This window comes from Niallia sp. 03133, assembly GCF_052663225.1.
In genome coordinates, this window is the sequence record NZ_JBQTCY010000002.1 from 403700 (window position 1) to 460919 (window position 57220).

At 37.0% G+C, this 57220-nt stretch carries 54 protein-coding genes, 2 pseudogenes and 1 riboswitch; of the genes and pseudogenes, 17 read left to right on the forward strand and 39 right to left on the reverse strand.

The features are described 5' to 3' along the window. Positions 1–197 precede the first annotated feature (197 nt). From ACTYBU_RS04445 to ACTYBU_RS04455, 3 genes are all read left to right on the forward strand, one after another. On the forward strand, positions 198–1592 hold the full coding sequence (locus ACTYBU_RS04445; RefSeq protein WP_445487564.1) for a circularly permuted type 2 ATP-grasp protein: 1395 nt from the start codon (positions 198–200) through the stop codon (positions 1590–1592). A 68-nt stretch (positions 1593–1660) separates the two neighbouring features. Beyond that, entirely contained in the window at positions 1661–2632 is a 972-nt protein-coding gene (locus ACTYBU_RS04450) for an alpha-E domain-containing protein (protein WP_445487464.1), read from the forward strand. Between the two features lie 17 nt (positions 2633–2649). Further along, on the forward strand, positions 2650–3498 hold the full coding sequence (locus tag ACTYBU_RS04455; RefSeq protein WP_445487466.1) for a transglutaminase family protein: 849 nt from the start codon (positions 2650–2652) through the stop codon (positions 3496–3498). Positions 3499–3619: 121 nt separating this feature from the next. Continuing rightward, a riboswitch (SAM riboswitch) is annotated at positions 3620–3728 on the forward strand. 178 nt (positions 3729–3906) lie between these two features. Here the strand turns inward: ACTYBU_RS04455 and ACTYBU_RS04460 are convergent. Next, the gene (locus tag ACTYBU_RS04460; protein ID WP_445487467.1) at positions 3907–4335 is read right to left on the reverse strand and encodes a nucleotidyltransferase domain-containing protein; all 429 of its coding nucleotides are present in this window, start codon (positions 4333–4335) and stop codon (positions 3907–3909) included. 427 nt (positions 4336–4762) lie between these two features. Between ACTYBU_RS04460 and ACTYBU_RS04465 the strand changes: the two genes are divergently transcribed. Continuing rightward, positions 4763–5437: an MgtC/SapB family protein gene (locus tag ACTYBU_RS04465; RefSeq protein WP_445487468.1), complete on the forward strand. Its 675-nt coding sequence runs from the start codon at positions 4763–4765 to the stop codon at positions 5435–5437. 334 nt (positions 5438–5771) lie between these two features. On the opposite strand, the gene ACTYBU_RS04470 is transcribed toward ACTYBU_RS04465, so the two are convergent. Beyond that, positions 5772–5996 (reverse strand): WYL domain-containing protein, encoded by a 225-nt coding sequence (locus ACTYBU_RS04470; protein ID WP_445487470.1) that lies wholly within the window; start codon positions 5994–5996, stop codon positions 5772–5774. 170 nt (positions 5997–6166) lie between these two features. On the opposite strand from ACTYBU_RS04470, the gene ACTYBU_RS04475 reads away from it, so the two are divergent. From ACTYBU_RS04475 to ACTYBU_RS04485, 3 genes are all read left to right on the forward strand, one after another. Then, entirely contained in the window at positions 6167–6532 is a 366-nt protein-coding gene (locus ACTYBU_RS04475) for a hypothetical protein (RefSeq protein WP_445487471.1), read from the forward strand. Positions 6533–6648: 116 nt separating this feature from the next. Further along, positions 6649–7011 (forward strand): hypothetical protein, encoded by a 363-nt coding sequence (locus tag ACTYBU_RS04480; protein WP_445487472.1) that lies wholly within the window; start codon positions 6649–6651, stop codon positions 7009–7011. Between the two features lie 268 nt (positions 7012–7279). Continuing rightward, positions 7280–7456, forward strand: a complete 177-nt coding sequence (locus ACTYBU_RS04485) for a hypothetical protein (protein WP_445487474.1) — start codon at positions 7280–7282, stop codon at positions 7454–7456. Between the two features lie 31 nt (positions 7457–7487). Here ACTYBU_RS04485 and ACTYBU_RS04490 read toward each other — a convergent pair whose 3' ends face one another. Both ACTYBU_RS04490 and ACTYBU_RS04495 read right to left on the reverse strand, forming a co-directional pair. Further along, complete coding sequence (locus ACTYBU_RS04490) at positions 7488–7934, reverse strand: GNAT family N-acetyltransferase (RefSeq protein ID WP_445487475.1); 447 nt, start codon at positions 7932–7934, stop codon at positions 7488–7490. 23 nt (positions 7935–7957) lie between these two features. Then, entirely contained in the window at positions 7958–8560 is a 603-nt protein-coding gene (locus ACTYBU_RS04495) for an alpha/beta fold hydrolase (RefSeq protein ID WP_445487477.1), read from the reverse strand. A 1395-nt stretch (positions 8561–9955) separates the two neighbouring features. On the opposite strand from ACTYBU_RS04495, the gene ACTYBU_RS04500 reads away from it, so the two are divergent. The 5 genes and pseudogenes from ACTYBU_RS04500 (at position 9956) to ACTYBU_RS04520 (ending at position 13381) form a co-directional block, all read left to right on the forward strand. After that, on the forward strand, positions 9956–10381 hold the full coding sequence (locus ACTYBU_RS04500) for a ferritin-like domain-containing protein (RefSeq protein ID WP_445487478.1): 426 nt from the start codon (positions 9956–9958) through the stop codon (positions 10379–10381). A 169-nt stretch (positions 10382–10550) separates the two neighbouring features. Next, a pseudogene (locus tag ACTYBU_RS04505) lies at positions 10551–11047 on the forward strand (GNAT family N-acetyltransferase). A 435-nt stretch (positions 11048–11482) separates the two neighbouring features. Further along, positions 11483–12112, forward strand: coding sequence for a LysE family translocator (locus ACTYBU_RS04510; protein WP_445487480.1), 630 nt, complete (start codon positions 11483–11485; stop codon positions 12110–12112). A 280-nt stretch (positions 12113–12392) separates the two neighbouring features. Next, positions 12393–12842, forward strand: coding sequence for a DinB family protein (locus ACTYBU_RS04515; protein WP_445487481.1), 450 nt, complete (start codon positions 12393–12395; stop codon positions 12840–12842). A gap of 86 nt (positions 12843–12928) precedes the next feature. Further along, positions 12929–13381, forward strand: a complete 453-nt coding sequence (locus tag ACTYBU_RS04520) for a GNAT family N-acetyltransferase (RefSeq protein WP_445487482.1) — start codon at positions 12929–12931, stop codon at positions 13379–13381. 238 nt (positions 13382–13619) lie between these two features. On the opposite strand, the gene ACTYBU_RS04525 is transcribed toward ACTYBU_RS04520, so the two are convergent. The 14 genes from ACTYBU_RS04525 to ACTYBU_RS04590 form a co-directional block, all read right to left on the reverse strand. Beyond that, complete coding sequence (locus tag ACTYBU_RS04525; RefSeq protein ID WP_445487566.1) at positions 13620–14204, reverse strand: ANTAR domain-containing response regulator; 585 nt, start codon at positions 14202–14204, stop codon at positions 13620–13622. 49 nt (positions 14205–14253) lie between these two features. Next, entirely contained in the window at positions 14254–15081 is an 828-nt protein-coding gene (locus ACTYBU_RS04530) for a hypothetical protein (RefSeq protein ID WP_445487483.1), read from the reverse strand. A gap of 47 nt (positions 15082–15128) precedes the next feature. Further along, a complete protein-coding gene (locus ACTYBU_RS04535; protein WP_445487485.1) occupies positions 15129–16094 on the reverse strand; it encodes an ABC transporter ATP-binding protein in 966 nt (321 codons plus the stop codon). Further along, positions 16075–17073, reverse strand: a complete 999-nt coding sequence (locus tag ACTYBU_RS04540; protein ID WP_445487486.1) for an ABC transporter ATP-binding protein — start codon at positions 17071–17073, stop codon at positions 16075–16077. Before ACTYBU_RS04540 ends, ACTYBU_RS04535 begins: the two co-directional genes overlap by 20 nt. Positions 17074–17136: 63 nt before the next feature. Continuing rightward, the gene (gene nikC / locus ACTYBU_RS04545) at positions 17137–18036 is read right to left on the reverse strand and encodes a nickel transporter permease (protein WP_445487487.1); all 900 of its coding nucleotides are present in this window, start codon (positions 18034–18036) and stop codon (positions 17137–17139) included. A 17-nt stretch (positions 18037–18053) separates the two neighbouring features. Next, entirely contained in the window at positions 18054–18974 is a 921-nt protein-coding gene (gene nikB, locus ACTYBU_RS04550; protein WP_445487489.1) for a nickel ABC transporter permease, read from the reverse strand. Between the two features lie 49 nt (positions 18975–19023). Then, positions 19024–20571 (reverse strand): ABC transporter substrate-binding protein, encoded by a 1548-nt coding sequence (locus tag ACTYBU_RS04555; RefSeq protein WP_445487491.1) that lies wholly within the window; start codon positions 20569–20571, stop codon positions 19024–19026. A 211-nt stretch (positions 20572–20782) separates the two neighbouring features. After that, positions 20783–21562: an HpcH/HpaI aldolase family protein gene (locus ACTYBU_RS04560; protein WP_445487493.1), complete on the reverse strand. Its 780-nt coding sequence runs from the start codon at positions 21560–21562 to the stop codon at positions 20783–20785. Positions 21563–21582: 20 nt separating this feature from the next. After that, positions 21583–22374: a carbon-nitrogen hydrolase family protein gene (locus ACTYBU_RS04565; protein ID WP_445487495.1), complete on the reverse strand. Its 792-nt coding sequence runs from the start codon at positions 22372–22374 to the stop codon at positions 21583–21585. A gap of 55 nt (positions 22375–22429) precedes the next feature. Then, on the reverse strand, positions 22430–23065 hold the full coding sequence (locus ACTYBU_RS04570; RefSeq protein ID WP_445487497.1) for a GntR family transcriptional regulator: 636 nt from the start codon (positions 23063–23065) through the stop codon (positions 22430–22432). Between the two features lie 313 nt (positions 23066–23378). Continuing rightward, the gene (locus tag ACTYBU_RS04575; protein ID WP_445487499.1) at positions 23379–24290 is read right to left on the reverse strand and encodes an acetamidase/formamidase family protein; all 912 of its coding nucleotides are present in this window, start codon (positions 24288–24290) and stop codon (positions 23379–23381) included. 250 nt (positions 24291–24540) lie between these two features. After that, positions 24541–25245, reverse strand: coding sequence for an ethanolamine ammonia-lyase subunit EutC (gene eutC, locus ACTYBU_RS04580; RefSeq protein ID WP_445487501.1), 705 nt, complete (start codon positions 25243–25245; stop codon positions 24541–24543). Positions 25246–25268: 23 nt separating this feature from the next. Continuing rightward, the gene (locus ACTYBU_RS04585; protein ID WP_445487503.1) at positions 25269–26630 is read right to left on the reverse strand and encodes an ethanolamine ammonia-lyase subunit EutB; all 1362 of its coding nucleotides are present in this window, start codon (positions 26628–26630) and stop codon (positions 25269–25271) included. 6 nt (positions 26631–26636) lie between these two features. After that, complete coding sequence (locus tag ACTYBU_RS04590) at positions 26637–28121, reverse strand: ethanolamine ammonia-lyase reactivating factor EutA (protein WP_445487504.1); 1485 nt, start codon at positions 28119–28121, stop codon at positions 26637–26639. A gap of 232 nt (positions 28122–28353) precedes the next feature. Between ACTYBU_RS04590 and ACTYBU_RS04595 the strand changes: the two genes are divergently transcribed. Further along, positions 28354–28869: a DUF3189 family protein gene (locus ACTYBU_RS04595; protein ID WP_445487506.1), complete on the forward strand. Its 516-nt coding sequence runs from the start codon at positions 28354–28356 to the stop codon at positions 28867–28869. A gap of 239 nt (positions 28870–29108) precedes the next feature. Here ACTYBU_RS04595 and ACTYBU_RS04600 read toward each other — a convergent pair whose 3' ends face one another. The 4 genes from ACTYBU_RS04600 to mutS all read right to left on the reverse strand — a co-directional run bounded on the left by ACTYBU_RS04600 (position 29109) and on the right by mutS (position 36856). Further along, positions 29109–30011, reverse strand: coding sequence for an aldo/keto reductase (locus tag ACTYBU_RS04600; protein WP_445487508.1), 903 nt, complete (start codon positions 30009–30011; stop codon positions 29109–29111). Between the two features lie 590 nt (positions 30012–30601). After that, on the reverse strand, positions 30602–31297 hold the full coding sequence (locus tag ACTYBU_RS04605; protein ID WP_445487510.1) for a DUF2278 family protein: 696 nt from the start codon (positions 31295–31297) through the stop codon (positions 30602–30604). Between the two features lie 605 nt (positions 31298–31902). Beyond that, positions 31903–33777: a DNA mismatch repair endonuclease MutL gene (gene mutL / locus ACTYBU_RS04610; RefSeq protein WP_445487511.1), complete on the reverse strand. Its 1875-nt coding sequence runs from the start codon at positions 33775–33777 to the stop codon at positions 31903–31905. Between the two features lie 472 nt (positions 33778–34249). Then, complete coding sequence (gene mutS, locus ACTYBU_RS04615) at positions 34250–36856, reverse strand: DNA mismatch repair protein MutS (protein WP_445487513.1); 2607 nt, start codon at positions 36854–36856, stop codon at positions 34250–34252. 198 nt (positions 36857–37054) lie between these two features. On the opposite strand from mutS, the gene ACTYBU_RS04620 reads away from it, so the two are divergent. After that, positions 37055–37324 carry an excalibur calcium-binding domain-containing protein gene (locus tag ACTYBU_RS04620; protein WP_445487515.1) on the forward strand — a complete coding sequence of 90 codons (270 nt, stop codon included), beginning with the start codon at positions 37055–37057 and terminating at the stop codon, positions 37322–37324. A gap of 77 nt (positions 37325–37401) precedes the next feature. Here ACTYBU_RS04620 and cotE read toward each other — a convergent pair whose 3' ends face one another. After that, a complete protein-coding gene (gene cotE / locus ACTYBU_RS04625; RefSeq protein ID WP_445487517.1) occupies positions 37402–37950 on the reverse strand; it encodes an outer spore coat protein CotE in 549 nt (182 codons plus the stop codon). Between the two features lie 376 nt (positions 37951–38326). On the opposite strand from cotE, the gene ACTYBU_RS04630 reads away from it, so the two are divergent. From ACTYBU_RS04630 to ACTYBU_RS04640, 3 genes are all read left to right on the forward strand, one after another. Continuing rightward, positions 38327–38710, forward strand: coding sequence for a hypothetical protein (locus ACTYBU_RS04630; RefSeq protein ID WP_445487519.1), 384 nt, complete (start codon positions 38327–38329; stop codon positions 38708–38710). A gap of 39 nt (positions 38711–38749) precedes the next feature. Further along, positions 38750–39019: a hypothetical protein gene (locus ACTYBU_RS04635; RefSeq protein WP_445487520.1), complete on the forward strand. Its 270-nt coding sequence runs from the start codon at positions 38750–38752 to the stop codon at positions 39017–39019. A 126-nt stretch (positions 39020–39145) separates the two neighbouring features. After that, a complete protein-coding gene (locus ACTYBU_RS04640; RefSeq protein ID WP_445487521.1) occupies positions 39146–39493 on the forward strand; it encodes a hypothetical protein in 348 nt (115 codons plus the stop codon). A 578-nt stretch (positions 39494–40071) separates the two neighbouring features. Here ACTYBU_RS04640 and ACTYBU_RS04645 read toward each other — a convergent pair. The 16 genes and pseudogenes from ACTYBU_RS04645 to ACTYBU_RS04720 form a co-directional block, all read right to left on the reverse strand. Continuing rightward, entirely contained in the window at positions 40072–40446 is a 375-nt protein-coding gene (locus tag ACTYBU_RS04645) for a RicAFT regulatory complex protein RicA family protein (protein WP_445487523.1), read from the reverse strand. Further along, positions 40446–41990 carry a tRNA (N6-isopentenyl adenosine(37)-C2)-methylthiotransferase MiaB gene (gene miaB, locus ACTYBU_RS04650; RefSeq protein ID WP_445487524.1) on the reverse strand — a complete coding sequence of 515 codons (1545 nt, stop codon included), beginning with the start codon at positions 41988–41990 and terminating at the stop codon, positions 40446–40448. Before miaB ends, ACTYBU_RS04645 begins: the two co-directional genes overlap by 1 nt. Before the next feature lie 258 nt (positions 41991–42248). Then, positions 42249–43175: a dipeptidase gene (locus ACTYBU_RS04655; protein WP_445487568.1), complete on the reverse strand. Its 927-nt coding sequence runs from the start codon at positions 43173–43175 to the stop codon at positions 42249–42251. Between the two features lie 214 nt (positions 43176–43389). After that, complete coding sequence (gene spoVS / locus ACTYBU_RS04660; protein ID WP_016201204.1) at positions 43390–43650, reverse strand: stage V sporulation protein SpoVS; 261 nt, start codon at positions 43648–43650, stop codon at positions 43390–43392. A gap of 334 nt (positions 43651–43984) precedes the next feature. Beyond that, complete coding sequence (locus ACTYBU_RS04665) at positions 43985–44782, reverse strand: TIGR00282 family metallophosphoesterase (RefSeq protein WP_445487527.1); 798 nt, start codon at positions 44780–44782, stop codon at positions 43985–43987. Positions 44783–45111: 329 nt separating this feature from the next. Beyond that, positions 45112–46683: a ribonuclease Y gene (gene rny / locus ACTYBU_RS04670; protein WP_445487570.1), complete on the reverse strand. Its 1572-nt coding sequence runs from the start codon at positions 46681–46683 to the stop codon at positions 45112–45114. 531 nt (positions 46684–47214) lie between these two features. Further along, positions 47215–48258: a recombinase RecA gene (gene recA / locus ACTYBU_RS04675; RefSeq protein WP_445487528.1), complete on the reverse strand. Its 1044-nt coding sequence runs from the start codon at positions 48256–48258 to the stop codon at positions 47215–47217. Between the two features lie 204 nt (positions 48259–48462). Further along, positions 48463–49701, reverse strand: coding sequence for a competence/damage-inducible protein A (locus ACTYBU_RS04680; RefSeq protein ID WP_445487529.1), 1239 nt, complete (start codon positions 49699–49701; stop codon positions 48463–48465). Positions 49702–50074: 373 nt separating this feature from the next. Beyond that, the gene (gene pgsA / locus ACTYBU_RS04685) at positions 50075–50653 is read right to left on the reverse strand and encodes a CDP-diacylglycerol--glycerol-3-phosphate 3-phosphatidyltransferase (RefSeq protein WP_445487531.1); all 579 of its coding nucleotides are present in this window, start codon (positions 50651–50653) and stop codon (positions 50075–50077) included. A 282-nt stretch (positions 50654–50935) separates the two neighbouring features. After that, entirely contained in the window at positions 50936–51826 is an 891-nt protein-coding gene (locus tag ACTYBU_RS04690; RefSeq protein ID WP_445487572.1) for a helix-turn-helix domain-containing protein, read from the reverse strand. A 19-nt stretch (positions 51827–51845) separates the two neighbouring features. Continuing rightward, entirely contained in the window at positions 51846–52637 is a 792-nt protein-coding gene (locus ACTYBU_RS04695) for a YmfK family protein (RefSeq protein WP_445487533.1), read from the reverse strand. A 256-nt stretch (positions 52638–52893) separates the two neighbouring features. Next, complete coding sequence (locus ACTYBU_RS04700) at positions 52894–53151, reverse strand: DUF3243 domain-containing protein (protein WP_445487534.1); 258 nt, start codon at positions 53149–53151, stop codon at positions 52894–52896. Between the two features lie 149 nt (positions 53152–53300). Next, positions 53301–54023 carry an elongation factor P 5-aminopentanone reductase gene (gene ymfI, locus ACTYBU_RS04705; protein WP_445487536.1) on the reverse strand — a complete coding sequence of 241 codons (723 nt, stop codon included), beginning with the start codon at positions 54021–54023 and terminating at the stop codon, positions 53301–53303. Between the two features lie 190 nt (positions 54024–54213). Then, positions 54214–55497, reverse strand: a complete 1284-nt coding sequence (gene yfmH, locus ACTYBU_RS04710) for an EF-P 5-aminopentanol modification-associated protein YfmH (protein WP_445487537.1) — start codon at positions 55495–55497, stop codon at positions 54214–54216. Then, positions 55497–56777, reverse strand: coding sequence for an EF-P 5-aminopentanol modification-associated protein YfmF (gene yfmF / locus ACTYBU_RS04715; RefSeq protein ID WP_445487538.1), 1281 nt, complete (start codon positions 56775–56777; stop codon positions 55497–55499). Before yfmF ends, yfmH begins: the two co-directional genes overlap by 1 nt. A gap of 256 nt (positions 56778–57033) precedes the next feature. Then, a pseudogene (locus ACTYBU_RS04720) lies at positions 57034–57220 on the reverse strand (ABC transporter permease); the annotation flags it as partial.

A 57220-nucleotide genomic window follows, 5' to 3' on the forward strand; every position in this document is an offset into this window, starting at 1 on the left:
ACCTTCAAGAAACAAATACTTTCTTATATCTAAAAAAAGACTTTCCTTAACATTGTCAGCATAGTAAAATAACGACATAAATGATCGAAATTTTCAGAAAACTTTAACAAAACTTTCTTTTTCAGGGGGAATGAACAGTGAATTTAACAGAAAAACAACTATTCTCAGAGTATAACGTTACATCATTCTATGATGAGATGTTCTCATCAACTAATGAAGTAAGAGAATATTACAAGCAGGTTTATCAGCAGCTGCAAGAGATGGGATCTGAAGAATTGATTATACGGCAGCTATCCACTGAAGCGCAGATGATGAAGCAAGGAATTACCTTTACGCTATATCATGAGCAGCATGAAGACCCCCTTGAACGAACGATCCCTTTTGATACCATTCCGCGTATTTTGACAGCGGATGAATGGAGCTTCCTTGAAAAAGGATTAAAACAGAGAGTAACGGCATTAAATCAATTTATTTATGATATTTATCATGACCAGAACATTATTCATGACAAGATTATCCCTAGGAAGCTGATTGTCACTAACTGTTACTTCCGTCCAGAAATGATGAATGTACAAGTACCTAAAAATACGTATATAACCTTATCCGGCATTGATTTAATTCGAGATGAAAATGGGGAGTTCTTTGTTTTAGAAGATAATTTACGGACACCTTCTGGCATCTCTTATTTGTACAAGAATCGTCAGCTTATGAGCCAATGTTTACCTGAGTTATTGTTTCATAATCCAGTTCGCTGTATGGATCATGGATTAAACCATTTATTATCCGGTCTAAGAAGTATGGCTCAAGGCAGCAAGAGGAATCCTAAAGTTGTCCTATTGACACCAGGCCGCTACAATTCAGCTTATTATGAGCATTGCTTCCTTGCTCAAGAGATGGGAATCGAACTAGTAGAAGGCTCAGATCTTGTCGTGATTGATCATAAAGTGTATATGAAAAACTTTCATGGTCTAGAACAGGTAGATGTCATATACCGAAGATTAGATGATGATTATTTAGATCCTCTTGCTTTTCTGCCGGATTCCCTGTTAGGAGTCGCAGGACTAATGAATGCTTACCGTGCAGGAAACGTTACCATTACTAATGCACCTGGTACGGGTGTAGCTGATGATAAAGCTATATACGCCTATGTACCAGATATGATTCGCTATTACTTAAATGAAGAGCCTATATTAAAAAACGTCCCTACTTATATTCTCTCTCGTGAAGATGAACGAGAATATGTTTTGAATCATTTATCGGAGCTTGTTGTAAAAGAAACTTCTCTTTCAGGCGGATACGGAATGTTAATCGGACCTAAAGCAACGGAAGATGAAATTGCTTTATTCGCTGAGAATATTAGACAGGATCCAAGCCGATACATTGCACAGCCAACGATTAAACTTTCTACAGCTCCTTCTCTTATTGGAGAGAAAATTAAACCTCGACACATTGACTTGCGTGCGTTTGTGATCGCAGGAAAAGAAATCAGCGTAGTTCCTGGCGGATTGACAAGGGTTGCTTTGAAGGGAGGATCCTTGGTCGTAAACTCCTCTCAAGGTGGCGGAAGCAAAGATACTTGGGTTTTAGATTAATAAGATTATTTCGAACAGTGAAACACCCATCTCATTTGATTTTTGTAGAAGAAAGGTAGGAATACATAATGCTTAATCGTGCAGCTGAACAATTATTTTGGATCGGTCGATATATGGAAAGAATTCAAAATCATACACGTTTAATTCAAGTTAGTTATCATATGCGACCAGAGTTAAATAGAAATTCTCCCCAAGCTGAATTTGCTTGGGAAAGGCTTTTAGAAAGCTTTCATTGCCAACAGGATTTTTATGAAAATTATTCAGAAGCGAATGAAGAATCTGTTTTACACTATATCACTTTTGACTCATTAAATAGTAATTCCACATACGCTTGCATCAAGCAAGCTAGAACGAATGCTCATGCAGTCAGAGATAAACTTCCAAGCGAATCGTGGGAGACCTTAAATGCTCTCTATCTTTGGATGCAGGAAAAAAATATTAGTGACGTCATTTCGGACACACCCTACTTATTTTATCAAAAACTAAAGGAATGGCTCACTTTATTCAATAACAGCCTTGAATGTTCAATGCTTCGCCAAAATGAATGGCATATAATGCAGATGGGAATTTTTTTGGAGCGAGCCGAGAATACAGTACGAATGCTCGGATCTATTCATCAAGAATTTCTCTATGATTCCGATTTCGTGCATAGCAATGATCAATATTACAAAATGTGTGCATTTTTAAAATCCTTAAATGCCTATGAAGGCTTTCGTACCGTATATGCAGATAATATGGAAGTGGGAAAGATTATAGAGTTTTTTATAAGCTGCTCTGTATTACCACGGTCGTATTATGCTTCATTAATCGCTTTAGAAAACCATTTAAAGGCGTTCCAGCATATACTGCCTCATACTTCTTTATATTACAAAGCGGCGGGGCAGGTAGAAAAATTAATTTCTCACATATCTTATTTAGAATGGCGCCAGATTTCGACTAATTCTTTGCAAAAACTGCTCGATGACTTGCAATGGTCTTCGAGTGAAATAGGAACTCTTATTTCAAGAGCATTTTCACAACAGGAGATGGTAAGAGTATGAAAATTCAAATTTCTCATATGACCCGTTATCGGTATGAAGAACCGGTCTTTAATAGTGTAAATGAAGTTCGATTAACACCTCGTACGAATGATCGCCAATCTTGTCATCATCATTCGGTCTTCATTAATCCAACAGTTCCATTGTTTACATACGAGGACTATTTTGGCAACCGAGTGTACAGTTTTTCTATTGCGGATCCGCATGATGAAATTGTTATCGAAACACACTCAATTGTTGCCACTTATGATGAGCAGATTAAGAATGTGCAGGAATATCCGTTAGATGAGGAGCTGAAAATCCTAGCAAGCGAACAGTTCCAAAACGATTTTGCTGAATACTTGACAAATACGACCTATACATTTCTGACTCCAGAAATACAAGCATTCACTGAAGATACAAAAAACAGTTCAGAAGTTACGAGTGTGTACCAAATTATTGAAAACATCTCTAGATCCATCTATACACAGTTTAAGTATGATCCTGAAGCTACAGATGTTCAAACCACTGTCGCAGACACATTTAAATTAAAACGAGGAGTATGCCAGGATTTCGCTCACTTAATGATTTCCATGTGCAAAAGCCTCGGCATCCCCGCTCGATACGTGAGCGGCTACCATTTCGTTGGTGATCTTCAGGGTGGACATGCTGACTTTGAGCAGGCTTCACACGCATGGATAGAAGTGTACGTACCTGAAATTGGCTGGTTGGGCTTTGACCCAACAAACAACGGAAAAGTCAACTGGCGTTACGTAAAAATCGGCCACGGCCGCGACTACAAAGACATCGTCCCAATAAAAGGCAGCTACCTTGGAGTGGCCAACCAAACTCTTGAAATAGCAGTCGACGTACAAAAACTAGAAAACTAAAAAACGCAATCACCAAGTGCTAATGATTGGTCCCCTTCCCTTAATGCTTAAAATCACAGGGGGCGCCTTCCTCCTATTTTGTTTCTTTTTAGATCACTCAAATAATATAACACACAAGAATCTCATATCCATAGAGGTAGAGGAATCTCCCAAATGAAACCTCAGCATACACAATATTTGTATTGTATGGTGCTAATTCCAACAAAGCTTAGTTTTTTGATCGATAAGAAGAGATGACTTTTTATACAAAAAAAACCCCTCTTCTTAGGAAGAGAGTCAGGCTGTCGGGTTTCTCGAAAGCCTGAGGTTCGATAAAACCACATTTCTTCTACAAATACCTTATATATAAGGGTGCTTTAGCTGAAGAGGTGAAAATCTTCCCTTTGTTGTTCATAGCAATCTTGAAGATTATCCCAGGTATCCCAAATTATATTTTTTGATTTCTAAAAATACTTGAATAGTGTTTTCATATTTTTTATTTTTCCATTCTTGTGCTTCTATTTTTAACTGTTGAATGACATTGGACTTATCAAATAATACTTTACCAGTAATAAACTTAACGATAGACATTATCCTACGATTCCGATTATCATCTTGAAAGTGTTTACGAATTTGCTTTGGTAGTTTTACAAAATATTCGATTAGAAGATCATCAATAATTTTATTTCCTCTTTCTCTCCAGTCAACATCGTCAAATAAAATAATATGTATGTCTAAGTCTGATCGTTTAGATGGATTTCCTGTTATATAACTTCCACATACGAGTGCTGCTTTTACATCGTATTTGTATTTCCAATCTTCAATAAACTTATTAAAAACAACTTCCCACTTTACCATTCGTAAACTCCTTCCTTTAAAATCCATTTTATCAGAAGAAATTCTATAATATCTTATACATTTCTAGTTTATATAACGATTCTTTCAGGAATTCACCCACAACGAAACCCTTGGGAGCTAGGAGTTATTATTTATACAAGATTTTATACAACTTAGATATATACGTTTATGCACTCTCAAGTACACTTGAATGGTCCGATGGTGGAATAACACAATCGACATTTTCAAGTAACTTTATTGTAAATGTAACAACTTGATTTGAAATTAAAAGACTATATTGTCAATTTACAATTTATAGCTTAAGAAAATAAAACAATATTCGTAAGAGAAGATTAAGTACAAGATTGTTTACTTTGCATAAACCATTTAATTAGAATAATATCAATACCATAAAAGAAAAAGGACTGAAAAAGTTATGTATATAGAAATGGATGTATTGATTAAACTGGCTATTTCATCAGGGCTGGGGATTATTATTGGATTAGAAAGAGGAATAAAACGAAAACCAGTAGGGTTAAAAACAAGTCTTGTTATTAGCATCATAAGCTGCTTATTAACCATTATTTCCGTTGAAGCTGCTTATCAATATCCAGGGAGTGAAAAAGTAAGAATTATCATGGATCCTTTACGTTTACCGGCACAAATTGTATCCGGAATTGGTTTTTTAGGAGCTGGGGTTATATTAAGAAGAGGCAATGATCGAATTTCCGGTCTTACTACTGCTGCGCTTATTTGGGGAGCTGGAGGGATTGGTATTGTTGTAGGTGCAGGCTATTATATGGAAGCCATTTTAGGTGTTTTGCTTTTAATTGTCAGTGTTCAAGTTATTCCATCGTTAATAAGTACCATTGGTCCAAAACAATTAAGAGAAAAAGAAATAAAAGTAAAGTTAAAAGCACATGAAAAACAAGATGTTTCATCCATTATTACAGCGATTAAAAAACAAAAAATAGGAATTAAATACGTCCGGATTAAAGATTTAGAAACAGGAGAGCACTCTATTTTACTTATCCTTATTGTAGATCAGAATTTTGCAATAACCGATTTATACGAAAAATTCTCAGAACTTCATGGAATCGAGCAAATTGAGAGCATTAATTAGCTGAATAGACATAATGATCTTTTTAATTCTGATGATTTAACATGCATAACTCCGTTCTAATTTTAGGACGGGGTTAAATAAAGTTGTTTAATTTTTTGGTGTAAAATACTGTTTTAATGTTCATCATATCGCCCTCTTTATCTTTTTAACCTAATTCGTTTTAGATTATAAAATTCTCTTTTTTAACCTTTATCATTTGAAAACTCTTTCCCTTTTGTTATTCAGCTAAATATCCTTCTAATCTTCAGAGCCGACAAAAAGTATTTTTAGCTCTGGAAGCCTATTTAAGAAATAGTAAAATGATAAGCATATTTCCACTAAAAACTTACATTCTTTATGCATGTTTTTTCTCTTCCATCGGACGAAAGAAAGCAGCCATGATGGAATCTATTTTGAAAATTCGAGGCTGTCTCTTTGTTAAACAGTAAGTCCTTACATAACTAGATTGTATTTCTTTTATAAAAATGGTTCTTTTAGAAAAGGTCTTATTCTTTTTTTCATAGATAATTTCGATTGGTTTTTTTTCAAAAAACGCCTTTTTTAATTGTCGATCTAACATAACTTACCTCCCTTTTGAATATATTATATACAAACATACGTTCTTAATCAAGCAAAAAACAAACAAATGTTCTATTTTTATATAAGGAGTGTTTTTTATGATTCATGCCTGTTGTACAGAAAGTCGCCTTGTTAATCTCGTCCTCAATAACATGAAAAACATCGAACGAGATGGGAACAATGACTAAGATGTCACGAGAAGATAGATGCATATTTGAACAATCTATCTATTTACCTATCGTTTTAGCTGTCTTGGACAATGATAGAAAGAAAGCAAACTTATCCCCTTTTAAAATCAAACAAGTTTATATAAATCTTATGGAACACACCACACAAAAGGTTCAGAAAGACTTAAAAACAATTCATGATAAAATGCATATTCATAAGCTAAAACTGGAAAAAGGCGAAAATGATGGAATCTATACCGAATATCATTTTTTCCATAAAGGCTACCATGAACCACATCGATATCTCAATGCTCATTTAAGGAATACTACAGAAAAAATGCTAATGTACTATTTAACAAGGAATTTTTAATAGGAAAACTTTCACTTATTCACAAAACTTTCAAAATTTTTAGTCTTTTATCTATTATAAAGCTACATTTATACGTTTTATAATAAAACTATTAGATAAATAAAAGGAGAGTTAGAATGATTATTGATAAAACGAAAGAATTATGCCAAAAAATTTACAACGAGAACATTCAATCAATGGACAATTGGGCAGGCTATGAGTATATCGGGTTACGCTTTGAAAAGAAAGAAAGAACGGTAGGAGAACTTTGTGAATACAGCAAACATATAAAAAATGGAGATGAACTGGATGGAACGTCTGCTTGGGATTTATCTGAAAATGATACATATAAGAATCCCTCCTTTGAAAAAAGCGCAGATGATCCTTATTGTCATTGCTACATAGTCGCTGGCAATAAGCTTGGCCAAATATCTAAAGTACAACTTGATGCAAACGAAATTGTCATTAAAGGTGCGCTTGTTATTGCTAAAATCTTTTAAATAATTTGCTTCTTTGTTCGAAGATTTATCTTTATTTGCCAGAAAAAAATAAAGGGATTCTCCTTGACAGAAAGATTCTTGTTCAAGGAGAAACTGCATCAAACAAAAAAGCTGCCGCAAACCATTTTATTTTATCCTTCCTCTGCTACTATAGTGTCTTTTATTTTAATGATTGGATGCGTAGAATTTTTTATTAAAACCGATTTAATAATAGAAAACAATTATCATTACACCCTATTGGTACCGATAAAATTAATTGGAGGCTCCAATGACAGACCTATTAGCACAACTTGCATTTAGTCCCCTCTATATTATTACGGTTTTAATGGCTTTTAGAGTTATTGTTTTTCTTAGAAAAGAGAAAGGATTTATTCACTACTTATGTAAAATTTGGGCTGTAATCCATATCCTTATCTACTTACTGGCTATTTATTTTTCATCCTAAAACATTTATCCTAGCTAGATAATTTTATGTTTTATGATTGTAGCGATCCATCTTCGTCCATTTTTTTCATGAAATATTTAGGTGATTCCTTATACCCTTGAGACTCATAAAATCGATGTGCACGTTCTCTTCTCGAATGACAGTGAACTTCTATTCTATCGCAATTTCTGCTTTTAGCTAAATCAATTATGTATTCCTCCACTTTTTTGCCAATGTTTTGATTTCTCCATATTTTATCAACCACAAAATAGCTGATTCTTGCAAAATCCCCTTTTAATGCTAATTGAGGGATAAAATGCAAAGAAATAAGGGCAGCAACCTTTCCATTTTGTTCATAAACCAATAATTCTTCATCAGGATGATTCAGCATTTTTTCCATTTTGCTTTTAATAAACAAGTCCGTATCCGGATACCCCAGCTGATGAAGTAGTTCAGAAAGTTCTTGCCAATCTGTTATTTTTGCCTTTCTCATCCCCATAAACGATCCCTCACGATCTAGAATTACACCTTTTTAAGGATTGATATTATCTCCTCTAATGATTGTTCATATGCTTCTTTGTCATATTTATTAGAATAAGGATTAGCAAATCCATGTTCTGCTTTAAACAAGTGGATGTCAACATTTTGGTATTTTTTTTCTTGTATTTTTATTATTAAATCACTAACTTTAAATGACCTTTCACTATTTGCAAAAAAAAGCGATGCTTGGCATTTGGGATATAGTTGATAATAATTTCTAATGCGAGAACCATAAAAACAAAACACACCCTTCAAATACGTATTTTGGGTGCTGCATATCCAAGCAATTGTTGCACCAATACTAAAGCCTGCCAAGTAAATCTCACTATAGTTTTTATGTACTTGATTAATTCTTTCATTAATAACTGCAGAAGCTTTTTCAAACCCAATATGATTAAAAAAGTATTGATAGGCTTCTTCTTCCTGTGTTTCACTAAAAGATTCTCTAAAAGAAAGTAAATTAGGACAAATTACATCAAAACCATTTTCCTCGAATAGGTTTGCAAAGTGTTTCATATGATTGTTTACTCCATAAATTTCATGAACTAAAATGACTAATCGATCCCCTTTTTTTCTATCGGACATTCATTTCCTCCCTAGTAATTTATCAGCTTATAACTTTTTTAAATCCCTTCTAAACTCGTAGCTTCTTTAAAAATTTCCTCACACAAACAAATGTACGTTCAAACCTTATGAGAATTAAAACATCTTCTATAAATATACACCTAATTATAAAATTAAATGGAACGAAAGGGAACCTAACAATAAAGTAAACTTCCATCAGTGGGGGATTTTCCTCATCCCTCACTGATGGTTAGTTGCACTTATCGGATCTTTACGGGCGAGTTTCAACACCTAGCTTCCTCGATTTCTCGACATCCCCGAGGTGGGGGTCTTACTGCCCGTTAAGAGTGGGATAAATTCTTTCCCTTTCCCTATCTATTAAACAGTATATTCTTTTAAACGGCAAAAGTCTTAAGCGTTACGTTTGAATATGTGTAGCGAATGCAAAATGGATAAATACATAGTCAGCGCTAATTCTTATTAAATGACCACTCTCTATTAATTAACAAATAATTTACAAGTATTTCCTATTAACTTAATATCAAAATGATATTTTTAATTTAGCGGGGATAGCATGCGTGGCTATCATGGTATTTGGCGTAGGAGGAGCCTATACTTTTGTTTCATCCTATCTGGTTGATTAATCGTAAAAAACGATACAGAATATTCTAAAAACTTAAGTCTATAGACCAATGAATCTTATGAAAGGAAAAGAATGAATAAAAATACATAATGAAAACAGGATGACTAGGTTACTCTACCATAAAAAAACTATTTGGACTTTGTTGTTTAGCTTCGGTGAGATCCACATGTTGACATGAAATTTATTTCTATTAAAGGATTTCCACAAAAGAACAACTTAACGGTTCAAACTTAATATGGAAAGACATATAACAAAATATACGGTGTTCAAAATTGGCCAATCTTCAGCCATGCTCCAAATGAGTTATAGGCTGCTGTGGACTCCGCCTAGTTTATTTAGGAAATAAAAATAGGAATATGGCATTCATTTAGAAACCTACTATTAAGGCAAAGGTTATGCATCTCAAGCAGTTGATGCTGTTATTTATTATGCATTAATGAACTAGCAAAATATTTGTTTATAGGACAAAAGCTCTCTTATTTCACCAATAATTATTAATCGTTTATCTAAGTATAGTTCTTTGCTTTAAATCTTTTTATTCTAAGCTTCCCATACAGTTTAAAAATGATCCGTACTCCTTTTAATCCATTGTGAATAACGCTTTTTCTTTATATTTTTATGTGAAAAAAACTACCTACCTTATACATTATTTTATTTCCCCCTAGGCCATTGCCCAATCATCCTGATTTAGATCATCATAGGCTAAAGCAATATTAGTTTCTTAAGTTACAATTCTTAAATAAATATAATGGTATGGATAAGGAGATGGCAGTATGCATCATTATAATGCTTTATTTAATCAGAGAAACCACATTGATATTTCTTTAGACCTTGTTAAAGCGATTAATGGAGAATATTCCGCTATTGCTTGTTATGAGCAGCTAGAAAAATTAGCACCTTCACAAAAAGAAAAGAAAGTAATCCACGAAATACGCAATGATGAGATGAAACATTTCCATACATTCTCAAACATATATACTCAATTAACTGGAAAACAGCATAGACCAATAATCACAGAACCATGTCCTTCCATTTACAAAGCAGGATTAGATTTCGCCTTCCGGGATGAACAAAAAACGGTCGATTTTTATTTAGACATTGCCGACAAAACAGATAACCAATACATTAGAAAATCGTTTAAAAGAGCAGCGTTGGATGAACAGAATCATGCGGTTTGGTTTCTATATTTTTTAAAATAATGGCTTACCGAGTTCAAGGTTATTATTAAAGAATTTTTTAGTTGGTAAAAGTAAAAATTGATCAACTAACACATTTTAATCATCTTATCCAAAACTTTATCTAGCTATAGTTAAAGATTTGTACTTCCAGTATAATACAGTTAAATATATTATAAGGGAGTACTTTGCTATGATTATTAGAAAAATCAAAACCTCTGATGCAAAAGATTTTCTTCAACTCTGTAAAGAATTAGATGAAGAAACTAAATTTATGATGCTTGAACCAGGAGAAAGACAAACAACGTTTGAACAACAGAAGGAAATTATTATGGAAACACTCTCCAATAATTTGTCATTACTCCTTGTATGCGAGATAGATGCTAAAATTGTTGGATACATATCAGCAACGAGTGAGAGCTTTAGTAGAATGAGGCATAGTGTATATATTGTAATAGGGATACTTAAGAAATATTCAGGCAAAGGGATAGGAACAGATTTATTTTCTGAACTAGAGAAATGGGCTTATTCAACCAATATTCATAGGCTGGAACTTACCGTTATGACGAACAATGAAGCAGCTGTCGCCCTATACAAAAAAAAGGGTTTAAAATCGAAGGAACAAAGAAGCACTCTTTAATGATTGAAAATGAGTATATTGATGAATATTACATGGCAAAGTTACTATAAATTAATTAGAGGTATGGTTCATCCTTATCTCTATTTTTTATGCAATATTTTGGTCTACTCCGTTTAACTAATTCTCTTTTTAAAAGTCCCTTATCCTAACAACATAAAAAAAGGAAACTTATGGATTTCAAATAGAAAACATGTGATAATAATTTCGAAGGAGATGATTTCTATGGAACTTGTTGTCGGACTGTTTTATTTTGTTGGTGAAATCATTTCGGCATGGGCCATTTCAACTTGGAGCTATTACCAAGAAAAATTGGATAACAATTAATTTCTTCGTTAAAAGCTCCCCTAACTTGAAGCAGTCATCATTGATACTATTATTATGTTTAAATTTTTTTAAAAGGCTTTTAATCGATATACAAATTCTGTCGTTGCTTTTCTTTCCTGCATACTAAACAATGAAATGACTAAAAAAGGAGTGGTATATGGATGATTGGAATTACGAGCTTTGGCCTTTTTATAATGGCTGCACTTTTAATGAATTTAACTCCAGGACCAGATACGATGTTAATTATCAGCAGAAGTGTTTCTCAAGGAAAAAAATCAGGCATTTATTCTGTGCTTGGCATTTCATCAGGAGCGCTTATCCATACTTTTTTTGCAGCTATCGGTTTGTCTGTTATCCTCGCAAAATCGGTCTTTTTATTTACACTCATTAAATTAATTGGTGCAACTTATCTAGTATACTTAGGAATAAAAATCTTGCTGCAAAAATCATCGGCAATGGAAATTTCTGATACAAGCTCTTTATCCTTAAAGAAAATTTATATGCAAGGATTAATAACAAATGTTACCAATCCAAAAGTCGCTTTATTTTTCCTTTCATTTCTGCCGCAGTTTATTGTGCCCAATACTTCGCATAGCACTATTTCTTTTGTTATTTTAGGTCTTACTTTTGTTATGACAGGGACCATTTGGTGCTTAATCGTTGCATCTTTTTCTTCTTATATAACGGAAAAGTTAAGAAGTAATTCCAGAATGGAAGCAGTTATGAATAAACTTACAGGCATTATTTTTATTGGCTTAGGGATTAAGCTTTTTCAAACAAAAGCTTCTTGACAGACAATGAATAAAAAAAGAGTTACACTGGCTGTTTCAGCAGCTTTTTTAACTTCCTAAACTTACCAAGGAGATATAACTGTGTTTAAAAGAATGCCAAAGAATAATGAAAATATTCGTCACCATTGGTTCTTTAAGATTTCAAATTATAAGAATGCTTGTATTGGGATTTATACTAGGGATTATTTTTGATCGATGATTTCTGGATTAAACTTTTATTTATAGTGTTTTTAAGCATTTCCACTAACCATTTGCAGGATAAAGGAAAGGGTGTTTTAACTTGTGTTTTCCATATCGAAATGACCCTAGAAAAACATTAATTCCTTATTTGAAGAACCTTGATGAAGAGTGTTGGTTTCAACATTCGCCATTTTACTCCAATAATATAGCATGGATTATTTCTCATATCTCAAGCAGTGAAGATTATTGGATAAATGAAGTTGCATTAAAGAAGCGCTGCATTTTAACCTTGAAGGAAGATAGTTCCCCACAAGATCTATTAAACAGTTATATGGAAATTAGAAGTTATTCAGATTCCATAATACATACTTTAGAAGATTCACAACTTAATCAAATAGTGGATGTCCCCACCTTTTCCGATGGGTGGAAACCTCCTTCTTTTCCTACATTAAGATGGTTGTTTCATCATGTATATGCCCATGAAACCTATCATATTGGACAAATAGCAGTGATTGCACATATTAACGGTTTTCAAAAACCATTGTTTTAAATTTCAAAAAGTTATTCCCTTTTCGATCATTGCATCATTTTGTTGCATGGTCTACTAATATTGCCTTTTCTATAGGAGGAAATAAAATGAAAATTATCGAAGACTCTCCTTACTCGGAGGATGCTGAACTGCTAATTAAAGAACTATCCGAAACTTTAACTGTATTGACTGGCAGCAGCGGAGAAAATTCATTCCATCTTGATTCTGTCTGTGCCCCTCGCGCCTTATTTGTAATTGCCTATTTTCAGGAAGAACCTGTAGGATGTGGTGCCATCCAGCCTTTAAATCAACATATTGCAGAAGTGAAAAGAATGTATGCCAAGTTAAAAGGAAAAGGAGTTGGAACACAAATTTTAAGTTTCTTAGAACAATCTGCACTAAATTTTGGATATTCAGCAATATGGCTTGAAACACGAAGGATTAACCAATCAGCAGTCACTTTTTATCAAAAAAATGGCTATAACCCAATACGAAACTATGGAAAATATAGTAATAGACCGGAAGCCATTTGTTTTGAGAAGCAATTAGGCAGCTCATAGTTCCTTACTACTTGTAGTGTTATTATAAGTAAGCATCAAAAAAATAGGACGTTTGTATTTCTTCTTTCCTTTGAAAAAATATCATTTAAACCGTAAACAGATGACTCCTTCTTTGCAGAAATCATCCTCTCTAAATAAAATAATTGTAACAAGCTTAAGTATCCTGATAATCTATGATTTATGTTTTCTTCCTTTTGATAGAAAGAAAAGAAAAGATACATTAACTGAACAAACTTCCTTATCCTCTGTAATGTTTTCCTATTAATATACCTTCCGCCACTTTCGCCAACGGCATCCGCCTCTGCATGCTTTCTTTTTGAAGCCAACGCATAGCTTCCTCTTCTTTAAACCCCAATCTCTCCATTATCTTTCCTTTGGCTTTTTCCAACTCCTTTCTCGTTTCCATCTCCAGTTGCAGTTCTCGTATACTGGATCGAAGCTCCGATAATCGAGCTTTCTGCCCGAGTGCAATCTCGATTGTTGGAATCAAGTTCTCTTTTATAACCGGCTTTACCAAGTACGCCGTTGCACCTGCCTCCTTGATATCCTTTATTATCGATTTTTGGTCTTGGTCTGTTAACAAGACGATCACTGCATCTGAAAAGGAACTAATTATTTTTGACGCTTTCACTCCACTTACTTTTGGCATCTTTCTATCCATCAAAATCAAATCTAGCTTCTGTAGATAAGCCTTTTCTACTGCCTCTTCCCCATTCCTCGCTTCCGCAGCTACAACATAGCCCTCTTCTTCCAGCATTTCACAAATATTCTTCCGAATCATGGATTCATCAACCACCACCATAATCTTATTCAAGCTTATCACCTCATCTATTTTCTTGATTAAACTGGGCTTCCATTTATTAACATGCAATTTATTCTATTGTTTTTAATACTTCTTCCAAAAACTCTTCCACAGTAGGGATAAGTTTAAACCCTTCATGAGCTACTCCAGTAACCTCTTCATATCGAACCAGGATTCCTTCTGATGTCCAATTTTTACCTAGTGTTCTAATTCGTTCCAAACGAGTATTCCCGGCTATTTCAACTCCTGGAAACCAAAATGGATTATCGCTGCCGTTTACCAACCTTTTGTTATCGAGAGCCCCTATGACCAATTGTACTGGAACACGACGCATTTCCTCCCATTGAAGATGGATGCCGAATTGTTCTTTAAAGTCACGGATTCCTGTAAACCAATTCAAAGAATCATCTAACAATGTGACATTGCCTGGAGAAGCAATGGAAACGCCTAATAGCCGTTCTGGGTAAAGATAGTAAAATCGATGAACAAACTGCGCTCCACCAGAAAAACCAAACAGCAAAAACTTTTGACCTGAAACTCCATATAGAACGGTAAACTCCTGTATCATTGCTAACAAAACATAATCAAATCGAACATCTTGGTACTTAATCATCTTATAGGAGTTTAATTCCCCGGCTTCGCCAATTCCAGCAGGAAAGAGAGGTGCTAAAATCACAGCACCTGTTCTTTCAGAAAACACTTTAAACTCATCCCTAAAACGTTGTGCTGCACGTTCCGTTCCATGTATCACTACTAGAAGCGAGTTTTTTAAAGGATTAGTCTCATCAAAATTGCTTGGGATATAAGCACAATAAGAAAACCTTTGATCGTATTGACATGCATATAAGGAAGTTGCACCTCTTTCCTTCCTTACCGTTTGTTTTTGAAACGATTTCATATCCCATTCACCTCCATAGTAAACTGTCATTTCGATCGGGTATATCTTCAAGCATACAGATGACATGCAATGTATTGTCCATCTATGTGCTTTAATTCAGGTTCTTCCGTTTTGCAAATCTCCATGCATTCATTGCATCTTGGGTGAAACGAACAGCCAGAAGGCGGATTAGCAGGGCTTGGAACATCCCCTTGCAGCACAATTCTCTCTTTTTTTATCATGGGACTCGGAGTTGGAACTGCAGACAATAAGGCTTTCGTATAAGGATGTTTTGGAGAATCAAACAACTCATGCTTATCTGCCATTTCTACTAAGCGTCCTAAATACATAACTCCGATCCGATTGCTTATATGCTTTACCACACTTAAATCATGGGCTATAAATAAATAGGTCAAATTAAATTGCTCCTGTAAATCCTGCATAAGATTAATGACTTGAGATTGAATAGATACATCTAGAGCGGATACAGGCTCGTCGGCTACAATTAGCTTTGGATTTAAAGCAAGCGCCCTGGCAATTCCGATACGCTGTCGTTGTCCACCACTGAATTCATTCACATACCGACGAGCATGGTATCCACTTAAACCGACAATATGGAGCAATTCTTCTACTCGTCGTATTTTTTCCTTCCCTTGGACAACTTTGTGAATTTCCAGTGGTTCAGCGATAATATCAAAAACCGTAAGACGCGGGTCTAGAGAGGCATAAGGATCCTGAAATACCATCTGCAAATCTTTTCGGAACTTTCTCAACTTGCCTGAAGGCATGCCTACGAGGTTTTCCCCTTCGTAAATAACTTCTCCCTCAGTCGGATGAAGAAGCTGCAGCAGCATTTTCCCCGTAGTTGATTTTCCACAACCGCTTTCTCCTACTAATCCTAACGTTTCCCCCTCATATATCGTAAAGTCCAAACCGTCCACTGCTTTTACATGGCCGATTGTTCTGCTGAAGATTCCTTTTTGAATAGGAAAGTATTTTTTTAAATTTTTCACTTCAACCAAAGACTTTTTCATTGTGATCACTCTCCTTATCGGATGTATGGAGCCAGCACCTTGTAAAATGTCCGATTTTCACTTCCTCCAATTGTGGCTGCATTCTTCTGCAGTAATCTGTAGCAAATTCACAGCGTGGAGCAAAATTGCATCCTTCCTGTAAGCTTCCAGGGGCTGGTACACTTCCTTTAATAGAATATAAACGTTTCTCCACTGATTCCAGCGTCGGCATCGATTTCAACAGTCCTTGTGTATATGGATGCTTTGGATGGGTAAAGAGGGACACAACATCACTTTCTTCCACCACTTTCCCACCATACATGACTACTACACGGTCGCACATTTCCGCCACTACGCCAAGATCATGTGTGATCAGCAGAATCGCCGTTCCTTGAGTTGATTGGAGCTTTTTCATTAAATCCAGTATTTGCGCCTGAATTGTTACATCTAAAGCAGTCGTCGGTTCATCGGCAATTAAAAGCTTTGGGTTGCAAGCCATTGCCATGGCAATCATGACCCTCTGTCTCATTCCTCCAGATAAACGATGGGGATACTCGTCTACAATTTGTTCCGGTCTCGGTATTCCAACCAGCTTGAGCATCTCAATAGACTTCTTCCTTGCTTCCTTCTTATTAAAGTTCAGATGAATACGAACTGCTTCTCCAATTTGATCCCCAACGGAAAAGACAGGATTCAAAGAAGTCATCGGCTCTTGAAAGATCATAGCCATTTCATTGCCCCTCATTTCCTGCATTTGCTTCTCAGAAAAATTTAATAGATTTTTCCCATTGAATATAATGGAGCCTTCCACCACTTTCCCTGGGGTTAATCTCATCGCAGTCAAAGAAGTCACACTTTTTCCAGAGCCGGATTCTCCAACAATACCTACTATCTCTCCACTGCGAATATTGATATCCACACCATCAACGGCTGGAATCACCCCGTCATCTGTAAAAAAATATGTCTTAAGTCCTTTAATAGCAAGTAATGCACTTTCCAATGCTTGTCCCCCCTTTTTATTAACCAGCTTTGTTCCACTATCTCCCTTTTTTCACTGAAAAGACTACAACTTCATTTTTGGATCGAGTGCGTCCCGAATGCCGTCTCCCAACATATTAAAAGACAGTACGATGAACATGATAATTAGTCCTGGTATGGTACAGACATGTGGAGCAGTTCTTAAAAACTCCCTGCCTGCACTTAGCATCGCTCCTAATTCTGGCGTCGGAGGCTGGGCGCCCATCCCAAGAAAGCTTAACCCAGAGGCCGTGAGAATCGCTGTCGCAATACGCATTGTAGACAAGACAATAATAGGTGTGATACTGTTTGGAATTATATGTTTGAATATGATGCGAATATTTCCAGCACCCATTGATTTCGCAGCTTCGATGTATTCTTTGCTGTTTACGGATAAGACAGAGCTGCGGGAAATCCTTGTAAAGTTTGGCACCGAAAAAATGCCAATCGCAAGCATAACATTGATCATACCCGGCCCCAGTACGCTAACAATCGAGATAGCAAGCAAAAAGCTCGGAAATGCCATAAAAATATCCATGAACCGCATAATAAACATGTCGGTCTTTCCGCCAAAGTATCCTGCAGCCGTCCCAAGCGCCACTCCGAACACCACAGAAATCAACACCCCAAAAACACCAACCATCAAGGATATTTGGATTCCATATATAACCCTTGATAGAATATCCCTGCCATACTCGTCGGTTCCAAACGGGTGATTTAAAGAAGGAGGATTCAAGATAATATTCATATTTTGTTCAATCGGATCAAAAGGCGTTATCCACTTTGCGAAAATTGCGACAATTATAATACATACAGTCATCCAAAATCCGACTACTGCTCGTTTATTTTTTTTAAATCTTTTCATAGTCAACATCCATTGTGAGCGCCTTTGGTAAGTCGGATCCACGCTTTGCTTTCCTTCTAGAATGATGGAGGTCTTACTCATAGCTTTAATACTCCCTTCTATTTATATCTAATTTTGGGATCCACAACACTGTAACTTACATCAACAATAAGGTTAACCACAACGAAGATTATTGCGACGAACAGAATGCACCCTTGCACGGCGGGATAATCCCTGAACTGAATGGACTGGATAATGTACCTTCCAAGTCCGTTCATCGAGAATACAGTTTCCGTCACAACAGCCCCACCCAATAATGTGCCAAACTCCAACCCTATAATGGTTATAATGGGAATTAGTGCATTTTTTAAAGTGTGCTTATAAATAATCAGCCATTCCTTGACTCCTTTTGCGCGTGCAGTACGAATATAATCTTGATGAATAACCTCAAGCATGCTGGACCGAGCTAATCTGGCTAAAACACCAGAAGAGGAAAGCCCTAAGACGACCGAAGGAAGAATAAAATATTTAAAGCTGCTGCTTCCACCGGAAGGAAGCAGCTGCAAATAAAATGAAAACAGCAGAATAAGCATAATCCCGAACCAAAACACCGGCATCGATATACCGAATAGGGAAAACATCATCGTTACATTATCCCTAATGCTGTTCGGTTTTGTAGCAGAAAATATTCCAGCAAATAGACCAACGATAACCATTATGATAATAGAATAAATTGTCAACATCATCGTGTTCGGAAACCTCGCCATAATTTCTTGCAGAACCGGTCTTTCAGAATGCATGGATATTCCCAAATCTCCTTGGAGCAAACCCAATGCGTAACTGATGTACTGTTCGTATAAAGGACGGTCTAAACCTAAACGCTCATTGACACTTTGCACTTGTTCTGCGGTTGCATCGGCTCCCGCAATTAAATTTGCGGGATCCCCTGGAACCGAATGAATGATAATAAAGCTGAGGATGGATACGCCAATCAAGGTTGGAATCATTTGCAGCACTCGCTTTATGACATAACTTATCAAAAGAATTCCTCCTATATCTTTTTTTGCAGCTTTTCTTATTCATTCCCTATCATTTTATTACTGCTTTGCGCAAATCATATAAATAGGTTGGGAGAAATGTTATTCCATCTACCTTTTTCGACATTCCCCAATGCGCAACATCCTCATGAAGAAAAATCCACGGTGCATCATCCTTGACCAGCTTCAGCATTTCTGCATAACTTTTTTTGCGAGCATCTGGATCTACCTGTGATTGTCCTGCCATTATAAGCTTATCGACATCTTTGTTATTGTAATGGGCATAATTCGTAGGACTTGTCGAGAAAAGGGCATCACGGAATAACGGGTCAGCATCACCTGTATTTGCTAAAGCACCTCTCATGAATAAATCATATTTCCCAGGATTTTTCAGGGCTTCTAAATAAGCTCCCAATTCCAATGTCTGCAGTTCTACTTTAAACCCTAGTTGCTGCAAGCTGTTTTGAACAAATTCAGTGGCAGGCTTATCCTGTGTTACATTTGCAGCAAAAATTAAACGGAAACTATATTTTTCTGGAACTACTCCTGCTTCTTTCAGCATTTGTTTTGCTTTGGACAAGTCAAAAGGATAGGAACCTACATTACTGTAGCCAAATGTTGACTCCGAGATGGCAGCTGTAGATGTTCTAACTTTTCCCTCATATAATTTACTCACCATAGTGTCCTTATCAATTGCATAATTTATTGCTTGACGCACCTCTGGTTGATTAAATGGGGGTACGGTCGTGTTAAATCCAACGTATGCAATTCGATTTGCTTCGATATTATTAACGACAATTTTATCGTTATCTTCCAAACGAGATAATTCCGAAAGAGGAAGATTGCCAGTCACGTCGACTTCCCCTGTTTCAAGCATAATTACACTTGCAGAGGTTTCCGGAACATTTTTGAACGTAACGGTTTCCACTTTAGGCTTTCCAGCCCAATAGTTTGAATTAGCTTCCAATACCACGGCATCCCCAGTAGTCCACTCTTTTAATTTGAAGGGTCCTGTTCCTACCGGATTCTTAGCAATCCCCTGCTCATTTTCTTTAATCGACTTAGGACTAAGTATACTGCTGGCCGGTGAAGCCAAATTTCCTAAAAAGGCTCCCTGTGGAGATTTCAAATGAAAGATAACGGTTGTCTCTCCACTTGTCTCCATATTATCGATATATTGGCCAACCAGCGAATGCTGACTTAACTCCTTATTGTTGGCAACTCGTTCAAAACTAGTTTTTACTGCTTCTGCATTAAATGGGGTACCGTCCGAAAAACTGATTCCTGAATTCAGCACAAAGGTCCATGTTTTTCCATCCTCAGAGGTTGTCCAGTTTTTAGCCAACTGCGGTTCGATTTCCATCTTTTCATTAAATGTGACAAGTCTATCGTATATTTGATAATTAATTAAGCTGGAGATTGTATCGGTTACATTTTGAGGATCTAAACCTACTGGATCTCCTCCTACTGTAAGAGTTAAATCTTTCGCTTCTGAAGCTTCCCCTTCTGATGCTGGTTTTTTAGAACTACATGCAGACAGCAATACAGAAAAAATAATGAACATGACAACTACTATTTTCCTAGACGAAACCCAAACCATTTTTATTTCCCCCTTTGATATAGTAAGAACTTCTTGTTCCCCAAGTCACTTTTGATCATAATCAACAAACTGATTTTTCTGAATATATAAAATATTATTATAGTATAGACAACCGCGCTTTCTTCTCTCTAATAGGATGAACGACTATCGGAAGTTCTTATAACAAATGCTGCTATATGAATTTATTCATTCTTTATTCGTTCACTTTGATTCATCTGTCAACGATCAAGTTTGTCTTTACACCCTTCAATTGAGATGCCAAAACATGGCTAAGGAGGAGGGCATCAATGGGTGGGATGGTAAAGAAATTCGCTCCCCATCTGGTATACTTATCCACCTCCTCGGGTGTAAAAGCCGGAATACCAATACCTAATCCTGCATGACGAGTGACTTTAATAATTTCTTCTATCGCTTCCATAACTACCGGATGATCGAATTGCTCTTGATATCCGAGAGAAGACGCCAAGTCTGCTGGACCAATAAAAAGCAGATCCAGCCCAGCAACACGAACAATCTCATTAATATTGGATATAGCAATGGCATCTTCAATCATCCCGATAACAGTGACTTGTTTGTTTTGACGCTCAATATGCTCCAAAAAAGGAGTTGTGCCATATTGGGCGGATCTTGATGAGCCATCAAGCCCACGAAAGCCGATTGGACGATATTTTGCTGTGCCTACAGTTCGCTCCGCTTGTTCTTTTGTTGTTAGATGAGGAACCATGATCGCATCTGCTCCTGCATCCAATACTCGCAGCATAGCTCCATAATCATTTTGAGGGGTTCTCACCACAGAGGAAACATGGACGCATTTTGCTGCCCGAATCATATGTTCTACCAAACTGAAATCCATTGTTGTATGCTCCATATCAATGATGGCAAAATCATACCCTGTATATCCCAGCATTTCCACGACGGCAGGATCCTTTAAGGTTACGATTGTTCCATAAGCAGATTGTTGACCGTATAACAGCTTGCTAAAATTAGTCATTTAGGATGCTCCTTTCGAAATCAGTTCATTATTTCATAAAGCATGGGTTTTCTTTGTTCATAGGAGGGCAGCTTGGAACGTACACTTTTTAATCTGGATAGGTCAATTTCACAACTAATTACTGCTTCTGTCTCAGGACCAGCAACCATTTGGACACCCATCGGATCTACAAGAAGACTTTGCCCAATGTAAAAATCGCTCACCTGATTGCATGCAGCTACGAATACAGTGTTTTCCAATGCCCTGACCGTTACCAAGTGACGCCAATGATGCTCCTTCATATGTCCTGTAACCCAACCGGATGGAACAATAATGATATCCGCTCCCTTTACTGCTTGATAACGGGCAATCTCAGGGAATCGCAGCTCGTAGCAGACGAACAAACCAAGTTTACCGAAGGGAGTTTGAATAGGCTCAAAGAGAGTATCGCCTGGAGCAATCGTATCAGTTTCCTCAAATCCGAAAGCATCGTATAAATGTGTCTTGCGATACGTTCCTACTATGGAACCTTCGCTTGAAACGATAACGACTGTATTGTACACTCTACCTGAAAGCTTCTCATTCATCGACTCCTTCATGCCGAATATCAACCATGTCCCATACTCCGCAGCCAGCTTCCTCATCTTACAGACAAACTCCCCCTCTAACGTTTCAGCATCGTCCAATATGATCTGTTTTGGGGTATTTATTGGAAAAAAACTCATAAATATCTCTGGAAAAACTACCATCTGGGCCTGATGGTCACGAACGGCGCGACGTACAGCCCATACTGCTTTTTCATAATTTGCTTGTTTACTAGACGTTGATTCCAATTGAGCCATAACTAAACGAAATTTCATCTTTTCCCCCCTATTCAAGTACAGCCGTCTACAGCTTCCCCTTTTCCAAATGCTCTGTCAGATATTGAACTGCAGAAGAGATATCCTTTTGAACAATTGCATTCAAAATGGTCCGGTGCTCTTCAATAAAATGCTGAAGCACATCTGGTTTATTTTTCAGCCATTTACCTGCTCTCACGGTAAACTGGCGTTCCCTTGCCTGACTATACATTTTAATGAATTGAGTGTTTCCGACGATTTCCAGTAAGTAATAATGAAACAATGCATCTTTCTCCACTAGATCACCAAAATCTCCCGATAGATACGCTTTTTCCTGCATATCAATAATATGGTATAGTTCCTCGATATCTGTATCTTTAATACGAGTCGCTGCCTGCCAAAGAGAATATGTTTCAATGGCGATCCTCATATCGATTAACTCATTGCGTTCCTCTGAAGAGAGCTCAGTAAAAACGATGCCTCTATTCGGCAAGATTTTCAGGAAACCCTCGTGCTGAAGACGATTTAACGCCTCTCGAATTGGAGTTCGACTCATATTCAACTCAAGCACTAAATTGTTTTCCGATGTAAATTCTTCTTCTCCTTTGATCATCTTTTCTTTTATTTTTCGGTAGGCTTGATCTTTAAGTAACTCCTTTGTTTTTTGCTGAAACAACTTTTCCACACCCTTAACTTGATTTACTCATCTTGCATACAAACTTGTATTCTAACTGGTATACAAGTTAGGTATAAAAAATCATACCCTTATTCCTGAAGTACTTCCTTTAATAGTTACCTAAAATTAAATTTTTATCTTTCATGAAATGATCCCACTTGTATTCTAACTTGTATACAAGTTGGGTAGATGAATTAAGTATAATAATATATTCTATAGTTAGTCAACTAATTTTTCTGAATATTGTAAATAATAAAAAATTAATCACTTCTTTTTCTTTCCCTATTTTCCTTTGTTCCTATTCGTTCTGTAAAAAAATTGCTCATGCCCCAAACAAACAAGGCATGCCTGGAAGTTTCTGCATTTTCACCCGCACTACTGTTTCTACTGGACAAGGCTTGCAGCATTGGCTTAACTGAATATCGCCAACTGCTCCCATTAACAAATAAGCGTCGGTCATATCGATCCTCCAACGTTCGGATAGAAGCAGTTGTGTAAACTCGCTTGCCTTCCTAATTGCCTTAAGTATTTCATGATCACTTGAAATGACATACCAAGCATCCTTCGTCTCCACAACTGGTGTTGGCAGGGAAAAACTTCCTCGTTTTAGCAATGTCAAACGGACTTCAACCTCTCCGTCAATTTCTATACCCGTTCCGCACATTTCTCCATCTCCCATTGAAGCATGCAAATCTCCTAATCCAAACAAGGCTCCAGTAACAAAGACTGGTAAATAAACAACTGCCCCTTCTGCGATACACGAGGAATCCAAATTTCCCCCATGAACTCCTGGATGGCCACATGCTACTTCTCCTTCGGCAGGAGCGACACCGATTACTCCGATCATAGGGGAACATGCAAATTTAATCCGATCTGTTAATGCAATTGTTTTTCCTTCCATTATTGGGACCGTCTTCGTGCGAATTTCTGATTGATGTATTAACGTTCCAATGTTTGGCAGCGTTGTAATAACTCCCTGTTCTCCGACAGTAATGCGTTGAATTTCTACCTTTAGAATGTCTCCAGGCTCAGCATCTTCGACATAAATTGGACCTGTTACTGGATTAATTCTGCTATAGTCGATGGAACTCACCAAATCATCGTCGTTCTGAATTTGTCCGGAAAAACAATCTTGTGTTCTTATCACGACTTGATCTCCGCTTTGAACGCGTAGTATCGGATTGTGCTTCGCCGAAAAGCTGAAAACAAACTGATCATGATTGATTTCGTGCACTCACTTCACCTCATTCTTTTCTATTTTCGATGTTTCAAGAAGCCTCTTTTGCCAAGAACAGCTAACACTTTTACTACAAAAGCTGTTTCCTCTTATTAAATGACTTTCATCACTTTTACTCTTTAACCACCTCCTTAATTGCTGCTTCATAGAGATTACTCTATATTAATAAGACTTTACATTCTATAACCTACCACCCGATGCTTCTTTATTCCTTTGATGCATGTCAGATTCCCTTTTTCACCTTTGTTTATACTTGTAAATGAATGCCGCTCAATTGCTGTTCGATCATACATTTCAAAACCGCTCCAATATGTGCTGCTGCTTCTAAAGGAGGCGTCCCTTTCTGATGAATATTGGAGATTACGTTTCGATCAGATTCTATCATGCCTTCCCTAGGCTTATAGCACATGTACGCACTCATCGATCCAGGAGATGCTAATCCTGGACGCTCCCCGATTAAAAGCACCAGGGCTTCGGGTTCAAGTAATTCACCAATATGGTCCATACAGGCAACTCTTCCGTTTTTCACAAAAAAAGGAGTACCTGATTGCAAGTCATGCACTGCTAAAGAATCCAAAAGTGCTGGAAGGACATCGTTGCCGTTCGCCATAATCGCGTCTGCACTTAGACCGTTGGAAAGTACAATCTGAATTTGCGGCTTATGCATACATCGTTCTTGAATCATCTTTGCTCCCTCAGGAGAAATACGTCTGCCAAGATCGGGACGCTGCAAATATACCTCCCTGCTTTTACTAAGCGTTTCAACCGTAAATAATCCAAGCTTCATAAGAAAGTCGTTATCCACATGTCCATGTACGGCATCAACAGCAGCGGCGTGATCTCTTCTTAGGCGAAGCATCGATTCCGTCAAAGGTCGGGTTCCTGTTCGGCCTTCTCCAATCCTTGCAGGTGTAAAGCTCTTTAATAACTTCAATTGTTCCTTTTCTTCCATGCTGTGCCTCCTTTCTCTTCTTATTACCCAAAAAGCAGAGGGTTACCAGCTTGCCGGGTAAGCTTTCCATTTTCCATAATCCCTTTCATTTCCAGCCAACTCTCAAACATTGGAGTCGGACGCAATTTAAGAAGTTCTCGAAGGGTTGCAATATCATGGAAACTAAGTGATTGATAATTCAACATACAATCGTCTGACAACGGCACACTGATCAAAAAAGAGACACCTGCGGAAGCAAGAAGCACTCCCAGATTGTCCATATCGTTCTGATCTGCCTTCATATGGTTTGTATAGCATACATCAACCCCCATCGGAAGACCGTGCAGCTTTCCCATAAAATGATCCTCCAACCCCGCCCGAATTACCTGTTTACTGTCATACAAGTATTCAGGACCAATGAAACCAACCACCGTATTGACTAAAAATGGCTTATATTTACGGGCCAGACCATAACAACGAGCCTCTAATGTCAACTGATCGATTCCAGAATGCGTCCCCGATGATAGCTCTGATCCTTGTCCTGTTTCGAAATACCACCGATTTGGCCCTAGCGCTGTCCCTTTCATTCGGATCAATTCATCTGCCTCGTCCAACAGCCTACTGTTAATGCCAAATGCCTTATTGCCATCAGCCGTTCCCGCTAAACTTTGAAAAATCAGATCCGCTGGCGCTCCTTTCTCAATTGCTTTCATCTGGGTGGTTACATGTGCCAGCACACAGTTTTGGGTAGGAATATTCCACCGGTCGATCACTTCTTTCGTAGCAGTCAAGATACCCCCTACACTTTCCACCGAATCAATGACAGGATTAATGCCGATTACAGCATCCCCAATTCCGTAGCTTAGCGCTTCATATAGTCCTGCTTTTATACCTTGAATACTATCAAATGGATGATTTGGCTGTGCTCTTGATGCTAAAACTCCCTTTTGCCCAATTTCATAATTACACCGTACCACTGTTTGCATTTTTGATGCAGCTGTAATAAGATCGAGGTTTGACATTAGTTTTGTCACTCCAGCAATCATTTCACTTGTTAATCCGGTACGAACAGTTTCGATAACTTCATTTGTTGTACTGTCATTCAACAAAAACTCGCGAAATTCCGAAATGCTCCAATTACGGATTTTTGCATAAACAAGCTCATCCACCCCCTCTTCTATCATCATAGATACTTCGTCCTCTTCAGCAGGAAGCACCGGATTATTGCGAATATCACCTAGCGTCAGCTCAGCCAACGCATATTTTGCCGCCATTCGTTCACTTCTGTCGGTGGCAGCAATACCAGCCAGCTGATCCCCGGATTTTTCTTCATTCGCTTTTGCTAATATTTCTTTTAAACTATCGAATTGATAAGTTTGATCTAAAACCCGAACCTGTTTGATCATCCATATTCAACTCCTTTCCATTCCAGCGGCAAACACAAGCGTTTTAATAATAACAGGAACAACCTCGCCTGATAATGGTTCTCCAATATCCATATAATCCCCTTGCTCCACTTTAATTTGATCGATACAAACAATCTTCTGCCTCCGTCTACTTCTAAGGTATAATGCCTGGCCAAGCGCCTTCGCTATATTATGCTCGCAAATGACAACAATTGCGCTGGCATTCGGAATATGCTTCTCATACGCTTCAACCAATGCTTTTGCTAATCTTTGAAGCTTTACATAAGAGTGTATTTCCGAACACTTAATAGCAATTGCGAACGGAATATGCCCTTTAGCAGATGCAGATAAATGGTAAAACCGGCTTGCTTGTTCCAATGTTCTGTCGGCTTGTTTCTTAGATGCTTCCAGTCGTTCTCCATCCTCCCATTCTAAAAGTACGATAGGAAGATTTCGAAGTGGAAGCACATGAGGACTAATAAAAACAGTAGATCCACTTAACTCCATGCTTTGCATGCCGGAACCAATAACAGTGGCTCTTGATGTCTGATCCGGAATAATGAGGCGAAAAGGGCTTTCCTTTAATACACGTTGCAAGGTACATGCCAACAAAGGTCCGATATCTCCATATACTGCGACTTTCTCGATGCTGCCGCACTCGCATTTATTTTGCATGATGGCGCCAATCCCCCCAGAAATCATGATTTCATCAATCTCCGGCAGTTGAGCTAACGGCTTGTTTCCTACAATCAGCAACGAACTGAAAGCGTCTAGATAACGGTCTTTGAGACAGTTAACCATATCGCGGCACATAGCTAAAACGATTACTTCTAAATTTTGGAGGGAAATCTGCTCTCCTTTTATTAGCGAATAGCCCCGTTCCCTTAACCAGAAATTTATTGCAGGCGAGATACTCCATATACAACCTTTTGAATTTAATCGAATCAATCTACCTCCAACATGAAACGTGATGGTGCCTATCAGCCTGCCCCTCTGAAAAAATGAAGCATTTGCTGTTCCTCCTCCAATATCAATATTGGCTACAACCCCATGAACACTCAATGATCGCAGCTCTGCACCCGATCCTTTCCCAGCCAGCATTCCCTCCACATCTGCTCCAGCAATTGCTACAACAAAACCCCCGGCTTGTTCGGCTAAATTATGTACAACCCGTCTTGCATTATTTTTATTTGCTGTCTCTCCCGTGATAATAACTGCCCCAGTTTGGATATCCTTCACCTTTAGTTTTATACCTTCATATTCCTGTTTGATCCATTTTGAAATGACCGTCAAATCAATGTCCTGTTGGTTTAAGAGAGGAGTCGGAAAAATGGGACTTACATATTGCAAAAGTCTGTCTACAATTTCGTAGCGCGGCAAAGAATATGGGTTCGTTGTAGGAGCTACATGAAGCTGGCTGACAATAAGCTTCGTCGTACTCGTTCCAATATCAATACCTACACTTGTCATATAATACTCCTCTTTCTCCATTCCTTAGCCACACTCCTACGAAAACTAAAATAGCGCCTTGGACAGAAATAACTCCTGTACATAAGGCGCCTTTGCCAACATATTTACTTGATAATAAAAATATAATATGAATTATAAGAAAATTCAATATTTTTTTATAAATTTTTATCCTTTTTTTAATCAGATAAAAATGGGAATAAATTCATCCAAATTGAACAAACTGTATACAAAGAACATTTAAAAAGGTGAGTACATGATTTATATATATAACGATTATGGTGGCACCCATACAACATCTTTAGCTGCAGCATTACATTTACAAATTATTAAACCTCCAATTACACCATTGACGAAAGAAGAAATACTAGCAGTTCCCTATTTTAATAAAATGACAAAAAAAGATTTTGGAAAACTTATTTTTCATGGACAAGATAGTGACGGACATTCAGTTTATACTATAGGAAGGAAATCGGATAAGCTTGTGGTTCCTTCACTTAAAGAATTCGGTCTATTGCTTTTTGAGCACTTCCAAGTAGAAGAGCGTATTATATTTTCTAATACTTCACCTACTGTTCCTCTCCCTATGTCCTTGGGCGGTTTTTTTTCTAGGGGGTTGAAAATAGACATTATTGGTGTTCCACTATTAGTGATGGGAGCAAAACAGTGTATTCAAACGATCAGTGAATTAGTGGAACTTACAAAAGAAGTAGCTAATACTCCCACACAAGAGAAAATAATTGTATTAGAAAATCAGCAATACCAAAAATAGAATGTAAAAAAGTTTAAATCTATTTCGCCATTCTGAAAAAGGATCATTTTTCTGATAAGATAGTTAAACTAAAGTTCATAATTACCTTTCTTCTTGATAGTTTCATGCCAGAAAATTTAAGTAAAAAAGCCACATTTTATTACTAGGCTTAAGGATTCCGAGTTGTTTTGTGAGTACGTGCTATTAAAGTTTTTTAAAATAATCTGCTTAAAAGCTGCAGGATATTTCTACAAGTTCTCTTACCAAAATTTATATCCTGCTTCTGTTTGGATTTTGTACCATTGTTCCCTTGTCATCTTCACACCTTCGAGCGAATGCAATGCACGTTTTATACGTTCTCTATTTCCCGTTCCTAATACAATAACAGGGTCTGATGAATGCTTAAAAAGCCACTTGTATATCACTTCATCAATCTCCTCTAATTGAAGTTCCTGTCTGATACCTTCTAATACGTGCTTCATGTTTTCTTGAAAGGCATTTGTTGGATTGAAAATTCTTCCACCTGCTAATGGAGACCAAAACATCGGATGAATACCTTCCTTTAAACAATGGGTCATAGTTCCATTTTTATAATTTTCAATACCTAAAGGATGCAGCATAAACTGATGGGTAACTAATTTTACATCTACATATTTTTGCAGTGTATCGAACTCTAAAGGATTGTGGTTAGATAATCCAAAGTATTTAACCTTTCCCTGCTCTTTTAATTGATTAAGCGTATCATTTAATTCTTTCGGGTTTACTAGCAAGTCGTGCATATGAAGGAGGAGTATATCAATATAGTTACATTTTAGTTTTTCTAATGATTTATTTACTTGACTTATGATGTAGTCGCTATCTGAATTGAAGTATCTTGTTTTAATCGCTGGATTTTCCTCATTTGGAACACATATTGAACATTTCGATATAATTTCCATTTTTTCTCTTAACTGTGGTTTCTTTTGCAAAACTTCTCCGAATAGTTCTTCATTATGATGATTGCCCCCATAAATGTCTGCGTGATCAAATGTTGTAATTCCTTGATCCAAACACCATTCAACAAATTCCAGCCTTTGTTCAACATTTAAATTCCATTCATTCATCCGCATACATCCAATGACTATTTTTGAAATAGAGAAATTGTCCTGTAAATTAACTTTCATACAAGTGACCTCCACGGATTTTTTTTTTTCAGAAACCGCCATTGCGGCACTCGAAAAATTAAATAAAAGATAAAATTTAATTAGCATTCTTTGCAAAACATTAATCTTATGACCAATATAACAGAATGGTAAATGGTAAGATATCAATGTTTTTGGTTAAACATATTTAAAATATTTGGCAGCTAAGATCGTTTATTCAATCCTCATTTACTTTTTCCCTCCTTGTAAACTTAACTTTATTTAGCTCAAGCTTGAATAATTTTTTCATTAATTGTTAAACTAAGAAAAAAAGGGGATTATATGTTGAAAAATATTCTTACCAATTTCCTTATTTCAGGATTATTAATGAAGCATAATATAGACTGACATAGACGTATAGTTATTCTTTATATACCTTTATTTGTTATTTTCAAGATAATGCAGGCAGAGTATATTATTCCTCGAGTGAAAAACAATACCACCCATTATTAGACTGCATCTTCTGATTTCAAACGAAAATGCTCCATTCCTTTTTATCCCCATATATTTCTAATTTTGTATGCAGACATAGTAAAAAGTCCCGTTCTATAAAAGAACAGGGACAATGTTTGTTAATAATCATTATTTGTATGTAGGTAATCACATTCTATTACTGGCTTTAAAGCATGGCCATTTTCATCCGTACACCAAGATTGAGATTGGAATGCTAAGAAAATTCCTATCCATTTGTTTTCGTCTTCAAAGTGAATTAGAATACCTCCATCCTGCCAGATTCCATTATCTTTTTTCCAACGTCCAACGTTTCCTTGATTCATATGAATATCATGTATTCCATTGCCAGGACTAAAACCGAAGTATTTATCGGGTTTATTTTTTTCTGGCCCCCATCTCTCTCCAAAAGCATACACCGCTGCAGCCTTTTCTTTTGCCTGGCTCATATAAAAATAAATTTTCTCGTTCAAATCATTATCCATACCAGGTAATTCAGCTGGTAGAGGAATCATTTTTTTAGAGTCAAATAGTCCACCTCTAATATAATCCAATGCAATTTCTCGATTATCATCTGTTATCTTCGTAATTCCATCTTCCAAAGAAGGGAGAAAGGTAATACTCTCTGAATGAAAGTCTTCGCTAACAAAATATAAAACTTCTGATGGATATGCTTGAGATGCAATATTAATTGCTATACGGTAGTCGACTTTTCCTTCTTCTCCTTTAACATGAACCTCAAAATGAGGATTTTGTGATCTTCCCATGTTCATATCATATACTTTTCCTTTTAAAACACTATAATTTTTTAATGGCATAACATCCTGCTCCTTTTTTAGTTGCCTAAGTTATCTAGACCTATCTTTTTTTTCATCCTGTATCACAAAGGTGTTGATATGCATGGGTAAGTTTAATTTACTTATCCAGATAATTAATTATCCATATATTGGAAAAGCTTTTAACACTTCTTCACAAACTAACTGGCGAAAAATATTGGTTATTAAATTTTTTTCATGCAGGATTTTCTTTATTATTGAATAGCCAAATTATACGCTTCTGAAACGTTTTGTGGAATCGGTTATATCTTTTCTTTTGATTTTGTTGGTTCATACAAGGGATTTCTAATTTTAAGTAATAGGTAGTAGCATTTGTTCAGTCTCCTTATTTTAATATAAATATTTTATCAAAACAAGAACAAATGTTCTAGTTTTATCCTCTTTTTTTTTAAATAGGCGATTCCTTCCCTGCTACTCACTTTATTACTTGAAGAGGGAGTCTTATCGCTGATATGATAAAAAAACTACATCCCCCATTTAAACATTTTCTTCACTCATAGGAAGAATAGTACACAATAATAGTCTGACGTGTGGACAGCTGAAAAAGCAACAAAAAGAACCCTTATTTATCAAGGGTTCTTCACTTACTACATCACGCGCTTAAACATCTTCTCCATCTCATAAGAAGAATAATGCACAATAATCGGTCTTCCATGGGGGCAGGTGAATGGATCGGATGTTGTGCGTAATTCATCAAGCAAACTTTGAATTTCGTCGCTGCGGAGATGGCGATTTGCTTTAATGGAGCCTTTGCAGCTCATCATAATGGCTGCTTCTTCGCGCAGTATTTTAATATCTATTTTTTTCATGGAAAGTACTTGCTCGATCATTTCCTCGATAGTCTCTTTTTCTTCCCCTGCTGGGAACCATTGAGGATGGGAACGGACTAAATAGCTTTGTACGCCAAATGGTTCTAAAAACACGCCAACTTTTTCTAGTTCCTGCTTATTTTCTTCAATCTTCATCCACTCATCGACTGAATATTCCAGAGTTAATGGGATTAGTAATTCCTGCAGATCCTTATGCACCTGTCCGACTTTTTCCCGGAAAAATTCATACTTAATCCGCTCTTGGGCAGCATGCTGATCGATAATATACAATCCTTTTTCATTTTGCGCAAAAATATAGGTCCCATGCATTTGTCCAATTGGGTAAAGAGGGGGAACACGATTGCCACTCTCTACATCCTGTATGGCCTCTTCTTCCCATTCTTCCTCTTCAAACCCTTCTGCCTTTTCAGATTTGGGGAATGCAGCTTCTGTTTTTTCTATTTGCCATTCATTCATTGGCTGCAGCTCTTCTGTGATACGATTCTCTTGCTTCGCTTCTTCTTTGTTCATCGCAAATGGAATAGCAGCTTCTTCTTTTTGCCCAAAAGAAGATCGTACTTCCGGTTCTTTTACCGTGTCAAAGGAAAGAAAAGTTTGTTCATCTTTAGCTGCTTTTGCTTTTTCCTTGATAAAACCGGATGGAATCAATTCTTTTTTCTTAAATGCTGCTTTAATGCTGTCGCTAACTAATTCATTTAGTTCCTGTTCTTTACTAAAGCGCACTTCCATCTTTGATGGATGGACATTCACATCAACTAAAATGGGATCCATTTCTACATTTAATAGTACAATTGGGAATCTTCCAATTGGCAGTAAGGTATGGAATCCATCTTGGATGCTGCGCACCAGCGAATAATTTTTTATAAAACGTCCATTAACCAACGTTGAAATATAATTTCGGGATGCTCTTGTAATTTCCGGCAGCGCCATATAACCAGATAATTTAAAATCCAAAGAGTTTCCAGTAATAGGTATCATTTTTTTAGCAATATTTAATCCATAAATGCTAGCGAGTACTTGTCTGACATCCCCATTGCCATTTGTATGAAGAATTTTACGGTCGTTATGAACGAGACGAAAGGAAATCTCGGGATGGGAAAGGGCCAATCGATTGACAATATCGGTTATATTTCCGAGCTCCGTATGAATCGATTTCATATATTTTAAACGAGCAGGTGTATTAAAAAACAAGTCTTGTACTGTTATTTCAGTTCCTTTTCTGCCTGCTGCTTTTTCCTGCTTCATGATCTGTCCGCCTTTTAATTCCACAAATATACCTGCTTCTCCTGTTGAAGTCGTGATCATTATATGAGAAACAGATGCGATACTTGGCAATGCTTCTCCCCTAAATCCAAGAGTGCGAATACGAAATAGGTCGTTTTCATCTTTTATTTTGCTTGTGGCATGCCGCCGAAACGCAGTTATTACATCTTCTTCCTCTATTCCTGCTCCATTGTCAATAATGCGGATGCTTGCAAGTCCTGCCTCTTCTAAAAATATTTCAATCGAAGTGCTGCCTGCATCAATGCTGTTTTCCGCTAATTCTTTTACAACAGAAGCCGGACGCTCCACGACTTCACCTGCAGCAATTTTATTAGATAGTGCATCGTCCAGCTGAAATATTTTAGCCATAACTATCCCCTTCTTTTTTTAACTTGCGGATGCTTTTAAAAGCTAATACGGGCGAGTTTACTCTCAGCCCGTATTTTCTATATGATAAGAAAATATAAATTTACCGATGTCTAACCGGCATCTAGCTCCGATGTACCAGGATGTACTAGTGCCGACGACGCCATAGGACGTGGCGTATTTAGTCGGCCAGCGCCTATCGTACTTCAGAACTTTTCCCTACGATAAGTCAACATCGATTCGCTATCGCTCATCGTGTTTCCTTTATCCACCGTTAACGGACAGTAATTTAATCTACAAGTAGAACCATTATATAGAAGGAAGTCACCATCTTAACAAAGTCTAACTGTCCGTAAACGGCCGATCGACTCAACTAACCATCAGGGGAATATCATCCCTGATGAAAGGTTCGCCTTATCTCAGTCAAAGTCCCTCCAGTACGTACGCCGATGGGCAAGGAGCTTCCGCTTTTCTGTTAATCCTGTTTTATTTTTTTATGAAGTTCGTACAATGTATTTAATGCTTGCATTGGCGTCATTTCTAAAATATCCAATGATTTTAATTTATTGATTAACTGCTTCTCTTTTGATGTGATAGATTTCGCCTTTTTTTCCTCTTTTTCTGAAAAAAAGGAAAGCTGTGCTTCATTGACATTTTCTGCCTTTGCTTCCGGTTTTGCTGTTTGTACAGCTACAGCCGGTTCTAAATCTTTTTGTTCAAAAGCATCTAATAAAGTTTGAGCTCGGTCAATAAGCTGCGCTGGCAATTCTGCTAGTTGGGCAACATGGATACCATAGCTTTTATCTGCTGCACCCTCTTTTATTTTATGAAGAAAAACTACTTTTCCATTCTGCTCCATTGCGCTGACATGAACATTTCTTAATGCAGCTAGTTCATTTTCTAAAACAGTCAGCTCATGGTAATGAGTCGAGAACAATGTTTTTGCCCCAACCATATGATGAATATGTTCAATAATTGCCTGAGCCAATGCCATTCCATCATACGTGCTTGTCCCACGGCCAATTTCATCAAATAAAATTAAACTGTTTTTCGTTGCATGCAAGAGCGCATTTTTTGCCTCCAGCATTTCAACCATAAAGGTACTTTGCCCTGATATTAAATCATCTGCTGCACCAATTCTTGTAAATACTTGGTCAAATAATGGCAGCACTGCACTTTCTGCAGGAACAAAACAGCCAATCTGCGCCATAATGCTTGTTAATGCTACTTGTCTCATATATGTACTTTTCCCGGACATATTCGGACCTGTAATTAACAGCACCTCTCTTTCTTGATGCATATCACAATCGTTCGGCACATAGCTTTGCGAATCCATTACTTTTTCCACAACTGGATGGCGCCCGTTTTTTATGGATAATACACGTTCAGTCGAAAAGCTTGGCTTTACATAGCGGCGCTCTTCACTCACAGTGGCAAAGCATTGCAGAACATCTAGTTCACTTACTTTTTTCGCTAAAGCTTGCAATCTCGGAATATAGTCTTTTACCGTTTCTCGGATTACCGTAAATAGATCGTATTCAAGCCCAACGATTTTTTCTTCCGCTTCTAAAATTAAGCTCTCTTTCTCTTTCAATTCGGGAGTAATATACCGTTCAGCATTTGCCAATGTTTGTTTTCTTTCATATTGGCCTTCTGCCAATAAATGAACATTTGCTCTTGTTACTTCTATATAATAGCCAAATACTCGATTATAGCCTATCTTTAATGATTTAATGCCCGTTTTTTCCCGCTCTAGTTTTTCCAATTGAGCAATCCATGTTTTTCCATTTCGACTTGCATCTTTATATTTATCCAGTTCTTCATTATATCCATCTAAAATGATATTGCCTTCTTTTATCGATAATGGAGGATTTTCCACAATAGAACGTTCTAATAGATTGGTTACTTCTTCGCATGCATCCAATTCTTCCGCAAGTTTTTGTGCTTCTTCTGATTTAAAAGAAGCTACCAGCTCCTGAATCAGCGGGACTTGCTGCAAGGACCGTTTCAGCTGCACCAAATCTCTTGCATTTACATTTCCGAATGCAACCCTTCCTGCAAGCCGTTCCAAATCATACACTTCTTTTAATTTTTCTCTTAAATCCATCCGTTCAAAATAATGGCTGATCATCGTTTCTACCAGCTGCTGCCGAAGGACAATTTCTGCCTTATTTAATAAAGGACGGTCTATCCATTGTTTCAATAATCGTCCGCCCATTGCTGTTTTTGTTTCATCCAGCAGCCACATAAGAGAACCTTTTTTTCCTTTCGAACGAATGGTTTCCGTTAATTCTAAATTTCGCTTTGAAAAATAGTCAATTTTCATAAATTGATCAATCACATAAACAGATACCGGCTGAAGATGGTCAAGGCTTCTTTTTTGTGTTCGATATAAATAATGGAACAAACGAGACGCTGTTTTTCGCATTGCAGTTTCCACTACTTCTGCCAACAGCGTATGATGGGCATCTTTATCTTCTGTTTCATTTTCATAGGAAATCGTTAAGACAGCACGTTCTTTCAGACGTTTTTGCTTCGCTTCAGAAAAACCACTGCCTACAATAACTTCTTTTGCTCCGGAAAGAGACAGCTCATTTAAACATGCATCAAAACCTGCTAAACGAGTTGCCTTGCATTCCCCAGTTGAAAGGTCGCTGTAGGCAAACCCAAATATATCTCCATCAAATTCTGATATTGTTGCAATATAGTTATTCTCCTTATCAGAAAGATTTCTTCCTTCCATCATCGTTCCTGGTGTAATTAGCTGAACTACCTCTCTCCTAACAACCCCTTTGGCTTGCTTCGGATCTTCCGTTTGTTCACAAATAGCCACCTTGTATCCTCGATCAACAAGCTGTTCAATATAATTGGGAGCAGAATGATGCGGCACCCCGCACATTGGGATTCTTTCCTTTCCTCCTCCGTCTCTGCTTGTTAAAGTGATTTCTAATTCTTGAGAAGCTTTAACCGCATCCTCGAAAAACATTTCGTAAAAATCTCCTAAACGAAAAAATAAAAAGGCATCCTGATAATCTGCCTTTACTCGTAAGTATTGTTGTATCATCGGCGTATACGTTGACATAAATTCCTCCATGCACTTGCACTCTCTCAGGGCAAAATTCTATTTTTCTATTATAACATAAAAGCATTTTATCTATCAGGTTCAGCTTCTTGCAACATGCTAAAAATCACATAACTAGAAAAATAACCTAGTCTAATTAGATCATTTATACTATAATAGACAGCTGTAAGAGTAAATTTAAGGAAAAGAAGGAAAAATATGAAACAACTAATCTCCTTATTTGCTTCTGTATGCATTATTGTTACTTTATCTTTCATTAGTACGGGAAATGCAGAAGCGAAATCAAAAATAAAAGAATACAGCAATTGTAAAGAGCTGAATAAAGATTACAAAGGCGGGGTCGCCAAATCATCCTCTGTCAAAAACAAGGGCGGGAAAACAAAATATAAACCGTACGTATCAAAAGACCTATATAACTCAAATAAAAAAAGCGACCGTGACAAAGACGGCATTGCCTGTGAACGTTAATTATTTACCACTATATCGACAGTTTTTAACAAATAAATTATTGCTAAAAAAAGAACTAGGAAAACTGCTCCTAGTTCTTATTCTTCTTCTCCTCCAACAATAAAGTCAGGATTTAGATCTTCAAATTCTTCATCTTCTACTTCGTCAGACCAATCATCATCGTCATCACTTGCATGTTTGTCTGCGTGAACTTCTACGCAAATCGTTGTTTCCCCAATTACTTCTACAATAAATTCTCTTTCTACATGAACAATAATTTTATTGCCATTTGGAGAAATTACTGCTTCGATGCAATTTGGCTGTTGAACAACGCGGGCAATCACATCATGATCTTCTAAACTATCTGGATCACGATATTTTAATTTCACAACATCCGTGTATTCAACACGTTCTGTTACTACTTCTGTACGTGTATTATCAGCATATGAATACCAAACATTGATATCGTAGTAACCGCTTATTTCTACTTTTTTGCCAACCTTTTCCGCTTCATACGTATGGTTAATTATCCAGCACCCTAATATGCTTGAAGGGCTGTGATCTGGGCAGATCGTATGGTGAGACTTTGTAAATTTACGTCCTTTCGCAACGACTGCTTTGGTAATAATCTCTCTATATTCTCCCATTTTCGAGCGAAACCTCCTCATTCATTTTCATTTCATCCTATGCGTGATAGACGACTAGTGTGCGATAATTTTTTGATGCATGTAATAATTCATTAGCCTACATTATTGTATGAAAAGCACAGGCAAATGTTCCGGTATAAAGGGTATTTTCTAGACCACTGTCATGAAAATCTTGTTTTTCCATCGAAATAAAACAGGGAGAATAAATGTGTATCAAAGCAGCACTATTTCCCTCCCCATTTTCTTTACATAAAGTCTAGAAAATAAACAAAAACGAGGAAGAAATCAAAAAAATATGCGTTTGTATCAATACATTAGCGGATACAGCTTGGTCTTGGTTCTATATACTGTACTATACGGTAAGGGGGTGAGGGAGTTGGCAAGCAAGTTTAATATAAAAGATCAATTAGATTTTAAATTTAATGTAAATGGCAAAGAGGTTTCAGGTGAAGAAGCAGTAGAGCAAGCACAAGAATTTCTTTCTAAAATGTCGTCAGAAATGGGCGGACTATTACAAAAATTAGGGAAAAATGCTACTAGCAATGTAACAAGCAAAAGCATAAATGCAATTAAAGATAAAGTTCTTCCAAATAACCTAAGCGTTGATTCCATTAAAGACCTGCTTAATCAAGAGAAGTTAAACGAACTAAGAGAAAAGCTGCCTGTCGTTGATGCTTCAACAGATGATGGCAATTTCCAAGTAAATGTGAATGGTAAACCTCTTTTTTCTCTAGATATTTCAAATTTTATCAAAAAATAAATCCAGTACAACATTCATTTTGAAAGGAGGTGAAGTCAAATGTTATCTGGTAACACTTCTAATTGCGGCAATAGCCCTTCTGATGTAGAAGGAAGCAGCACAGAATTACGTGCGTTTACAAATGCTACTCAAGGGAACGGTAACCTTGCTAACCAATTTACTGCAGCAGCTGCTGCTGGTGGTGCTGCTGTAGGCGTAAACTTATTAAACTTCTTTGTTGGTGGTATCCTTGTGAATGCTAACCAAGCTGGAGATGCTACTGCAGTTTCTTACAATGAGAACAGCCCTGAAATGGTGAATAAAGGTTAATAGCACTTTATCAAACAAAAAATAAAGTACTCCTTAATGGGCAACACTCCTTCTGTAGATTTTTAATCAACAGAGGGTCTGATTGCCCTCTTTTGTTTATATATATACATAGAGAGGAGTGAAACAATGAAAGAAGAAAAAAATATCGGATTGACAAAAGAAAAGTTAAAAAGCCTGGGAGTTCCTGAAGAGCTTATTGACAAAATTTTAGAATCAGGCATTCCGTCTGTCAACACACATGCAGAGGGTGGAAATGGGGGAAGTGCTGTTAGTTTAACCTATGTGGATAATTATTCTACCTTATTCCTTGTATACACATTCCTTCTTCAAACCATTAATAACGGAGACCAAAAAGACAAAGAAACAAGACTGTTAAATAAATCATTGCTTGATACATTACAAACAGCGATGAAAGAACAAAAGGAATATCGGATGGCTTTTTTGCAGGCTGTTAATATTCTTAATAAAAAATAAAGGCTCTTTCGTATAGATTGCAGCTATCCAACCCGCAGCCTGAATACACTTCGCTTTTGTGCTTAGCGAGTGCCGAGCTGCTTCGTCGCTTTACTCTGATTTGCAAGGTCTCGTCTGTCTGGCTTTTCTAAGCAGGAGTCTACGTGTATTCAGGCACTCAGGACTTTCTAAAGGTTTTTCATCCTAATCAAAAAGCAACAAGCTTTAGAAAACAGTCAAAATAAAAGAGGAATTGGGTAGTGTCTTTATTTCATTAAGCTTATTTCTTTGTCTATACTTTAAAATAAAAAAGTCCTAAAAGCGAGGCGATAGCAGGCATGGAGAAACTTGGATGCCAGTCTGCTTACTTCTACGCTTTAGGACTTTTTATCCCACTCTTAACGGGCAGTAAGACCCCCACCTCGGGGATGCTGAGAAATCGAGGAAGTTAGGTGGGGGATAACTGCCCGTTAAGGTCCGATAAGTTCAACTAACCATCCGTGGGGGATAACTGCCCGTTAAGGTCCGATAAGTTCAACTAACCATCCGTGGGGGATGAAGAAAACCCCCACGGATGGTTAGGTTCAATTTATAGCATTTTATTTTTCCTCGTTACTTGAATCCAATTTATTTACAACGGAATTGGTAATCGTTTTGGTCACCATTTGCAGCATCTCATTTACTTCCGCCTGTGATTGTTTAAATTCGTTGACAATTGGCAATTCATCTATTTCTTTTTGAAGAGCATCAATCTTAGCTTCTGTTTCTTTTAATGCGGAGAATTTTCCATAATGCTGCAAATTAACCGCTTGCTTCTGCAGTTTTTTAATTTGCGCAATTTTGTCATTCACTTTTGTATTTTTATTGATTTGCTGCTCCGCTCTTTTGTAAAAATCCACCTCTTCTGTTTCACGCATCATATTGGCTAGCCGTTCTGTACGCTGAATAATTTCTTCACGTGTATGTTTAGCCATTAGTTAGCCTCAACAGCTTCTAATACCTCAATCATTTCTCCGTTTAACGACCATGTTTTTGCATCCGTAATTTTTACAGACACTAATTTGCCAATTGCGGATTTTGGTCCTACAAAGTTGACTAATTTATTTTTCCGTGTATAACCTGCAAGAACATCTGGGTTGTTTTTGCTTTCCCCTTCAACCAATACTTCTAATATTTGATTCTGATATCCTTTCATTGCTTTTGCCGACATATCATTCACAAGGGCATTTAAACGCTGCAGGCGCTCTTTTTTCACTTCCATTGGCACATTATCCTTCATTTTTGCTGCTGGAGTTCCTTCACGTGGTGAATAAATAAACGTATAAGCAGCTTCAAATCCGACTTCTTTATAAAGAGATAATGTTTCTTCAAACTGTTCGTCAGTTTCATTCGGATAACCAACAATAATATCTGTTGTTAACGTTAAATTGGGAATGGCCGCCTTCATTTTCTGAACCAACTCTAAATATTGTTCTCTTGTATATTTGCGAGCCATTATTTTCAACACATCCGTTGAACCTGATTGAACCGGCAAATGAATATGCTCCACTAAATTACCGCCTTTACCAAGCACTTCAATTAAATGATCATCAAAGTCACGAGGATGGCTTGTAGTAAAACGAACACGTGGAATATCAATTTTACGCATTTCTTCCATTAAATCACCTAAACGGAAATTAATATCTGTAAAGTCTTTTCCATATGCATTTACATTTTGTCCAAGCAAAGTGATTTCTTTATAGCCTTGTGCAGCTAACTGACGCACTTCTTGAATAATATCCTCCGGGCGCCTGCTTCGTTCTTTTCCGCGTGTAAATGGCACGATGCAATACGTACAGAATTTGTCGCATCCATACATAATATTAACCCATGCTTTAATTTTCCCATTGCGGACCTTTGGAAGGTTTTCGATAACGTCCCCTTCTTTAGACCATACTTCCACTACCATTTCTTTTGACAAATATGCTTCTTGTAAAATATTTGGCAGACGATGGATATTATGAGTCCCAAAAATCATGTCTACTTGATTATAGGTTTTTAATATTTTATTAACTACTGATTCTTCCTGGGACATACATCCGCACACGCCAATTAATAAGTCTGGTCTTTCTGTTTTTAAATGCTTTAAATGGCCTAATTCACCAAATACTTTGTTTTCCGCATTTTCACGAATGGCACATGTATTTAATAAAATAACATTTGCATCATTTACACTGTCTGTTGGTTCATAACCAAGCGCCAGAAAAATCCCAGCCATTACTTCTGTGTCATGTTCATTCATTTGACAGCCAAATGTGCGAATATAAAATTTGCGTCCTTCTCCCATACCACGGAATTGGTCGGAAATAGAGAAATCTTTATCGTAGCGGATTTCTTCTTTTCCTCTTTTTTTCGCTTCTTTTAAAGAAGGTGGTGTATACACTGATTCGAAATATTTGCTGTAATCCTTGACGGATTTTTTGTCCGAAGAATTAGCTGTATCTACTTGTTGGCTTTCTAATCGTTGTTTTTCATTCATTTTTACTACTCCTCTCTTATCGATGAGTTGTTATCATCTATAAGCATTCTTTTCTAATAAGGTGCAATTAACTTGAGCAGCAAGGGTTTTTCCCCGCTCAAGATGATTGTGTTCCTGCAGGATGCAGTTTTACCACCGTTGTTCTTAAAGGAACTTTTACAGGGAAAACGATCCTTTGACACTTTTACATTATATTAGTATAAGCCTTTGTGGTTTTGAAAACAATAGCTACATTTGGAAGGTCTGTTTCTATGTATTTTATCTAGCAGCATATCTTTTTATCAAATTTTTATAGAGAAATTTTTCTACTTGACTGGAACTATAGTATTTTGTTAATTCATCGATTAAATGGGGATAATGATTGATAGATTGCAGATCCTTTACGCTGTGTGTTGTTCCATCAAAATCTGATCCAAACCCTACATGATTCTCTCCGCCTAGTGCACAAATATAATCCAAATGCCTTACTATATCCGTAATGCTTGCAGAAGTGGTGCCACTTAAGAATTCCGGGACAAAGGTAATGCCAATTACACGATTAATTTCTATTAATGCTTTGATTTGGTCATCCCGCAAATTCCGAGGATGAGGGCAAAGTGTATAGGCATTTGAATGGGATGCATATGGCAAGCTTGCAAGTTCGATTACATCCCAAAATCCTTGTTCTGAAAGATGAGAGACATCACACAAGCAATGATGCTTGTTTAATTGATCCACCACTTCTCTTCCAAATAAGGATAAACCAGCTCCTCTTGGCTCTAATGCACCATCTGCGACTGCATTGGCATTATTCCATGTAAGGCCAACTGATGTTACACCTAATCGCAATAAAGTTTTTAATTTTACCATATCACTTCCAATTGCTTCACAGCCTTCTAATGTCAATATCGCACCTATTTCATTCGCTTGTAAACGAGCAGCATCCTTTTGTGACTGCACAAGCTTCAGATGAGGATATGGCTTTAAAATTTTTTCGTAGAAAATGTCCACCATTTTTAAAGAGGCGTGGAACCGCATATCCGGATGAACCGTTTCCGGAATATAAATAGCAAAGGATTGGATTTTTGCCCCGCTTTGTTCCAATCCTTTTAACGTCACTTGCAATTTGTCACTATGATAAAAATCAATAGTTGGGTCTAAAAACATTTTGTACAATACATCACAGTGTGCATCAAAAAAATACAGAATAACCAACCCCTATTTTAAATATCTTTTTCATTATAGTTTACGCTTCAAAAAAAGAACCTGACAGCAGATGCTTCCAGGTTCGCCCTCTTATTTTTTTGCATGATCTTTTTCCTTCATTTTTTTCTAACTATGTTGAAAGAAAAGAAACCAATTTGTTGAGAGAATGATAGGTTACTAGTTAATGATTAATTCTTTCTTCTTGCTATTGATTTTATCTAGGCTCCACAATGAGCTTAATGGCTGTTCGTTCTTCGCCGTCAATAACAATATCGGTGAAGGCCGGGATACAGATTAAATCCACGCCGCTAGGTGCTACAAATCCTCTTGCTATAGCTACTGCTTTAACCGCTTGATTTAATGCACCTGCACCAATAGCTTGGATTTCTGCCCCACCTCTTTCTCGCAGAACACCAGCAAGCGCACCAGCTACAGAATTGGGACTAGACTTTGCTGAAACCTTTAATATCTCCATTTCTAGCTCCTCCTTGTTTAACCCCCCCGCATGACTCACAAGGTGTGAGAACATATCAGGAATATATATCATTCCATTGTTACTATATTCCACTTTTAAATCACATATTCCAGCTTGGACATAAAAAATTCAAAAAACCCGCTTATAGAAGTTTTTTAATGGATGCTTGCCACCAATAGTATAATGAGATTTTACACACTCTGCGCCTTTCGTCTGGTTTGCTCTTTGCCAAATGTTATCGAATCGTTGCTGACTCCCGCTGTAAAGAAAGGCAAAATAGGAATTCCAGCAAAAAAACTCCTATCCACGAATGGATAGGAGTCATACAGCTTGTTTAGGAGTAAAACGGATGATCGTCATTGATAAGAATACGATCGATTTTTTTTGCTTTTCCTGTTTTTTTATCTACTTCAATTATACAGGCACTCAATTGGGATCTTCCTGTTTTCGGCGGTTCAAATCTTGTCGGTAGGTTGGTTAAGAAACGATGCAATACTGCTTCTCTTTCCATTCCCAATATGCCATCGTATGGTCCTGTCATGCCCACATCCGACATAAATGCCGTTCCTTGCGGAAGAATGCGATTATCTGCGGTTTGTACATGTGTATGAGTTCCAACTACAGCTGTGACTTTTCCGTCTAAATACCAGCCTATTGCCTGCTTTTCACTCGTTGCTTCTCCATGAAAATCAACGAAGATTATATCCGTTCTTTTTTTCGCTTCAGCCACCAATTCATCTGCTTTTATAAAAGGATCATCACTTGGATTCATAAATGTTCTTCCTTGCAGATTGATAATTGCAACCTCTATGTCATTAATCTTTACAAATACCATGCCTTTTCCTGGATTGTTTTTTGAAAAATTAGCAGGTCTAACTAAGTACTTCGCAGTGTCTATAAATTCAAATATTTCTCGATTATCCCATGTGTGGTTTCCTAATGTTACTGCTTGTGCTCCCACTTCTAAAAAACCACGATAAATTTTTTCTGTTATCCCCTTGCCGCCAGCAGCATTTTCTCCATTAATAATGGTTACTTGAGGACGATACTTTTCCTTTAGCTTAGGTACGTATTCTTTGATCATATCTCTTCCCATTGAACCGACCACATCACCTATAAATAAAATATGCATACCTTTTTCCTTTCTATTCTTAACATGAATTACTATTAGTTTAACATATGGCTAAACGAAGAGTGAAAATCAGCAGCCTATTCAACCACACTAGAATTTTATCCCACTCTTAACGGGCAGTAAGACCCCCGCCTCGGGGATGCCGAGAAATCGAGGAAGCTAGGTGTTGAAACTTGCCCGTAAAGGTCCGATAAGTTCAACTAACCATCAGTAGGGATGAGGAAAAACCCCCACTGATGGAAGTTTACTTTATCAATTGATTGGCTTGTTATGTAGGAGCTAAATGAAGTATCTCCTATGCAAAATAAAAACGGTGCAAATGCACCGTTTTATTTTGCGTATTCAACAGCTCTTGTTTCCCGAATAACCGTCACTTTTATATGACCTGGATAATCTAGCTCTTCTTCGATTTTTTTGCGTATATCTCTTGCTAATCGATGAGATTCCAAATCATCTATAAGATCTGGTTTTACCATTATTCTTATCTCACGGCCTGCTTGGATAGCAAATGATTTTTCTACACCATCATAAGATTCGGAAATCTCCTCTAACTTTTCAAGACGACGAATATAATTTTCCAGTGTTTCTCTTCGTGCGCCAGGTCTTGCAGCAGAAAGTGCATCTGCTGCTGCCACAAGAACAGCTATGATAGAAGTTGGTTCCGTATCACCGTGATGGGAAGCAATGCTATTAATAACTACAGGATGTTCCTTATATTTACTAGCAAGCTCTACACCGATTTCCACATGGCTTCCTTCTACTTCATGGTCAATTGCTTTTCCAATATCATGAAGCAAACCAGCTCTCCGTGCGAGTGTTTCGTCTTCGCCTAGCTCTGCAGCTAGAATTCCGGACAATTGTGCTACTTCCATACTGTGCTTCAGAACATTTTGTCCATAACTTGTTCGGAATTTCAAACGCCCAAGAATTTTAATTAAATCTGGATGAAGTGCATGTACACCCACTTCGAAAGTAGTTTGTTCGCCGATTTCTCGAATATGCTCATCTACTTCTCGTCGTGCTTTATCGACCATTTCCTCGATTCTTGCAGGATGGATTCTTCCATCTTGGACAAGTTTATCTAATGCCAGTCTGGCAGTTTCTCTTCTGATCGGATCAAATCCTGACAGAATAACCGCTTCTGGTGTATCATCGATAATTAGGTCAATTCCAGTTAATGTTTCAAGGGTACGAATATTACGGCCTTCCCTTCCAATGATTCGACCTTTCATCTCATCATTAGGCAAGTTTACAACAGAAACAGTTGTTTCTGCTACATGATCAGCCGCACATCGTTGGATAGCAAGCGACAAAATTTCCTTTGCCTTTTTGTCTGCTTCTTCTTTAGCTCTAGTGTCACTTTCCTTAATCATTACCGCGATATCATGAGCAACTTCCTGCTCTGTTCGCTCTAAAATGATGGACTTAGCCTCTTCTCTAGTTAAGCCGGAAATGCGTTCTAGTTCAGTCTGCTGCTTACGAACCATCTCGTCCACTTTGCTTTCCATCTCTTCCATATGCTGTTGTCTTTTATTAAGAGAATCGTCCCTCTTTTCTAAAATTGTTTCACGTTTATCTAACGTTTCTCCTTTACGATCAAGGTTCTCTTCTTTTTGCAATAAACGATTTTCTTGTTTTTGTAGTTCATTTCTTCGATCACGAACTTCTAGTTCTGCTTCACTTCGAAGCTTGTGAATCTCATCCTTTGCTTCCAGCAAAGCTTCTTTTTTCAATGCTTCTGCTTCACGATTTGCATTGTCAACAATCTGTTCAGCAGTAATTGTCGCACTATTAATTTTTGCGTTTGCATTGGATTTACGAATAAAATATACAACAAAGCCAACAACGGCAATTACGATTAGGCCAAGCAAAATGGAGATGAGGATTATTATTGGGTCCATCATTTTCACCTCCTCTTGCTATGAACTTGTGTTTGTTACGATTTTAAAAGTATTGGCTCAAGTATTCTTTTTAAAAATGAAAGTTCTACATAGCCGCAAATGGTTTCTAGGTTTTTCATACTCATAAAAATGTAAAATATACAATATAATTGTATAGTTGTGCCAATTCATTGTCAAGAGCTTGCATTAGGTCGTTTGCCTCTATTTTCCTCTATGTGTACTAATAAACATATTTATCCCACTCTTAACAGGCAGTAAGACCCCAAGCTCAAGATGCTGAGAGATCGAGGAAGCTAGTGTAAAGGTCGGAGGGAGCTACACAAACGAAGGTAGCCACTTTCCTGTGGCAACGTTTGTGTGATCCACATCCTGTGAACTGCAAGCTTTCCATCAGTGGGGGAGGAAGAAAATCCCCACTGATGAAAGGTTCACTTTATCTTTGTTTCCATTCTGTTTTTTTCATTTTTTTCCTATATTCAACTGTTTTTAACAAATAAAAAAAGAGAGGAGAATCCCCTCTTTCACAAGCAATTAATCAATTAACTCAAGTGATTCTTGCTCGTCATCAGCATTTTTAAAAACGACTTCTTTATCTAATCCATAGTGATCGCGAATTTTTCGGGAAATCTCATTTCTCACTTCCGGATTTTCTTTTAAGAATTGTTTTGCATTTTCTCTTCCCTGCCCTAATCTTTCATCATTATAAGAATACCATGAACCACTCTTTTGTACGATGTCTAATTCAGAGCCAAGATCAATTGTTTCCCCTTCTTTAGAGATGCCTTCTCCGTACATAATATCTACTTCAGCTACTCTAAATGGCGGGGCTACTTTATTTTTTACGATTTTAATTTTTGTTTTATTTCCTACCATATCTGTTCCTTGCTTTAATGTTTCTGCACGGCGAACTTCTAAACGAACAGTTGAGTAGAATTTTAGAGCACGTCCTCCTGGTGTAGTTTCAGGGTTACCGAACATAACTCCAACTTTTTCGCGAATTTGGTTAATAAATATAGCAATTGTTTTAGACTTATTAATAGCACCGGAAAGTTTGCGAAGGGCTTGGGACATTAAACGTGCTTGCAAACCAACATGAGAATCTCCCATTTCTCCTTCAATTTCTGCTTTTGGCACAAGCGCTGCAACCGAGTCAATAACAAGAATATCTACTGCACCACTTCTAACTAGCGCTTCCGCAATTTCAAGAGCCTGTTCCCCTGTATCTGGCTGGGAAAGAAGCAATTCATCTATATTAACACCTAATTTTTGTGCATATACCGGATCTAATGCGTGCTCTGCATCAATAAATGCTGCTTGTCCTCCCGTTGCTTGAACTTCTGCAATAGCATGCAAGGCAACGGTTGTTTTACCAGAACTTTCAGGACCATAGATTTCAATAATGCGGCCTCTTGGATATCCGCCTACACCAAGCGCTGCGTCCAATGCTAATGAGCCACTAGGAACTGTGGATACTATTCTATCTGTTTGTTCTCCCAGTTTCATAATACTACCTTTACCGAATTGTTTTTCAATTTGTTTTAACGCCATTTCTAACGCAGCTTGACGATCGCTCAAAAACTTTCTCCTCCTTTTATATGAAAATGAATCATTTATGGAAATGAAGTAGATTCATTTGTTGTTCAAGAATATATATTAAATATACTCTTTTTGTTATCGTTTGTCGAGCGAAAAGCAGAACATTCATTCGTTTTTTTATCTATTAAACAAGGAAGCCAGCTATAGCTTTCCGATATAACTGCCTGCGGGCACTAACTCCTATTATTCTTCTAACGCTTTTAATAAAAAGTAGTGTCCATAGTTTACTGTTCTTTTTCTATTTGCTTCTCTTGAGCCAGCAAGCAAAAGCGTTTCCACTTCTGTCGGCTTTCCTTCTCTCGCGATTCCTATATGAACGGTTCCAACAGGCTTGCCTTCAAGCTCTTCTGGGCCAGCAACACCTGTAAAGCTTATTCCAATACTTGAGTTTAATAGTTTAGCAACATTTTCAGCAAGCTCTTTAGCGCATTTTTCGCTTACCACTCCATCTTGATTGATCGTGCTTTCTTTTACATGGAGAATATGTTGTTTTACATCGTTTGTATAACACACTATTCCTCCATGAAATATTTTCCCCGCTCCTGTAATCGAGGTGATCTCTTGCTGAAACATGCCTCCCGTCAAGCTTTCTGCCGCTGCGATGGTCAACCCTTTTTCCTGCAGTTTTTTTGTCAGCTCTTTTACAAGTGTTGTATCATCATACCCGTAAAAGTATGTGCCGACCCGTTCGAATATTTTTTTTTCTGTTTCTTTAATCAATGTTTCTGCAGCAGTCAGGGAATGATGTTTGCAAGTAATTCGAAGTGTTACTTCTCCGTCCCCTGCTAAAGGAGCAATCGTAGGGTTTGTCTGCTCATCAATTAAATCCTCTATTTTCGTTTCCAGCAAAGATTCGCCAATCCCAAAAAAACGAAGCACACGAGAAAGAATGACTTCTTTATTTGTCAGTTTAGCCTGCAGGGCAGGATGCCCATATAGCAAAAACATCGGCTGCATTTCTTTTGGTGGTCCAGGAAGGAGCATATAATGATTTTTATTTCGCGATAAAAACATTCCTGGTGCCATGCCGTGGTCATTCGCTAAAACCTGGCTCCCCTCCAGTACAAGTGCCTGCTTTTTATTATTTTCTGTCATATCTCTATTGGTACGCTCGAAATATTGTTGAATGGAAAAAAGTGCTTTTTGATCAAAAACCAGCTCTTTTCCTAAATGATTTGCAATTGTTTCTTTTGTTAAATCATCTTTAGTTGGTCCAAGTCCTCCTGTGAAAATCAGCAAATCGGAACGTTCTTCCGCTATTTTCATTGCTTCTTTTAATCGGTGGGGGTTGTCGCCCACGACGGTATGATAAAAAACATTTACACCTAATTCTGCTAAATTTTTTGATAAAAATTGGGCATTTGTATTGGCAATTTGTCCAAGCAGCAACTCTGATCCAACCGCAATTATCTCTGCATTCATCTTGTTTCCCCTTCCTTTTCTAAAGCACTATGCAACTAATTCTTAAAAAGCAGTTTCTTATTTTATACCACCTAATATATGTATGAACTCCTATAATAAGAAGAACGGGACATAAGCATCACCGTTCAACGAAAGAATATATCATGTTGTAATCATTCCATAAAGTGAACCTTTCCATCAGTAGGGGTTTTCTTCATCCCCCACTGATGGAAAGCTTGCGGTCCACAGGAAGTGGCGACCTTAGTTTGTGTACCTCTTATCGGACCTTTACGGGCAGTTATCCCTACCTAGCTTCTTCGATTCCTCAGCATCTCCGAGGTGGGGGTCTTACTGCCCGTTAAGAGTGGGATAAAATAGAATATTTTTGCAAAGATTATTTAGAAGAAACAAACGCTTGTTTATTTTTTGCGAAATAATCCCACCCAGACCAAACCGTAAAAATTAAAGCAATCCATAATGCTATATCTGCAAAGGGAATGGAGCCAAGTTCAAAAATCATATTATGCAAAAGCAATACCGATATAGCAACGATTTGAGCCCAGGTTTTTATCTTACCAAGCATGTTTGCTGCCACGACTTCTCCACCGCCTGCTAATACAAGACGCAAACCGGTTACAGCAAATTCTCTGCTGATAATAACAATCGTAATCCAAGCCGGTGCTAATTGAGAATCTACAAGTACAATCAGGGCTGCAGAAACTAATAATTTATCTGCGAGAGGGTCTAAAAACTTCCCTAAATTCGTTACTAAGTTATATTTTCTAGCATAATATCCATCGATCCAATCTGTAGTAGAAGCAATAATAAAAATGAGAGCGCCGATAAAATGAGCAACAGGCAGTGTAACACCTAAAAGCGTCATATTTCCCCAAGGAAATTCAACTAGCATAATCACTAAAAAAACTGGGATTAAAAAAATGCGCGAAATGGTAATTTTGTTTGGTAAATTCATTATCTTTCCTCCGATTTAATGAACGCACAGTCGTCTTCATCACTAAATAAATTTTTAAAACATTAGTATTATACCCTAAAACAATAGGAAAAAGCGAAAAATAGCCATTTATACGATGACAGTGAAATAAGATAGACACATATTTCTTCGCTGATCCAACGCAACATGGGGGCTTCCGTAACTGCGCCTCTTTCTCCCAAGCACAATTCACCCATTATGTAAAGACAGCGAAAACTTTTATCTATTCTTAACCTGAACAATCGAACGAATGACTAATTCTTCCTACTTATTGTTGCGAATGGTAATATCCTGACGAACAGATGTTGCAGGAGATACCGCAAAATCTACTTTTTCATCATTGACGTAAATTTCCGTTTGAGCGGAATTTCCGATCACAATAACTGCTTCTGTTTCTTTAGAGAAGTCAACAGATTTGGATTCCGTTTCTCCTTTTTTCAAGATTCCTTGAAAGAAGGAATAACCTTTCCCATTTTTTATATTTATCCATGTTTCTCCGGTAGATACAACTTTCAACTCAAACTTGTCTGTATTTTTCAATTCATATTCGGTAGTTCGTCCTGCTGTTTTTACAACGGATACCTCTTGTTTTGGTGCTTCCTCTTCTTCTTTAGCTTGCTCTTCATTCTTGCTGTTATTTTCCTCTGTATTATTCTTATCTGCTTTGTCCTCTTTTTCTTTATTCTCTTTTAATTTTTCTGATTCTTGGTAATTAGCTTCACTGCTTTTATTCGGTTTTGGTGCAGTATCTGAATCGTTCCCTTTTGCAAAGACAAAATACCATACAAGAAAAAATATGCCAATCACTAAAAGGATAATAAAAATGGTCGGAAGTATATCAAAAACTTTTGAACTTCCAATAGCCATTGTTTTTCTCGATGTTACTCTTGACAGCTGTTCTGGTATTTCATCATTTATAGTAGAAGGAACTTCTTCTTTAAACTCCTCAAATAATTCCTCTGGGGCCAAGTCGACAGCTTCTGCATATTGCTTAATAAAAGCACGAGCATAAAATTTCCCCGGCATCATGCTATGATTTCCTTCTTCAATGCCCACTAAATAACGTTTTTGAATTTTCGTCATTTCCTGCAATTCTTCTAAACTTAATCCTTTTGCTAATCTTGCTTCTTTTAAACGATTGCCCAATTCACTCAAAATAACACCTTCCAACTAACTAAAAATCAAAGCCTTCAAATTCATTTCCCAACAGGAGTGCATTTCTTTTTCTTGCATCATACTCAATTACTTCACCAGGCTCATGCCTTAGCTCGATAATATAATCGAAGTCTTCCATTGAATATTCAGAAGCCTGAATAAACATATCCGGATGCTCGACTACTTTTACTGCAGGGACTCGCATAATCTCCCGGACTAGCTGCCAATGTTTTTCATTCATTTGTTTGGATGAAACCATTCCATCTATGATAAAAAGATTATTTTCACTATACTCATCTTGTATTAACGAATTTCTGACAGTTTGCTTTAATAGTGTCGAACTGACTAAAAGCCACCTTTTATTAGCACAAACGCTTGCTGCAACAATTGATTCAGTTTTGCCAACTCTAGGCATCCCTCTAATGCCAATTAATTTATGACCTTCCAGCTTAAATAATTCAGCCATAAAGTCAACTAATAAACCTAGTTCGTCTCGTACAAAGCGAAATGTTTTTTTATCATCAGCATCTCTTTGTATGTATCTACCGTGCCTTACTGCTAAACGATCCCTAAGTTTTGGAACACGCAGCTTTATTATTTTTATGGTGTCCATTGTATATAAAATCGATTCTAATCGTTTAATTTGTTCATCCGAATTTGCAAGCATTAATAATCCTCGCCTGCCGTCATCTACTCCATTTATCGTTACTATATTAATGGATAACATCCCTAATAATGATGAAATATCGCCTAAAAGCCCAGGGCGGTTTTTTTGAATTTCATATTCTAAATACCATTCTTTTTTTTCCAAAAAAATCCTCCTGCAAAAAATCCCTATTTTCTTTTGTTCTTATTTCTCTATCATAAAGGAAAGTAACGAAAGATGAAAGAGAAAACCAATGGATAAAAAGAAAAAATGGACATGCTCCATACTTTTTAAGAAAGAAAAAAAGGTGGCCCTTTAATAAAGAGGTTATACAAACAAAACATGAACATCGTCTATTCTTGTATCTGTCTGATTTGCCCTTTATTTTTGCGCCACCTCTTTTTTATTCCTGCTCAGCTACTTAGTTTGTACCATTATTTTGGACAAGCTTTAGCATCATATTGGCAATTGCATGCTGTTCTTCTTTTGATGCTACAGACCAAAGATCGGAGAGCATTCTTTCCTGCTCATTTTTTGGTTCTACTTGATTGGATAAATAATCGCCAATTTGGAAGGCTAAATCGCCAACTACTTGTTCATTCATTCCTTCATTTTGAGCATGATGCAAACGATCAGCTAGAAAATCTTTCCATTGATCCCAAGATTCTAAAATAGACATACGAAATACTCCTTTCCATTTTCCTAAAGTGTATTACGTAGTTATTTTGCATGTGTGGACATAAAAATATGCATACTCTTTCCTGAAAAACTTGAAAGTGCATCAAGTTTAAGTAGGTATCCATTATATTTACCCTAGAAATCTACACACTAAACAGACCAGCCTCCATTAACTGCTAATACTTGTCCTGTAATGTACGAAGAAGCATTGGATAGTAAAAACAAAACACTTTCCGCCACTTCATGTGGATAGCAAAGTCTTCCCATTGGAATTTCTTCTTTTATAGACTCTTTTTCTTCCAAACCGAAACGATTAAGCATGCCAGTGTCTACTGCTCCTGGAGCAATCGCGTTTACACGTATTCCGTTTAATGCAAGCTCCTTGCTTAATGCTTTCACAAATGAAATTTGAGCCCCCTTTACAGTAGAATACGCTACCTCCATGCTTGCACCAATTTGACCCCAAATAGAAGAAATCACCACAATATTGCCTGACTGTTTGGAGCGCAATTTTGGTAAAAGTTCTCTTGTTATGCACATAAGAGAAGAAACATGAATATTCCATAAATCATCTAGTTCACTGTCTTTTAAATCGGTAAAAAGCCCGTAAGATTCAATCCCGCTCGAGTGTACGATGCCATCTATCGAAAAAACAGATTCTGTGATTTTTTTATAGGCATCCCTTTTTCGCAAATCTGCTTTAATTGGCATATACTCTCCGCCAAACGGCTGAAGTTCTTTTACCAATGCTTCCATCGCCTGTTCGTTTTGAAAATAATGTAAATATAGTGAATATCCTTTTTCAGCTAAGAGACGGGCAACAGCCAAGCCAATGCCTCCAGTTGCTCCTGTTATTAAAATATGTTTCCCCAATGAAAATCCTCCATTAAAAACCTAATTATTATCCTTTTATAATAGCTGTATTCCACATTTTGCAAAATGATTTTCATTTACAAGCTAAAACACAATAAGAAAACCTCTTATTGTGTCTTAGTGTAAGCATCATGTTATTTGCCAAAACTCCAGAATATCGAAAAAACTTTATTCCTTCTTTTGGCAATGGTCATTTGGGTACAACTTGACAAACAGTCATTCGGTCTTCTTCAATAAGACGTTTTGCAGCAGAACGAATATCCTCCACTGTAATTTCTTCTATCGTTGGAACTACATCAAATAAATTCATTCCATTAAAAGAATACCTTGTAAACTGATTGGCGATATACTCTGGAGAATTGACCGCACGCAGGAAAGCACCGATTTTTTTCTTTTTTGTTCGTTCTAATGTGTCTTGTTTAAAGTCATCAGATACAGCAGCCGTCAACATTTCCTTAATCGTATCTGCCAATTTATCTGGGTCACTCGTATCCCCGCCGATCATCGCAAAACCAAATCCATTCTCTTGTGTATAATCATAAGAAAACGTATCGTCAATCAAACCAGATGAAAATAATGTTTGATAATTTTCGGAACTATTGCTGAATAAAAGATCCAACAGCACATTAATGGATAATTCATTTTTAAGCATTTCTGCGCCCGATTGATTAACATCAATTGCTTTAATTCCTACTAAACATTTGGAGCCATGAACATTCATTTTCAGCACTTGTTTTTTCTCATTGACTTCTTTCGGCTCTTCGGCAAATTTACGTTTAATTTCACTATGTTTTGTATAATCTTTTTTCTGCTGATTTGCTTTTATTTTTTCCATATATTCTTTTGCATTAACCGGACCGACAATAAATAGCAGCATATTACTAGGATGATAAAAAGTATGATAGCATTCATACAACATATCTTTCGTAATATGAGAGATGGATTCAATAGTTCCGGCAATATCAATTTTGACAGGATGATTGACATACATATTTTGAATCAGTCCGAAATACAGACGCCAATCTGGGTTATCATCATACATCGTTATTTCTTGCCCAATAATCCCCTTTTCCTTTTCGACTGTTTTTTCGGTAAAATAAGGATCCTGCACAAAATTAATTAATGTTTCTAAATTATTTTCTACATTGGATGTGCTCGAAAATAAATACGCTGTTCTTGTAAAAGAAGTAAAGGCATTTGCTGACGCACCATGTTTACTGAAGTCTTGGAATACATCTCCGTCTTCTTTTTCAAATAATTTATGTTCTAAAAAATGAGCAATTCCATCAGGCACCTTCGTATAGTCAGAACCATCTAAAGGGATAAAGGTATTGTCCACAGAACCGTAATTCGTTGTGAACGTGCAAAATGTTTTATTAAATCCTTTTTTCGGCAGAATATAAACTTTTAAACCATTTTCCAGCTGTTCATAATAAAGGTCTTCTTGCAGCTGTTCAAAAGATATTTTCTCCATTATGCATTCCCCTCCGATCCTGTTAAAAAATAGACGGTGTCTAGTTCAATTTTATTGGCAACATTTTTAATTTCCTCTTTTGACACTTTGCTGATGCTTTGGAGCCATTCTGACATCCCAACATTCATCTGACTCACGGCATTGTGATAAAACACTTCCACCATTCCTCTTGAAGTGTCCAACGTTTCCAGCATCTGATTATGAATAACTGCTTTTGTTTGCATGATTTCATCTTCTGTAAATTCGCCTTTTTTCATTAACTCCAACTGCTCATTAATGATGGTTACTGCTTTTTGATAATTTTGCTGATCTATGCCAGACATCACAAGCAGCAGTCCTTTATGGCTTTCCAAGCGGCTTGCTGCATAATATGCCAGGCTTTCTTTTTCTCTGACATTAATAAATAGTTTGGAATGGGAAAACCCTCCAAAGATTCCGTTAAAAACTTGCAGTGCAAAATAATCGTCGTCTCCGTATAAAACATTCGTGCGATAGCCGATATTTAATTTCCCTTGTTTAATATCTTGCTCTTCTCGAATTTCCTTTTCTTTCTCCACCTTATGTTCAGCAGGATGTTCTACTGTTTTAATTTCCCGTTTTTCAAAAGGAAACAGTGAGTCTACAAAGGAAGCAACGTCGTCTTCTTCGATATCTCCAACAACATAAACATCAATTTGATCTTCGTTTAGTGCTTTTTCATAATAAGTATATAAATCGGAAGAAGTTATTGAGTCTACAGCTTCTTTTTCCCCGTTTACTCCAAGTGCATAGGCTTCCCCTTTGCACATTTCTTGAATTAAACGAAAATTAGAATAGCGCATTTTATCATCAAAAACGGCTTGAATTCTTTGCTTTAAAGCTCTTTTTTCATTTTCTACAGCAGAAGAATCGAATGCTCTATCAGTTGCTTTTGGATGAAAAATAATCTCTGCTAAAAATTCAATTCCCTTTTTTAATAAGGGGGCTGGATCAGAAAGAAATTTTTCATTGGCAATTTCTAACGAGAAAGAAATAATATGATACTCCCCTTTTTTGGATAAATCAACAAAAAATGTAGCACCATATAACTCCTCTAAATAAGACCGAAGCGCAGTAGTAGTATTATATTTAGAAGAACTATTTTGCAAAACGTACGGCAGTAGAGCTCGTTTTGTAATATCTTCTTTTTTAATGGGAGATTTCCATTTTATAGTAATGCTATTCGTTTTAAATTTTTCGGTTTTAACAGTATGTAAATTAAAACCTTGATATTGTTTGACTTGTTCTGCAGCAACGCTCATAACATTCCTCCTAAAGTATTTCTTCATTGTTTATTCCGAAGGTGATAGCCTCCTAAATAGTATTCTCTCTTATTTTAATGATATTCTAACTATAACGGTCTTACTCTTCCTTTTTCAAGTTATAGACATGAAGAGTTAGAATTTATTTCCTTTCCATGCAAAAAACCTTTTCTTCAATCGGAAGAAAAGGCTTTTTTATAAACAATTAGAATAATTTCTAGCTGCCGAGCTTATCATGTGCTTTCGCTTTTCTACCTTATCTATTTCCTTTAATATAGGGTATTCCAGCTGCTTTTGGAGCATCAGCACGTCCAATAAATCCTGTTAACGCTACAATCGTTAATACATATGGAGCGATTAATAAATAAACGCTTGGAACATTGTCCAGGAATGGAAGACTGCCTCCTACAATGCTTATACTTTGGGCAAATCCAAAGAAAAGT

Bases quoted from the DNA above. Each gene is read 5' to 3' on its own strand.
- ACTYBU_RS04445 (WP_445487564.1), top strand. From the start codon at position 198: ATGTTCTCATCAACTAATGAAGTAAGAGAATATTACAAGCAGGTTTAT.
- ACTYBU_RS04450 (WP_445487464.1), top strand. From the start codon at position 1,661: ATGCTTAATCGTGCAGCTGAACAATTATTTTGGATCGGTCGATATATG.
- ACTYBU_RS04455 (WP_445487466.1), top strand. From the start codon at position 2,650: ATGACCCGTTATCGGTATGAAGAACCGGTCTTTAATAGTGTAAATGAA.
- ACTYBU_RS04460 (WP_445487467.1), bottom strand. From the start codon at position 4,335: ATGGTAAAGTGGGAAGTTGTTTTTAATAAGTTTATTGAAGATTGGAAA.
- ACTYBU_RS04465 (WP_445487468.1), top strand. From the start codon at position 4,763: ATGGATGTATTGATTAAACTGGCTATTTCATCAGGGCTGGGGATTATT.
- ACTYBU_RS04470 (WP_445487470.1), bottom strand. From the start codon at position 5,996: ATGTTAGATCGACAATTAAAAAAGGCGTTTTTTGAAAAAAAACCAATC.
- ACTYBU_RS04475 (WP_445487471.1), top strand. From the start codon at position 6,167: ATGGGAACAATGACTAAGATGTCACGAGAAGATAGATGCATATTTGAA.
- ACTYBU_RS04480 (WP_445487472.1), top strand. From the start codon at position 6,649: ATGATTATTGATAAAACGAAAGAATTATGCCAAAAAATTTACAACGAG.
- ACTYBU_RS04485 (WP_445487474.1), top strand. From the start codon at position 7,280: ATGACAGACCTATTAGCACAACTTGCATTTAGTCCCCTCTATATTATT.
- ACTYBU_RS04490 (WP_445487475.1), bottom strand. From the start codon at position 7,934: ATGGGGATGAGAAAGGCAAAAATAACAGATTGGCAAGAACTTTCTGAA.
- ACTYBU_RS04495 (WP_445487477.1), bottom strand. From the start codon at position 8,560: ATGTCCGATAGAAAAAAAGGGGATCGATTAGTCATTTTAGTTCATGAA.
- ACTYBU_RS04500 (WP_445487478.1), top strand. From the start codon at position 9,956: ATGCATCATTATAATGCTTTATTTAATCAGAGAAACCACATTGATATT.
- ACTYBU_RS04510 (WP_445487480.1), top strand. From the start codon at position 11,483: ATGATTGGAATTACGAGCTTTGGCCTTTTTATAATGGCTGCACTTTTA.
- ACTYBU_RS04520 (WP_445487482.1), top strand. From the start codon at position 12,929: ATGAAAATTATCGAAGACTCTCCTTACTCGGAGGATGCTGAACTGCTA.
- ACTYBU_RS04530 (WP_445487483.1), bottom strand. From the start codon at position 15,081: ATGAAATCGTTTCAAAAACAAACGGTAAGGAAGGAAAGAGGTGCAACT.
- ACTYBU_RS04535 (WP_445487485.1), bottom strand. From the start codon at position 16,094: ATGAAAAAGTCTTTGGTTGAAGTGAAAAATTTAAAAAAATACTTTCCT.
- nikC (WP_445487487.1), bottom strand. From the start codon at position 18,036: ATGAGTAAGACCTCCATCATTCTAGAAGGAAAGCAAAGCGTGGATCCG.
- ACTYBU_RS04555 (WP_445487491.1), bottom strand. From the start codon at position 20,571: ATGGTTTGGGTTTCGTCTAGGAAAATAGTAGTTGTCATGTTCATTATT.
- ACTYBU_RS04560 (WP_445487493.1), bottom strand. From the start codon at position 21,562: ATGACTAATTTTAGCAAGCTGTTATACGGTCAACAATCTGCTTATGGA.
- eutC (WP_445487501.1), bottom strand. From the start codon at position 25,245: ATGGAAGAAAAGGAACAATTGAAGTTATTAAAGAGCTTTACACCTGCA.
- ACTYBU_RS04585 (WP_445487503.1), bottom strand. From the start codon at position 26,630: ATGATCAAACAGGTTCGGGTTTTAGATCAAACTTATCAATTCGATAGT.
- ACTYBU_RS04590 (WP_445487504.1), bottom strand. From the start codon at position 28,121: ATGGAGAAAGAGGAGTATTATATGACAAGTGTAGGTATTGATATTGGA.
- ACTYBU_RS04595 (WP_445487506.1), top strand. From the start codon at position 28,354: ATGATTTATATATATAACGATTATGGTGGCACCCATACAACATCTTTA.
- ACTYBU_RS04600 (WP_445487508.1), bottom strand. From the start codon at position 30,011: ATGAAAGTTAATTTACAGGACAATTTCTCTATTTCAAAAATAGTCATT.
- ACTYBU_RS04605 (WP_445487510.1), bottom strand. From the start codon at position 31,297: ATGCCATTAAAAAATTATAGTGTTTTAAAAGGAAAAGTATATGATATG.
- mutL (WP_445487511.1), bottom strand. From the start codon at position 33,777: ATGGCTAAAATATTTCAGCTGGACGATGCACTATCTAATAAAATTGCT.
- mutS (WP_445487513.1), bottom strand. From the start codon at position 36,856: ATGTCAACGTATACGCCGATGATACAACAATACTTACGAGTAAAGGCA.
- ACTYBU_RS04620 (WP_445487515.1), top strand. From the start codon at position 37,055: ATGAAACAACTAATCTCCTTATTTGCTTCTGTATGCATTATTGTTACT.
- cotE (WP_445487517.1), bottom strand. From the start codon at position 37,950: ATGGGAGAATATAGAGAGATTATTACCAAAGCAGTCGTTGCGAAAGGA.
- ACTYBU_RS04635 (WP_445487520.1), top strand. From the start codon at position 38,750: ATGTTATCTGGTAACACTTCTAATTGCGGCAATAGCCCTTCTGATGTA.
- ACTYBU_RS04640 (WP_445487521.1), top strand. From the start codon at position 39,146: ATGAAAGAAGAAAAAAATATCGGATTGACAAAAGAAAAGTTAAAAAGC.
- ACTYBU_RS04645 (WP_445487523.1), bottom strand. From the start codon at position 40,446: ATGGCTAAACATACACGTGAAGAAATTATTCAGCGTACAGAACGGCTA.
- miaB (WP_445487524.1), bottom strand. From the start codon at position 41,990: ATGAATGAAAAACAACGATTAGAAAGCCAACAAGTAGATACAGCTAAT.
- spoVS (WP_016201204.1), bottom strand. From the start codon at position 43,650: ATGGAGATATTAAAGGTTTCAGCAAAGTCTAGTCCCAATTCTGTAGCT.
- ACTYBU_RS04665 (WP_445487527.1), bottom strand. From the start codon at position 44,782: ATGCATATTTTATTTATAGGTGATGTGGTCGGTTCAATGGGAAGAGAT.
- rny (WP_445487570.1), bottom strand. From the start codon at position 46,683: ATGGACCCAATAATAATCCTCATCTCCATTTTGCTTGGCCTAATCGTA.
- ACTYBU_RS04680 (WP_445487529.1), bottom strand. From the start codon at position 49,701: ATGAATGCAGAGATAATTGCGGTTGGATCAGAGTTGCTGCTTGGACAA.
- pgsA (WP_445487531.1), bottom strand. From the start codon at position 50,653: ATGAATTTACCAAACAAAATTACCATTTCGCGCATTTTTTTAATCCCA.
- ACTYBU_RS04700 (WP_445487534.1), bottom strand. From the start codon at position 53,151: ATGTCTATTTTAGAATCTTGGGATCAATGGAAAGATTTTCTAGCTGAT.
- yfmH (WP_445487537.1), bottom strand. From the start codon at position 55,497: ATGGAGAAAATATCTTTTGAACAGCTGCAAGAAGACCTTTATTATGAA.
- yfmF (WP_445487538.1), bottom strand. From the start codon at position 56,777: ATGAGCGTTGCTGCAGAACAAGTCAAACAATATCAAGGTTTTAATTTA.